The sequence below is a fragment of the Ensifer sp. EB106-05-01-XG146 genome, from assembly GCF_058791875.1.
In genome coordinates, this window is sequence record NZ_JBYTDX010000001.1 from 730,915 (window position 1) to 785,918 (window position 55,004).

55 protein-coding genes and 1 pseudogene (2 of these 56 only partly in view) are annotated in these 55,004 nt (G+C 62.9%); 37 read left to right on the top strand and 19 right to left on the bottom strand.

All coding sequences use genetic code 11. The features are described 5' to 3' along the window. A protein-coding gene (locus AC3WVQ_RS03480) for a winged helix-turn-helix transcriptional regulator (protein WP_051659156.1) crosses the window boundary here: on the top strand, positions 1–162 show its 3' portion. 270 nt of this gene lie to the left of the window's left edge; the window shows 162 of its 432 coding nt (coding positions 271–432); its start codon lies off the left edge, out of view; it ends in the stop codon at positions 160–162. On the opposite strand, the gene AC3WVQ_RS03485 is transcribed toward AC3WVQ_RS03480, so the two are convergent. After that, a complete protein-coding gene (locus tag AC3WVQ_RS03485; RefSeq protein WP_034789469.1) occupies positions 122–1,042 on the bottom strand; it encodes a LysR family transcriptional regulator in 921 nt (306 codons plus the stop codon). The two genes, AC3WVQ_RS03480 and AC3WVQ_RS03485, sit on opposite strands and share 41 nt — an antisense overlap. 147 nt (positions 1,043–1,189) lie before the next feature. Here AC3WVQ_RS03485 and AC3WVQ_RS03490 point away from each other — a divergent pair, with 147 nt between their 5' ends. The 3 genes from AC3WVQ_RS03490 (at position 1,190) to AC3WVQ_RS03500 (ending at position 2,863) form a co-directional block, all read left to right on the top strand. Continuing rightward, complete coding sequence (locus AC3WVQ_RS03490) at positions 1,190–1,462, top strand: DUF2798 domain-containing protein (protein WP_060516228.1); 273 nt, start codon at positions 1,190–1,192, stop codon at positions 1,460–1,462. 164 nt (positions 1,463–1,626) lie between these two features. Continuing rightward, on the top strand, positions 1,627–1,992 hold the full coding sequence (locus AC3WVQ_RS03495) for an SH3 domain-containing protein (protein WP_090294691.1): 366 nt from the start codon (positions 1,627–1,629) through the stop codon (positions 1,990–1,992). 112 nt (positions 1,993–2,104) lie between these two features. After that, a complete protein-coding gene (locus AC3WVQ_RS03500) occupies positions 2,105–2,863 on the top strand; it encodes a class I SAM-dependent methyltransferase (protein ID WP_090294690.1) in 759 nt (252 codons plus the stop codon). A gap of 64 nt (positions 2,864–2,927) precedes the next feature. Here the strand turns inward: AC3WVQ_RS03500 and AC3WVQ_RS03505 are convergent, their stop codons facing one another. Next, on the bottom strand, positions 2,928–5,087 hold the full coding sequence (locus AC3WVQ_RS03505) for an inverse autotransporter beta domain-containing protein (RefSeq protein WP_162731932.1): 2,160 nt from the start codon (positions 5,085–5,087) through the stop codon (positions 2,928–2,930). Positions 5,088–5,253: 166 nt separating this feature from the next. Then, positions 5,254–6,093, bottom strand: a complete 840-nt coding sequence (locus AC3WVQ_RS03510; protein WP_110818470.1) for an SDR family oxidoreductase — start codon at positions 6,091–6,093, stop codon at positions 5,254–5,256. 118 nt (positions 6,094–6,211) lie between these two features. Here AC3WVQ_RS03510 and AC3WVQ_RS03515 point away from each other — a divergent pair, with 118 nt between their 5' ends. Next, positions 6,212–6,580, top strand: coding sequence for a winged helix-turn-helix transcriptional regulator (locus AC3WVQ_RS03515; RefSeq protein ID WP_371813560.1), 369 nt, complete (start codon positions 6,212–6,214; stop codon positions 6,578–6,580). A gap of 61 nt (positions 6,581–6,641) precedes the next feature. On the opposite strand, the gene AC3WVQ_RS03520 is transcribed toward AC3WVQ_RS03515, so the two are convergent. After that, positions 6,642–7,520, bottom strand: coding sequence for a VOC family protein (locus AC3WVQ_RS03520; protein WP_090294683.1), 879 nt, complete (start codon positions 7,518–7,520; stop codon positions 6,642–6,644). Positions 7,521–7,820: 300 nt separating this feature from the next. Here AC3WVQ_RS03520 and AC3WVQ_RS03525 point away from each other — a divergent pair, with 300 nt between their 5' ends. Together AC3WVQ_RS03525 and AC3WVQ_RS03530 are read left to right on the top strand one after the other, a co-directional pair. After that, entirely contained in the window at positions 7,821–8,243 is a 423-nt protein-coding gene (locus AC3WVQ_RS03525; RefSeq protein WP_029742913.1) for a universal stress protein, read from the top strand. A 65-nt stretch (positions 8,244–8,308) separates the two neighbouring features. After that, positions 8,309–8,653 (top strand): TraR/DksA family transcriptional regulator, encoded by a 345-nt coding sequence (locus AC3WVQ_RS03530; RefSeq protein WP_029742914.1) that lies wholly within the window; start codon positions 8,309–8,311, stop codon positions 8,651–8,653. Positions 8,654–8,655: 2 nt separating this feature from the next. Here the strand turns inward: AC3WVQ_RS03530 and AC3WVQ_RS03535 are convergent, their stop codons facing one another. Further along, positions 8,656–9,126, bottom strand: coding sequence for a GNAT family N-acetyltransferase (locus AC3WVQ_RS03535; RefSeq protein WP_090294680.1), 471 nt, complete (start codon positions 9,124–9,126; stop codon positions 8,656–8,658). A 243-nt stretch (positions 9,127–9,369) separates the two neighbouring features. Between AC3WVQ_RS03535 and trhA the strand changes: the two genes are divergently transcribed. Beyond that, positions 9,370–10,026, top strand: coding sequence for a PAQR family membrane homeostasis protein TrhA (trhA, locus tag AC3WVQ_RS03540; protein ID WP_029742916.1), 657 nt, complete (start codon positions 9,370–9,372; stop codon positions 10,024–10,026). Between the two features lie 7 nt (positions 10,027–10,033). Here the strand turns inward: trhA and AC3WVQ_RS03545 are convergent, their stop codons facing one another. From AC3WVQ_RS03545 to AC3WVQ_RS03555, 3 genes are all read right to left on the bottom strand, one after another. After that, positions 10,034–10,558: a hypothetical protein gene (locus tag AC3WVQ_RS03545; protein WP_060604052.1), complete on the bottom strand. Its 525-nt coding sequence runs from the start codon at positions 10,556–10,558 to the stop codon at positions 10,034–10,036. A gap of 106 nt (positions 10,559–10,664) precedes the next feature. Continuing rightward, a complete protein-coding gene (gene msrB / locus AC3WVQ_RS03550) occupies positions 10,665–11,072 on the bottom strand; it encodes a peptide-methionine (R)-S-oxide reductase MsrB (protein ID WP_034789321.1) in 408 nt (135 codons plus the stop codon). An 85-nt stretch (positions 11,073–11,157) separates the two neighbouring features. Next, complete coding sequence (locus AC3WVQ_RS03555) at positions 11,158–12,750, bottom strand: EAL domain-containing protein (protein ID WP_244546711.1); 1,593 nt, start codon at positions 12,748–12,750, stop codon at positions 11,158–11,160. 423 nt (positions 12,751–13,173) lie between these two features. Here AC3WVQ_RS03555 and AC3WVQ_RS03560 point away from each other — a divergent pair, with 423 nt between their 5' ends. From AC3WVQ_RS03560 to mucR, 8 genes are all read left to right on the top strand, one after another. Next, on the top strand, positions 13,174–15,534 hold the full coding sequence (locus AC3WVQ_RS03560; protein WP_090294679.1) for a putative monovalent cation/H+ antiporter subunit A: 2,361 nt from the start codon (positions 13,174–13,176) through the stop codon (positions 15,532–15,534). Next, positions 15,531–15,950: a Na(+)/H(+) antiporter subunit B gene (locus tag AC3WVQ_RS03565; RefSeq protein ID WP_034789325.1), complete on the top strand. Its 420-nt coding sequence runs from the start codon at positions 15,531–15,533 to the stop codon at positions 15,948–15,950. The genes AC3WVQ_RS03560 and AC3WVQ_RS03565 overlap by 4 nt, the downstream gene beginning before the upstream one ends. Further along, a complete protein-coding gene (locus AC3WVQ_RS03570) occupies positions 15,950–16,327 on the top strand; it encodes a Na+/H+ antiporter subunit C (RefSeq protein ID WP_060604062.1) in 378 nt (125 codons plus the stop codon). The genes AC3WVQ_RS03565 and AC3WVQ_RS03570 overlap by 1 nt, the downstream gene beginning before the upstream one ends. Before the next feature lie 7 nt (positions 16,328–16,334). Then, positions 16,335–17,897 carry a Na+/H+ antiporter subunit D gene (locus AC3WVQ_RS03575; protein WP_090294677.1) on the top strand — a complete coding sequence of 521 codons (1,563 nt, stop codon included), beginning with the start codon at positions 16,335–16,337 and terminating at the stop codon, positions 17,895–17,897. After that, on the top strand, positions 17,894–18,370 hold the full coding sequence (locus AC3WVQ_RS03580) for a Na+/H+ antiporter subunit E (protein ID WP_034789330.1): 477 nt from the start codon (positions 17,894–17,896) through the stop codon (positions 18,368–18,370). The genes AC3WVQ_RS03575 and AC3WVQ_RS03580 overlap by 4 nt, the downstream gene beginning before the upstream one ends. Then, positions 18,367–18,750 (top strand): cation:proton antiporter, encoded by a 384-nt coding sequence (locus AC3WVQ_RS03585; RefSeq protein WP_090294676.1) that lies wholly within the window; start codon positions 18,367–18,369, stop codon positions 18,748–18,750. Before AC3WVQ_RS03580 ends, AC3WVQ_RS03585 begins: the two co-directional genes overlap by 4 nt. Next, positions 18,747–19,106, top strand: coding sequence for a monovalent cation/H(+) antiporter subunit G (gene mnhG / locus AC3WVQ_RS03590; protein ID WP_492382596.1), 360 nt, complete (start codon positions 18,747–18,749; stop codon positions 19,104–19,106). The genes AC3WVQ_RS03585 and mnhG overlap by 4 nt, the downstream gene beginning before the upstream one ends. Positions 19,107–19,507: 401 nt before the next feature. Then, positions 19,508–19,939, top strand: a complete 432-nt coding sequence (mucR, locus tag AC3WVQ_RS03595; protein WP_034789336.1) for an exopolysaccharide biosynthesis transcriptional regulator MucR — start codon at positions 19,508–19,510, stop codon at positions 19,937–19,939. Between the two features lie 132 nt (positions 19,940–20,071). Here mucR and AC3WVQ_RS03600 read toward each other — a convergent pair whose 3' ends face one another. From AC3WVQ_RS03600 to AC3WVQ_RS03610, 3 genes are all read right to left on the bottom strand, one after another. Beyond that, positions 20,072–20,494: a SufE family protein gene (locus AC3WVQ_RS03600; protein WP_034789482.1), complete on the bottom strand. Its 423-nt coding sequence runs from the start codon at positions 20,492–20,494 to the stop codon at positions 20,072–20,074. Between the two features lie 174 nt (positions 20,495–20,668). Then, positions 20,669–21,379 (bottom strand): hypothetical protein, encoded by a 711-nt coding sequence (locus tag AC3WVQ_RS03605; protein WP_090294674.1) that lies wholly within the window; start codon positions 21,377–21,379, stop codon positions 20,669–20,671. A gap of 185 nt (positions 21,380–21,564) precedes the next feature. Beyond that, complete coding sequence (locus AC3WVQ_RS03610; protein ID WP_060604068.1) at positions 21,565–22,011, bottom strand: DUF5330 domain-containing protein; 447 nt, start codon at positions 22,009–22,011, stop codon at positions 21,565–21,567. Positions 22,012–22,652: 641 nt separating this feature from the next. On the opposite strand from AC3WVQ_RS03610, the gene AC3WVQ_RS03615 reads away from it, so the two are divergent. From AC3WVQ_RS03615 to AC3WVQ_RS03635, 5 genes and pseudogenes are all read left to right on the top strand, one after another. After that, on the top strand, positions 22,653–24,218 hold the full coding sequence (locus tag AC3WVQ_RS03615) for a sensor histidine kinase (RefSeq protein ID WP_082572955.1): 1,566 nt from the start codon (positions 22,653–22,655) through the stop codon (positions 24,216–24,218). After that, on the top strand, positions 24,190–25,152 hold the full coding sequence (locus AC3WVQ_RS03620) for a peptidoglycan-binding domain-containing protein (protein ID WP_060584318.1): 963 nt from the start codon (positions 24,190–24,192) through the stop codon (positions 25,150–25,152). Before AC3WVQ_RS03615 ends, AC3WVQ_RS03620 begins: the two co-directional genes overlap by 29 nt. Before the next feature lie 78 nt (positions 25,153–25,230). After that, positions 25,231–25,590, top strand: coding sequence for a DUF1491 family protein (locus AC3WVQ_RS03625; protein ID WP_090294672.1), 360 nt, complete (start codon positions 25,231–25,233; stop codon positions 25,588–25,590). A gap of 65 nt (positions 25,591–25,655) precedes the next feature. After that, positions 25,656–25,865, top strand: a pseudogene (locus AC3WVQ_RS03630) (MerR family transcriptional regulator); the annotation flags it as partial. Between the two features lie 156 nt (positions 25,866–26,021). Continuing rightward, positions 26,022–26,579: a hypothetical protein gene (locus AC3WVQ_RS03635; RefSeq protein ID WP_348646560.1), complete on the top strand. Its 558-nt coding sequence runs from the start codon at positions 26,022–26,024 to the stop codon at positions 26,577–26,579. Between the two features lie 62 nt (positions 26,580–26,641). Here AC3WVQ_RS03635 and AC3WVQ_RS03640 read toward each other — a convergent pair whose 3' ends face one another. Continuing rightward, positions 26,642–27,715: a DUF2336 domain-containing protein gene (locus AC3WVQ_RS03640; RefSeq protein WP_090294808.1), complete on the bottom strand. Its 1,074-nt coding sequence runs from the start codon at positions 27,713–27,715 to the stop codon at positions 26,642–26,644. A 294-nt stretch (positions 27,716–28,009) separates the two neighbouring features. Between AC3WVQ_RS03640 and AC3WVQ_RS03645 the strand changes: the two genes are divergently transcribed. The 3 genes from AC3WVQ_RS03645 to AC3WVQ_RS03655 all read left to right on the top strand — a co-directional run bounded on the left by AC3WVQ_RS03645 (position 28,010) and on the right by AC3WVQ_RS03655 (position 29,640). Beyond that, positions 28,010–28,711 carry an SH3 domain-containing protein gene (locus AC3WVQ_RS03645; RefSeq protein WP_090294668.1) on the top strand — a complete coding sequence of 234 codons (702 nt, stop codon included), beginning with the start codon at positions 28,010–28,012 and terminating at the stop codon, positions 28,709–28,711. A gap of 154 nt (positions 28,712–28,865) precedes the next feature. Beyond that, positions 28,866–29,147 carry a hypothetical protein gene (locus AC3WVQ_RS03650; protein ID WP_060516210.1) on the top strand — a complete coding sequence of 94 codons (282 nt, stop codon included), beginning with the start codon at positions 28,866–28,868 and terminating at the stop codon, positions 29,145–29,147. 322 nt (positions 29,148–29,469) lie between these two features. Further along, complete coding sequence (locus AC3WVQ_RS03655) at positions 29,470–29,640, top strand: hypothetical protein (RefSeq protein ID WP_164475067.1); 171 nt, start codon at positions 29,470–29,472, stop codon at positions 29,638–29,640. A 182-nt stretch (positions 29,641–29,822) separates the two neighbouring features. On the opposite strand, the gene AC3WVQ_RS03660 is transcribed toward AC3WVQ_RS03655, so the two are convergent. The 3 genes from AC3WVQ_RS03660 to AC3WVQ_RS03670 form a co-directional block, all read right to left on the bottom strand. After that, positions 29,823–30,368 (bottom strand): DUF1254 domain-containing protein, encoded by a 546-nt coding sequence (locus tag AC3WVQ_RS03660; RefSeq protein WP_034789350.1) that lies wholly within the window; start codon positions 30,366–30,368, stop codon positions 29,823–29,825. Further along, positions 30,361–30,948, bottom strand: a complete 588-nt coding sequence (locus AC3WVQ_RS03665) for a DUF1214 domain-containing protein (protein ID WP_034789353.1) — start codon at positions 30,946–30,948, stop codon at positions 30,361–30,363. Before AC3WVQ_RS03665 ends, AC3WVQ_RS03660 begins: the two co-directional genes overlap by 8 nt. A 156-nt stretch (positions 30,949–31,104) precedes the next feature. Next, positions 31,105–33,321 carry a transglycosylase domain-containing protein gene (locus AC3WVQ_RS03670; RefSeq protein WP_090294666.1) on the bottom strand — a complete coding sequence of 739 codons (2,217 nt, stop codon included), beginning with the start codon at positions 33,319–33,321 and terminating at the stop codon, positions 31,105–31,107. 152 nt (positions 33,322–33,473) lie between these two features. Here AC3WVQ_RS03670 and AC3WVQ_RS03675 point away from each other — a divergent pair, with 152 nt between their 5' ends. After that, a complete protein-coding gene (locus AC3WVQ_RS03675) occupies positions 33,474–33,941 on the top strand; it encodes a YcgN family cysteine cluster protein (protein ID WP_034789489.1) in 468 nt (155 codons plus the stop codon). A gap of 56 nt (positions 33,942–33,997) precedes the next feature. Here AC3WVQ_RS03675 and AC3WVQ_RS03680 read toward each other — a convergent pair whose 3' ends face one another. Together AC3WVQ_RS03680 and AC3WVQ_RS03685 are read right to left on the bottom strand one after the other, a co-directional pair. Further along, a complete protein-coding gene (locus AC3WVQ_RS03680; RefSeq protein ID WP_034789357.1) occupies positions 33,998–34,336 on the bottom strand; it encodes an MmcQ/YjbR family DNA-binding protein in 339 nt (112 codons plus the stop codon). A gap of 314 nt (positions 34,337–34,650) precedes the next feature. Continuing rightward, a complete protein-coding gene (locus AC3WVQ_RS03685) occupies positions 34,651–34,791 on the bottom strand; it encodes a hypothetical protein (protein WP_164475066.1) in 141 nt (46 codons plus the stop codon). Between the two features lie 808 nt (positions 34,792–35,599). Here AC3WVQ_RS03685 and AC3WVQ_RS03690 point away from each other — a divergent pair. The 12 genes from AC3WVQ_RS03690 (at position 35,600) to AC3WVQ_RS03745 (ending at position 50,093) form a co-directional block, all read left to right on the top strand. Beyond that, the gene (locus AC3WVQ_RS03690) at positions 35,600–35,854 is read left to right on the top strand and encodes a hypothetical protein (protein WP_034789359.1); all 255 of its coding nucleotides are present in this window, start codon (positions 35,600–35,602) and stop codon (positions 35,852–35,854) included. Between the two features lie 140 nt (positions 35,855–35,994). Continuing rightward, complete coding sequence (gene feuP / locus AC3WVQ_RS03695; protein ID WP_034789361.1) at positions 35,995–36,666, top strand: two-component system response regulator FeuP; 672 nt, start codon at positions 35,995–35,997, stop codon at positions 36,664–36,666. Beyond that, positions 36,656–38,041, top strand: coding sequence for an ATP-binding protein (locus AC3WVQ_RS03700; protein WP_034789363.1), 1,386 nt, complete (start codon positions 36,656–36,658; stop codon positions 38,039–38,041). The genes feuP and AC3WVQ_RS03700 overlap by 11 nt, the downstream gene beginning before the upstream one ends. A 237-nt stretch (positions 38,042–38,278) precedes the next feature. Further along, positions 38,279–38,719, top strand: a complete 441-nt coding sequence (locus AC3WVQ_RS03705) for an RT0821/Lpp0805 family surface protein (RefSeq protein WP_034789364.1) — start codon at positions 38,279–38,281, stop codon at positions 38,717–38,719. A gap of 130 nt (positions 38,720–38,849) precedes the next feature. Further along, positions 38,850–39,992, top strand: coding sequence for a c-type cytochrome biogenesis protein CcmI (gene ccmI / locus AC3WVQ_RS03710; RefSeq protein ID WP_034789365.1), 1,143 nt, complete (start codon positions 38,850–38,852; stop codon positions 39,990–39,992). Further along, on the top strand, positions 39,989–40,441 hold the full coding sequence (ccmE, locus tag AC3WVQ_RS03715; protein WP_034789366.1) for a cytochrome c maturation protein CcmE: 453 nt from the start codon (positions 39,989–39,991) through the stop codon (positions 40,439–40,441). The genes ccmI and ccmE overlap by 4 nt, the downstream gene beginning before the upstream one ends. Beyond that, on the top strand, positions 40,438–42,426 hold the full coding sequence (locus AC3WVQ_RS03720) for a heme lyase CcmF/NrfE family subunit (RefSeq protein ID WP_034789367.1): 1,989 nt from the start codon (positions 40,438–40,440) through the stop codon (positions 42,424–42,426). The genes ccmE and AC3WVQ_RS03720 overlap by 4 nt, the downstream gene beginning before the upstream one ends. Further along, positions 42,423–42,878, top strand: coding sequence for a cytochrome c-type biogenesis protein (locus AC3WVQ_RS03725; RefSeq protein ID WP_034789377.1), 456 nt, complete (start codon positions 42,423–42,425; stop codon positions 42,876–42,878). Before AC3WVQ_RS03720 ends, AC3WVQ_RS03725 begins: the two co-directional genes overlap by 4 nt. A 327-nt stretch (positions 42,879–43,205) precedes the next feature. Further along, positions 43,206–44,765, top strand: a complete 1,560-nt coding sequence (locus tag AC3WVQ_RS03730) for a Do family serine endopeptidase (RefSeq protein ID WP_492382597.1) — start codon at positions 43,206–43,208, stop codon at positions 44,763–44,765. 189 nt (positions 44,766–44,954) lie between these two features. Further along, positions 44,955–45,653, top strand: coding sequence for a response regulator transcription factor (locus AC3WVQ_RS03735; protein WP_034789385.1), 699 nt, complete (start codon positions 44,955–44,957; stop codon positions 45,651–45,653). Continuing rightward, complete coding sequence (locus tag AC3WVQ_RS03740; protein ID WP_090294664.1) at positions 45,650–47,056, top strand: sensor histidine kinase; 1,407 nt, start codon at positions 45,650–45,652, stop codon at positions 47,054–47,056. The genes AC3WVQ_RS03735 and AC3WVQ_RS03740 overlap by 4 nt, the downstream gene beginning before the upstream one ends. Before the next feature lie 82 nt (positions 47,057–47,138). Then, entirely contained in the window at positions 47,139–50,093 is a 2,955-nt protein-coding gene (locus AC3WVQ_RS03745; protein WP_090294662.1) for a bifunctional [glutamine synthetase] adenylyltransferase/[glutamine synthetase]-adenylyl-L-tyrosine phosphorylase, read from the top strand. Positions 50,094–50,152: 59 nt separating this feature from the next. On the opposite strand, the gene AC3WVQ_RS03750 is transcribed toward AC3WVQ_RS03745, so the two are convergent. Then, on the bottom strand, positions 50,153–52,480 hold the full coding sequence (locus AC3WVQ_RS03750) for a PAS domain-containing sensor histidine kinase (protein WP_060604093.1): 2,328 nt from the start codon (positions 52,478–52,480) through the stop codon (positions 50,153–50,155). 182 nt (positions 52,481–52,662) lie between these two features. Beyond that, positions 52,663–55,004, bottom strand: partial view of an aminopeptidase N gene (gene pepN / locus AC3WVQ_RS03755; RefSeq protein WP_110818467.1) — the 3' portion only. The gene runs 307 nt beyond the window's last position; only the last 2,342 of its 2,649 coding nucleotides appear in the window; its start codon lies off the right edge, out of view; it ends in the stop codon at positions 52,663–52,665.

Sequence of the window (55,004 nt, forward strand, 5' to 3'; positions counted from 1 at the left end):
GAGCTCGGCGCGGAGTTCATCCCGGCCATCCATGCCATCGTCGAGGTCGGCTATCGGCTGAAGCAGCGGCGAGGCGTCGAGGTCGTGCGCAAGGAAACGGCTGCCGCTCCGGTCCCGGTCACTACCAGCGCCCCTTCAGGCTCTGCACCGCATGCTCGATGAACGCGCGCACCTTCGGCGTTTGCGCCTGGCGGTCGGCAAAGCAGGCATAGAAATCGAAGGGCTCGTGGTCGGTGCTGGCCAATCCCTCCTGCGGCAGTTCGCCGAACAGCGGCACCACCAGCCCGCGTTCGATCAGCGGCGCTGCGATGAAGGCGCCGAGCCGGGTGATGCCGGCGCCGGCGATCGCCATCTCGGCGAGCGTGTCGATATCGTTGCTGACGATCGTCGCCTTCAGTTCCGGCTCGAAGCGCAGGCCGTCGCGGGTAAACGCCCAGCGAAAGATCCGGCCATGCCCCGCATAGCGGTAGACCAGGCAATCGTGGTGCACGAGATCTTCCGGTTGCTGCGGGCGGCCGCGTCGCTCCAGATAGGAGGGGGCTGCACAGATGATCATCGGCACGGAGGCAAGCTTGCGGGCAATCAGCCCCTGTTCGAGCTGCAGACCGAAGCGCACGCTGATGTCGATGCCTTCGCCGATATGATCGATCTCGCGGTCGGTGACGACGAGCTCGATCGAGACATCCGGATACCGGGCGGCGAAGGAGGGAACGAGCGGCGCCACCACATGGCGGCCAAAGGCGACGGATGAGGCGATCTTGAGCGGCCCGCGCGGCTCGGTGCTGAGTGCCGAAACGGCGGCGGCTGCAAGCTCCAGCTCGTGTACGACGCCGCGCACCCTCTCGTAGTAAATCCGCCCGCTCTCGGTCAGGCCCAACTGGCGCGTGGTGCGGCTGAGCAGCCGGCTGCCGAGCGTTCGCTCCAGGCGGGCGATGTTCTGGCTCGCGGAAGCGGGTGTAATCCCGAGCTTTCGTGCCGCCGCGGCGATGCTGCCTTCCTCGACGCTCCTGACGAAACTCTCGACGCCGCGCAAAGTGTCCATAATCCAAACCATCGAATAGAAACATCCATTCGATGGTTTTGCCTGTTTCTGAACAAGGCTGCAATGGCCTACCTGGCTGCGACGCGATCCGTATAGTGCGGCCAGAAACGAGGGGGTGGTCCCCTCGATCAAACCAGGAGACTTCTGATGGAAGACACCCTATCGGCGCCGCGGCTCGCGCGCAGCCGCAAGCTACCGCCGCGTGCGGCCCCCGTTGCCTTCGCCTTCTTCATGTCGGCGATCATGGCGTTCCTGATGTGCTGCGTCATCGTCGGCGTCAACACCGGCATCGACGCCGGCTACCCGGCCCGCGTGCTCGGTTCCTACGCGCTCGCCATGCCCGTCGCCTTCGTCTGCGTGCTCATGGTCCGCCCCGTGGTCGCGCGGCTGGTCGGCGTCGTCTGCCGCCTGCCGGGCTGACAAGACCCCGTCCCGGAAAACCGGGGCGGGCGGCATGCCCACGTCGTCATGGGATAAGGGGCGCTCTCGTCGTGAATCCATTCAGTTGCAATTCAGCCGAGGGGTCGCATTCTGTTTTCTGCCGCAACGACTGGCGGTCTGATCAAGGGGCAATGGAGATGGGCATGTTGAACAAGCTGGTGCAGGCGGCCATTCTGGCCGGGTCGCTCTCCACCGCACTTCCCGCTACCGCAAGCACGTTCGCCGCCTGGGAAGTGTCCGGGGTCGACTGGAACGACGTACTCAACGCGCGCGCCTGGCCATCCTCCTCCTCGGCGATCCGCGCCGGCTATCCCAACGGCACGAAACTGCAGATGACCGGCCGCTGCATGAACGGTGTCGATCTCAAGCGCATCGCCCGCTGGTCGGCTTCGGCCCAGCGCCAGGCCGTGCGGGCCACCTGGTGCCAGATTTGGCACGATCCGCAGCGCAGTGGAAACTGGCAGGAGGGCTGGGTTTACGGCAAGTTCATCCGGCCGGCGCGCTTCTGACACGTTTGGGCGGTGACGATAAAGCGTCGGCGTGGCTGGCAAACAACAGCCCTGGTCGCATACTCCCGTATAAAGCACAGCGTTGCTTTGTTTTATCGGGAGCAGAGGTATCGTGAACAATACCTATGGCAGACTTGCCTCTCATGTTTATAATTTAGACAAATATATTGGTAAGTCTTTCGGCGACATCGAGTATTATCGGCAGAGGCTCGAGGGCTATCGTGGGCCGATCCTCGAACCAGCCGTCGGCAACGGCCGAGCGCTGATCCCGTTGCTGGAGGCCGGTTTCGATGTCTGCGGGTTTGATGCCTCGCAGGACATGCTCGACTATTGTCTCGCCCAATGCGCCGGCCGCGACTTGGCGCCGGCCCTGTCTCGCCAGACCTTCGAGACCTTCACCTATGCAAAGCGCTTCGATGCGATTGTCGTGCCCGCCGGTTCGTTGCAGCTGATCGCCGACCATGCAGCGGCATCAGCCGTGCTGAAGCGCTTTTACGATCACCTGGCGCCGGGTGGTCGATTGATCTTCGATCTTTACCCGGGCGACATGGTCGCCGACCTGCAGCCGAATATCCGCAGCTGGCAAACGGAGGCGGGCGACGTTTTGACCCTGACCAGCCAGCGGGTGAAGACCGACATCCTCGGCCAGACGACCGTTTCGCACCTGCGCTACGACCTCTGGCAAGAGGGACGGCTGGCGTCGAGCGAGCTCGAATTCTTCACCATGCGCTGGTGGGGCGTTCAGGAAATGGCACTGACGCTGCAGGCAGCCGGTTTCGCCGATATCGTCGTTTCCGGCGATTATGCCTTCGGTAGAGTTCCACGAGATGGTGACCACGTGGTCACCTTCGAATGCCGACGCCCGGTATAGATCGCGCGGCGAAGCAAACCGGACAAAAGAGCCACGCCCGGTCGCCCGGGCGTGGCTTCGGTTATCAGCGGCAACGGGCCGCGGCGTTGCCCTGATCGAGCTTCACGCCGTTGACGGTCAGCACCGAACCCGGCGACTGGGTAATCGTCCCGGCCGACCAGCCGTTGTCGAGCAGGCAATCCTTCGGCGTGTTGCTCACGCTGACATTGCCGACGATGTCTTCGGTCGGGCCCGAGAAGTAGAGGCCCGCCTTGCCGGCTTTGTCGACGGTCATGTTCTTCAGCACGACGTCGCGCACCGGTCCTCCAAGGAACTCGAACTCGTTGCCGTAGATGAAGGCGCCATAGGTGCCGGCATTCGTTACCTTGACGTCCTCGAGCGAAATCCCGGAGACGGGATTGAAGAAGATGCCGGCGTTGCGGGTACCGTCGACGGTCAGTCCCTTGACGTTGACGTTGGTGGTCGTCGCATCGAGGTTCGGGCTCGAGACCAGCATCAGACCGTTGATGCCGCCAAAGAGCCGCATGTTGTTGATCGCGACGTTGGAGGTGCCCTGCAGCACAACGAGATCCATGTCCCGGTCCTGCTTGGCATTGTCGACCGTTACACGGTTGAGCCTGACATCCTTGCCGGCGACGAGCAGCACGCCTTCGCGGCGGGAGTTGCTGATCGTCACGTTGTCGAGCGTGACGTTCTGCGTGCCGGTGACCAGTTCGTAGTCTGTCCGTCCGACCTTCCTGAACTCGCCGCCGGCAAAGACCCCATAGGTGACCTTGTCGATGACAGTGTCGCGCACCGTCACGTTTCGGCTGCCGACGGAGCTGACGGCGGCATAGGGCGCCTTGTTGGGGTTGTAGATCGAGAATTCGCAGGTCGTGTTGTTCTCGCAAATGTAGAGGTCGTGGATGCGGCTGTCCTGAACCAGTGCGCCATTAACGCGCGTGAAGCGAATGCCGTCGTGGTTGGTGGCGGCAATGTCGACCTTGTCGACGGTGACATCTGCGGCGTTCGTGGCCGAAATGCCGGCTAGGCCGCCGCGGACCGAAAGCGACGAGATGGTGCTGCCCGACGCCATGGCAATCACGTCCTGGGCCGGGTTGTAGCCGGTGATCGTGGTGGCCGCACCCTGATTGACGAAGGTTGCGGTCGCGCCGCTGCGCGCGCCGCTAACGGCAATTGCGCCGCCGCCGCCAAGGAGTGTCTGGCCGTTGCCGAGCGCGAGTGTGCGGTCGAGACCGAGGTTGCCGTCCGCGAGGATCAGCGCGTCGGCGCCGGCAGCCCCGATCAGGGCGTTGATGTCGGAGGCATTGCCGGAAGCCGAGGAAACGGTCACCACCCGGCCGGCGTTACGGCCGGTGCCGGCAAGCTGCGCGGCCTCGACATCGCCGGTGGCGCCCGCATGGGTGCGGATGCGGGTGGCGCGCTCGACACGCTGGGTCATCGGATCGAAGGCGTCGGCGGTCGAGCCGGTCGCGCCGAACGGGATGCGCAGCCGTGCCATGACGGCGCCCTTCAGCTTGTCCTCGTTGTCATAGGTGCCGGTCACGCCGAGCGAGACGGTCGATCCCTCGGAAAGGCCCGGCAAGTCGGCAAAGGTCAGTTCCGCACGCAGCTTGGCGCCGAACATGTCGCCGAGGTTGCGGCCGCCATACCAGTAGCTGCCGCCGAAAACCTTCAGCTGAACGTTGGAGTCTTCCGCAAAGACAGGCAGGCGCCCGCCGATTTCGGCGTCGATGCCGCGTCGCGCCCGTTCCTTGCCTTCCTGGAGGACGAGCACGTGGTCGCGCACATAGGCGGCATTGAAGGCGCTCAGCGTCTTGGCGCCGGTCAAAGGCAGATAGAAGTTGCTGCGCATTTCGAGGTCACCGCTGAGCGCCTCGAAGCCGAAGGACAGCTGGCTGAAGGCGTTGCCGTGGTCGCTCTTCAGATAGTCGTAGTAGCCGTAGCCGCCGATGACCCATTGGTCGTTGGCACGGAACCGATAGCCCACGCCGACGGAGCCCTGGCGGACGGAATCGTTGGCAATGGCCCCGCGTGTATCGATGAAAATCGCATCGCCCGAATCGAGCACGAAGGGGAGGAAAAAGCCGCCGCCGGCAGCTGACCCGCCGCTGAAGAAGCCGCCTTCGATTTCCGCCTGCGGACGAAAATCCACCGCCAGCGCGGGGCTCGAAAGAAGGGTGCTGCTCGCCAGGGCAGCCGCAAGAAAATTCTTATTTTTCATATTATTAACTCCGCATGAATGCGACCTTGGGCGAGGCCGATTGGGCATGCGGTTAAAATATGTGAGTATAATACTCAAGTTTATTGATCGGTTGTCTGGGAACTATCCAGCGGCGTGTTGACGCAGGCCGCCCGCGCGGGAACGAGCGGCCATCGTCCGGGTTCGGTCAGGCCCTGAGAGCCTCGGCATTGTCCTTGGCGTAGGTTTCCAGGCTACGCGGCTCGTGGCCTGTCAATATCTTTACGTCGCCGGTAGGGTTTGCCACCCAGCCTTCGCGCACGGGATGGAAGATCGACGCGAGGAAGCGGGCGTAGTCCTCGGGCACCCCGGCGCCGACCAGCACGCCGACGAAGGTCTCGTCATCGACAGGCGTGTAGGCGATGGGCTTAACGGTCACGCGTGACAGGATCGCTGCCGCCTCGCCGTAGCTCAGCGCTTCCGGCCCGGTGAGGTTGAAGGCGCGGCCGTTGAAGGCTTCGCTGGTCAACGCTGCCACGATGCTTTCGGCAATGTCGCGTGTATCGATGAAGCTCGTCTTGCCTTCGGCCGCCGGAACCGCGATCGCGCCGTGGCGGATACCCTCGATCCAGTAGCTCTGGAAATTGTCGGAGAACCAGTTTGGCCGGAGGATGACGAAGGGTGTTCCGGTTTTCTCGAGCTGCAGCTCAAGTTGGCGATAGGGGATGTTGTCGTCCGCATCGACGCCGATGACGGTCATCAGCACGACCTTGATGCCGCGCGCGGCAGCGGCGGCCATGATCGGTCCGACCAGCCCGACCGGGTCGAGATATCCCGCCGGTGTCAGAACGAACAGGCGGTCGACGCCGTCGAGCGCCGGGCCAAAGGTCGTGGCATCCTCGTAGTCGAAGGCGACGGCTTCCGCGCCATCAACGGCTGTCGCCTTTCGGGACGCAGCCCTGACCGTTTCGCCACGCGCGACCAGCGCCCGTACCACCTTGCTGCCGATCGTCCCGTTCGATCCAAGAACCAGAATCTTGCCTGCCATCACCGTTCTCCTAAGTATCCAAATGAAACCATGTTGCGGATGGACACTGGATATTGGTCCGGGAAAATGCTGTAAAGGAGGCAGTTTTTGGTGACATGGTTTCCGCTCGGAAACCGCGATGGGGTGCCCGATGGAGTACGACGTCTATATCCAGACCTGTCCGACCCGCCTGGTGCTGGACAGGCTTGCCGACAAATGGGCCGTGCTGGTGCTTGGAAAGCTCGATGAACAGCCGGTGCGCTTCAACCAGTTGAAGCGCGAGATCGACGGCATCTCGCAGAAGGTGCTGTCGCAGACCCTGAAGAAGCTGGAGCGGGACGGGCTCGTCAGCCGCAGCGTCTTTGCGACGGTGCCGGTGACCGTGGAATATGCGATCACGCCGCTCGGTCGCACGCTGACCTCGACGGTCGCGGCGCTGACGCGCTGGGCGGAGGAGAACATCGAGGCTGTGCTGCAAGCCCAGCAAAAATACGACCGCAGCACCTGAGGCGGCTGCGGCCGGCAAGTTTGCCACTGGCGCAAAGGCGCCTGTGGCCTGGGAGAGAGGATCAGGCGACGAGCTTGAGGCCGATGCCCCAGGGGTCGACGAGGCTTTGGCCATTGCCGTTGCGGCTGACAGCGATTTCCAGCGTATCGAGCTTCGCGAGCGCCGCTGTGAGCTCGCCCGGCTCCTTGTACTGGATCGTATAATCCGAAAGTCCGGTCATGTGGCCTTCGCGCTTCGGCGCACCCCGCGAGTTCCAGATATTGGCGGCGACGTGATGGTGGTACTTGCCCGCGCCGAAGAAGCTCGCGCCGGGATAGCGTGCCATCAGCCCCAGGCCCAGCACGTCGCGGAAGAAAGCATCGGCCTGAGGAATATCGGACACCTGCAGATGGATATGGCCGATGGCCGTCCCGTCCGCCATGCCGCCCCAATTGTCCTTGGGTGCTTCGTCGTAGAGCGCCTGCAGATCGAGCGGCAGCGTATCCATGCCGACGGTCCCATCCGGCTTAAACGTCCATTCGCTCCGCGGCCGGTCGCGATAGACTTCGATGCCGTTGCCTTCCGGATCGGCGAGGTAAATCGCCTCGCTGACCAGGTGGTCGGACGCGCCCTGCAGCCTGATATTGTTGTGCGCGATATGGGCGAGCCAGCGGCCGAGTTCTTCGCGGCTCGGAACAAGAAAGGCGTTGTGGAAGAGGCCAGGCGTGTTGCGTGGCGCCCGCGCGGCGTTGCCTTCGGTCGTCAGGGTCAGCAGCGGGTGGCCATTGACGCCCAGCGTCTCGCCGCTCTTGCTCGCTTCGATCGGGCTCAGGCCCATGATCTTCTGATACCAGGCGGACACGGCCGGCAGATCCTGGACGACCAGATGCGCATGCTCGACATGCGCGGGCATGGCAAGCGCATGGTCGGTTGGCATGTCGAAAGTCTCCTGCGAGGTCATGTCTGTCTCCTTGGCATCGAAGCTACGGCCGGTTCGCCGTTTCAGTTTCATCGAAACTGTTGGGAATATGGGCCGCCTCGTTCGTTCACGGAAGCCTGTCAGTCACTTGATGTTGTGTTCGACGCGCGTTGACAGTGGTTGTCGTCGCCCTACCTCATTTCGAGTGGGGCCATGCGCGCGCAGCGCTTTCGATTTGATTTCAATCAAAGCCGAAGATGCCGTCGAGGCGCAATCTTGAGACGAGGGATTGGCCTGTGGCAACAGCCTGGCGATCCGCGTGGGCAACAGAAGGAGTACAGCATGTACAAGAAGATCATCGTCCCGATTGCCATGGATCAGCTCGAACACGGCGAGTCCGTGCTCGGCATTGCCGAAAAGCTGATCGATGAGGGGGGCGAGATTATCCTGCTGAACGTCGTCGAGGATCTGAACGCCTATGCGCAAGGCTACATGATCGTGGATTTCCCGCTGGAAATGGTCGAGGAATCCCGAAAGCAGGCGTTAAAGACGCTCGAGGCGCTCAAAACCAAGCATGGGATCAAGGGCCGCATCGAAATCCGCACCGGCGGGGCCGCCGGCACCATTAACGCCCTTGCCAGCGAAGAAAACGCCGATCTCGTCATCATCGCGTCCCATCGGCCGGGCCTCATCGACTACTTCATCGGATCGACGGCAAGCCGGGTCGTCAGCCATTGCCCCTGCGCCGTTCTCGTCGACCGGTAAGCCACGAACAACAAGAGCGCATGCGGCGCGAGACCTTCGCGCCGCCACCGCCAAGGAGTCTTCAGATGGACAAACATGGGCTTGACGACTTTCACGACCGCCTGACACGCCGCAAGGCGGAGCTGCAGGGGCGTCTGGTCAGGATCGAGCACGATCTCGATGAGCCGATGAACGCTGATGTCCCGGACCGGGTGACCGAGCGGGAAGGGGACGAGGTTCTCGAAGGCCTTGGTCTTGCGGGCCAGGAGGAGATCCGTGCGATCGATGCCGCGCTCGATCGGATCGCCGCCGGCACCTTCGGAACCTGCGTGCGCTGCGGCCTGCCGATTTCGGCGGCGCGCCTGCAGGCTGTGCCTCATGCGCCACTATGTCAGGAGTGCGCGGCCGAGGTCGCCCGCGGCGGGCGTTGACGTCAGGCGGTCGGACCGCTCCCCAAATCCACTTTCAGTCGGGGAAGGAACCGCCCGGGGATCACGCTCGACGCGACGACCCCGTCATCGATTGCCCCCATGCGGCGGTAAAAGTCGGCAGCGCCGGGATCCGCATCGATCGTCATGACCATTGCGCCGCGCTTGCGGGCGGCTGCGACGCACCAGTCGAAAAGCTGCCGGCCAATGCCTGCCGCCCGTGCTTCCGGCTCGATGAACAGCTTGTCCAGTTCAACCACCTGTCCGCTCCCGCGGACCTGCGCCAGACCGAGGATGCGCTCGCCCTCCATGGCGACCTGAAGCTCCGAATCCATCCAGTCGTCGGCTGTGAGCGTCAAAGCCGCCCGGCATGCCTCAAGGAAGGCGGCGTCATAACCCCAAACGGCCTTTGATCGCACGCAGAGGTCGCTGAGCGCGGCCGCCTGATCCGGCTGAGGGCTACGCAAGACTGACATGATGATCCTCCCGATCGCATCCTTCGGCCGTTCATGTGGTCATCGCCGTGGCCTTCGGCAAGTCTCCCGTCAAACTTCTCAGACCGGTCATGCGATTGTTGTAATGCGTTGCAAAAGTTGATGCTTTTGCCACGTCCCTGCTTCTTTGCCGCGGCGCGGCCTTGTGGCAGGATGGTGGAAACGTTGCGGTGCGATGGGGCATGCGCGCCGCCGGAGAAGAAAAGGCTCGGGGAGAGGGAAGACGTGGAATTCGCAGGCGTCAAATGGAACTATGACCGTTCGGAACTGATTGCCGACGGCATCGTTCACGGCATCGGCCTGGCGGCTGCCTTGGTTGGCGTGACCGCGCTGATCTTCTACGCAACGCTGTGGAGCACGACCGGCCAGCTTGCCGCCGCCGCCGTCTATGGCGCGGGACTGCTCGCGACGCTCTCGATCTCGTTTCTTTACAACCTCTATCCGGTTTCGCGCACCAAGTGGTTCCTGCGCCGCTTCGACCACTCCTCGATCTTCGTACTGATCGCCGCGACCTATACGCCCTTCCTGCAGCGCGGCCTCGATGATCCCTTCCTGTTCGTGATGCTGATCGGCATCTGGGCGATCGCCGGCCTGGGCGTCGCCATCAAGTGCTTCTTCCCGGGCCGCTTCGACCGGCTGGCGATCCTGCTCTATCTCGCCATGGGATGGAGCGGCGTGCTCGCGGTCGGCCCGCTGCTGTCGGCGCTGACGGCAACGACGCTCGTGCTGATCCTGATCGGCGGCATCATCTATTCTGCCGGCGTGATCTTCCATGTGTGGGAAAAGCTGCGCTTCCAGAACGCCATCTGGCATGGCTTCGTCGTAACCGGAGCGGCGGTACACTATTCGGCCGTGCTGACCTGTTTCAGCGCCGCGTCCTGAGCGGCGATCAGTTTGGCGCTTCGCCGGCGGCCGCGGCGACCGGTGGATGCTGGCAACCTTCTGAAGGTCTCAGCGCCTCTGCCATGCGCGAAATCACGCCATCGAAGCTGGTGAGCCGGGTCTTGCGGTACTGCAGGCGGAAATAGGCGGCGCTGCCGTCACAGAGCGCGATCGCCCGGGTATAGAACACTTCGTCACCGCGCGCGCCCGAGAAACTCGCCCAGGCGGCCGTCACACGCGAATAGGAAATCCGCCAGTCACCCTCCCGCTCGTAGCCCATGCGGTCGTTGACGTCGGTCTCGAAGTCACCGTCCATGAGCGTGCTGCCAAAGACCGAAAGGGTCGCGCCGTTGTCGTTGGCGTGAAAACTCGCGCCATCGCCATTGTCGCCCTGGCTCTGCAGCTCGAAACCGGGAGGAATGTCGAGCACGTAGCCAAAGCGGGCGTTGGCGTAGGGAACCCAGTCTTCGGCCGCCGCCGCTGTGAGGGCGGAGGGAAGCAGCAATGCGAGTGCTGTCAGGATGCGTAGCATGCGGACCTCCTCTCGCTTGCTCGATCTATAGCTTCTAGCGCGGCTGGCGCCATGGGACCGTTCCCGGCGGAACAGCATCCCATGCCACTCCTTCCGCGCCCCGGTGTCAATCCTCGGTAAACGTCATCGCATGGCCGTTCAGGCAGTAGCGCAGCCCCGTCGGCGGCGGGCCGTCGGGAAAGACGTGGCCGAGATGCGCATCGCAATCGGCGCAGCGGATTTCCGTGCGCACCATGAAGTGGGAGCGGTCCTCGATCTCGCGGATCGCCTGATCGTCGACCGCGGCGAAGTAGCTCGGCCAACCGCACCCGGAATCGAACTTGGTGTCGGAGCGGAACAACGCCCGGCCGCAACAGACGCATTCGTAGGTGCCCGTCTGTTTGTTGTTGAGGAACGGACCAGTGAACGGACGCTCGGTGCCCTGCTGTCGCGTGATGCGATACTGCTCCGGCGAGAGCTGTGCCCGCCATTCCGCATCGGTTTTCACCACTTTCGGCGTCTTTACGGTCGTCATGAACGTCTCCTGTCGTTGCCGCGACTATATAGGAATGCAGGACCGCGCGCGCAAACATCACCAGGCCGCGTCCGCGTGAAGGGCCTCAAGCGATTTCGCGGCGGATCACCGCCGGCCCGGCCCCGAGCCTGCGTTTGCTGTCATTGTAGAAGGCAATGAACTCGGCCGCCGGCAGCGCCTTGGAGAACAGCCAGCCCTGGCCGTATTGCACGCCGCGCCCAATGAGATAGTCGGCCTGTTCCTGCCGCTCGATCCCCTCGGCAACGATGTAGAGATCGAGCGAATTGGCGATGTCGATGATATGCGGCGTGATCGAGCTGGTGGCCGAATCGGTGCCGACCGTATCGATGAACGACTTGTCGATCTTCAGCGCATCGAGCGGTAGCTCCTGCAGGTATTGCAGGCTCGAATAGCCGGTGCCGAAGTCGTCGATAGCCACGGAGTGGCCACGCCGGCGCGCCTCCTCGATCGTCGCCCGGGCGGATTTGACGTCCATGAAGCCGCGTTCGGTTGCCTCCAGCCAGATCTGTTCTGTAAGCACGCCGGTGTTTCGAAGCGCCGCCTCCATTACCGGCAGGATGCGTCCGGATTTCAGGTCGTCGGCGGCGAGGTTGATCGCGATGTGCAGCGAGCGGTCGGCGACGAGCACGCTCTTCAATTCGGCGATCATCGCAATGAGGACCTGATCGGTGATTTCCTCGATCAGTCCGTTTTCTTCCGCAAGAGGGATGAAGAGATCTGGCCGGACCATCTGCCCATCGGGGCGCCGCCATCGCACCAACGCCTCCGCGCCGACGCAGATGCCGCTCTTGAGCTCGATCAGCGGCTGGTAGTGCACAATGAACTCGCGCCGCTGCACGGCAATCGAAAGCTCGCCAAGCGGCGACAGACGACGCCGGGATAGCCAGACGACAAGCCCGACCATCAGCGCCGCGACCAGCGCCCCGACTGGCAGGAGCAGCAGGCGTTCCCGATCCATGTCGCTGAGAATGGCGATGCTGGGCGCAGTGGCAACGGCGATCCAGTCGGCGTCCCGTGATGTTGCAAACAGGTCCTCGGCATTGCTGCCGGTCTTCGGAAGATCGGCGAGCCGTTCCGTCAGCGACGGGTCAGGATCGTTGAGGGTGCTGACCAGCACGCCGTTTTTGGTGGCGACAGCAAGCCGGGTGCCGGGCTCGGCGATCACGTCGACGAACCGGACCGGGTTGGTCAGCACCGTGTAGGAGCGATACCGGAACGCCGTCATGGGCGCGCCGGTGCTGATTGTCGGATACATCCGCGGGATGACTTCGACGCCGTTGCTCGCAAAGAAATCGGCAGGCGGCGAGCGGGTGAGCCGACGCGGCGGGTAACCCCACGAGGTGCATCTGAGCAACCCGTTCTCGAAGTAGCCGATATCCTCGATGGCGGTCGTGTTGACGACGAGGGAGCGCAAGGCTGCGATATGCGTGGCCATGCATGGCGGCATGTCGAACCGGTCGGCCGTCTTCAGCGCCCGGGACGCTTCTCCGAGCGCGGCGTCTGCGCGCATGATGGCATAGTCGGCCAGGCGGGCGAGCCGGGCCTGTTCGCCGCGCACGGCGATCGACCAGGAAAGATAGTAGGCCGCAAGCATCGGCAGGATCGCGCCGAGGGCGGCCAGGATACTGGCGATGACGACTATGCGAGATCGTTCCAAGCGGGTCCCGCCCTATTCGAGATAGTGATGTTCTGTTCCGTGCCTGTCGTTATCGATACTGAAGCGGGCAACCGCTTCTGAGCCGTTGCAAGGTCTGCCGGCGGAGGCTTGTGGTCGGTTCGCTCTGAATTGAGAAAGTCTGCAAATACAACTATCACGTCTTGCAGTTCCGTTTCCAGAACGTTCGATCTATCCCCCGCCGCCCGATGAATATTTTGCTAACAGCATTTTAATTGTTGTTGGCGGACACCGCGTAAATCGCGCGAATCTGGTAATGCAAGGCCTCCGCTTCGGTTCGTCCGGCCGAACTGACGGATATATAACGCCGATTTTATCCGGATAAGGCTTGAGACCCCAACACCCTTCTTTTATGTCGGGAGTCCGATCGATCATACGATGAAATAAAAGGAGCAGGCCAGGACGATGGATGTTGCGGCCCTGACATTTCTGGCCCTCGCACTGCCTTTCGTCGCGGCATTGCTCGCGCCGCTTCTGACACGTCTTCTCGGGCACAACGCCGCCTGGGTGCTTGCGCTGTTTCCCTTGGCGATCGTGCTGCACTTTATCCGTTTTTGGCCGGAAGTCGCCAAGGGCGAGGTGGTTACGGGCGGCTATGCCTGGATACCCTCGTTCAACGTCAGCTTTTCCTGGCTGATCGACGGCCTGTCGCTCACATTCGTCCTGCTGATTGCCGGCATCGGCGCGCTGATCGTGCTCTATTCCGGCGGCTATCTGAAAGGCCACCCGCAGCAGGGGCGGTTCTTTTCCTTCATCCTGATGTTCATGGGCTCGATGCTCGGGGTCGTCGTCTCCGACAGCTTCCTGATGCTCTTTGTGTTCTGGGAACTGACCTCGATCACCTCGTTCCTGCTGATCGGCTTCGATCATTCGCGCGAGGCGGCAAGGCGCGCAGCCCTGCAGGCGCTGGTCGTAACCGGAGGCGGGGGCCTGTTCCTGCTTGCCGGACTGCTGATCATCTGGAATGTCAGCGGCGTCACCCAGCTCTCGCTGCTGTCTGCCTTCGGGTCGGAGATGCGCGAAAGCCCGTTCTATCTGGCGGCGCTGCTCCTGGTACTTGGCGGCGCCTTTACCAAGTCGGCCCAGTTCCCCTTCCATTTCTGGCTGCCGAACGCGATGGAAGCCCCGACGCCCGTCTCGGCCTATCTGCATTCGGCGACCATGGTGAAGGCCGGTGTCTATCTGCTGATGCGGCTGAACCCGGTGCTCGGCGGCACACCCGAATGGCAGATCCTTTTGCCGCTCTTCGGCGGCGCCACACTCGTCATCGGCGCGGCGCTCGCTTGCCGCCAGACTGACCTGAAGCTGATGCTCGCCTACACGACGATGGCGTCCCTCGGCCTGCTGGTCATGCTGACAGGGCTTGGCGCACCCCACGCGATCGAAGCGGCGGTGCTCTATCTTGTCGCCCATTCGCTGTTCAAAGGCGCCCTGTTCATGGTCGCCGGCATCATCGACCACGAGACCGGCACGCGCGACGTGACGAGGCTCGGGGGGCTTCGCTCCGCCATGCCGCTCACCTTCGTCATAGCGCTTGCCGCGGCATTCTCGATGGGCGGGCTGTTTCCCTTCTTCGGCTTCATCGCCAAGGAGGAGATCTACTACGCACTCTCAGGCTTCGATCGCCGTTCCCTGGTCTTTGCCGCGATTGCGATCCTCGGCAATGCACTGATGTTCGCGGTGGCCTTTGCCGTCGCGCTCAAGCCGTTCGTCGGTGCAAAGATCGAGACGCCGAAGGCGGCCCACGAGGCTCCGATCTTGCTCTGGCTCGGGCCGGCGCTGCTTGCCGCCAAGGGGCTCTCCGCGGCGCTGCTTTCCGGACTGACGCATGAACTGGTATCGACGCCGATGGCGTCGGCGATCGCGGGCGAACCCCGTGCGGTCACGATTTCGGTCGTTCCTCACGTCGGCTTGCCCTTGATCATGTCGATCGTGACCGCAGTCATCGGCATCGGCTTTTATCTGAAGCTAGACCGTGTGCGTGCCTTCATGGCGACGATCCTTGCCGATATCGGCTGGGGTCCGGATCGTGGCTTCGACCAGTTCATCCGCGAGCTCGTTCGTTTCTCCGTCGCACTGACCCGCCGGCTGCAATCCGGGCGCCTCGAAGTCTACATGACCGCGACCTTCATCCTCATTGCCTTCGTGCTTTTGGTCGTGCCGATCGCCTATGGCGAGTTCCCGCGCCCGCCGCTCTTTGCCGCCGACGTGCCGCTGCATGAATTGGCGATCATGGCGATCGCGGTCATCGGCCTCATCGCGGTGGTGCTTGCTGCCGACCGGTTGACCGCCATCGTTTCGCTCGGCATCCAGGGCTTTGCCGTCGCGGTCATCTTCCTGCTCTATGGCGCGCCGGATCTGGCCTTCACCCAGTTCATGATCGAGACGCTTTCGGTCGTCGTCCTTGCGCTTGTGATGACGCGGCTCCGGTTGTCGCCGTCGGACCATCGTCCGCTTGCGCAAAAAATCCCGGATGTCGCGATCGCCCTTGCCTGCGGTCTCGGCTTCGGGCTGATGCTGTTGAAGGTGACGGGTGTACCCTTCGATGCGACGCTCACCGACTTCTTCAATCTCTACTCGAAGTCGATCGCCCACGGCGCCAATGTGGTGAACGTCATCATCGTCGATTTCCGCGGCACGGACACGCTGGGCGAGATCGCAGTGGTGATGGTCACGGGTCTTGCGATCCTGTCCTTGGTTCGCTTGAGGGCGGGTTCGCTGCGGCGCGTCGCCGATAACGATCCGGATGCGGAGGAACGCGCATGAAGTCGGTGATTTTCCGCGCCGTCGCGCCGTTCCTGACGAGCCTCATGGTGCTGTTTTCGATCTTCGTCCTGTTGCGCGGCCACAACGAGCCGGGCGGCGGTTTCATCGGCGGCTTGATCGCGGTGTCGGCGCTGGCGATCTACGGCATCGCCTGCGGTGTCGAGACGGTGCGCCGTGCGATCTATTTCCACCCGATGGCGATTGCCGGGGCAGGCCTCCTGGCCGCGACGGTCGCCGGCCTGATCTCGATCGCCGCCCGCGTTCCCTTCATGACCGGCCTGTGGGTCTATCCCTCGGTGCTCGGCCTGGAAGTACCGCTCTCGACGGTGATGCTGTTTGATTGCGGCGTTTATCTCGTGGTCGTCGGCGCGATCAGTTCGATTGCGCTTTCGCTCGAAGAGCGGGGAGGCGAATGATGGAAGCCTGGTTCGCTCTGCTCGTCGGCATCTTCTTCACGGTCGCCGTCTATCTGCTCCTGTCGAAGTATGTCATCCGGGTGCTGCTTGGCGTTGCCATCCTCGGAAATGCCGTCAACCTCCTGATCTTTACCGGTGGCAGGCTCACGCGTGGCATCCCGCCGGTCGTTCCCAGCCACAAGGATGCGCTCGTCGGCCCCGCCGCCAACGCCCTGCCGCAGGCGCTGATCCTGACGGCGATCGTCATCTCCTTCTCCTTTTTCGCGTTCCTGCTGGTTCTTGCGTGGCGGGCATACGAGCAGCTGCAAACCGACAATACCGACGAGATGCGCGTTGCCGAGCCGAAGGACGAGCCGGCTGCGCCGCTTGGATACTGACCGACCCATGGCCGCTACAACCTCTCCCCCCGCAGATCTCTCCGCCGCGCTCGTGCTCGAGCCCGTCGCGTCTGCCGACTGGCTGGTGATCCTGCCAGTTGCCTGGTGCCTCGCAATCGGCGCCCTGCTCGTGATGCTGCGCCGGAAAATTGATTGGCATCCCTACATCGCGGTTGCCGGCCTGGCCGGGCTCGTCATCATCGACGCGCTCCTACTTCGCCATGTCCTTGCAAGCGGACCGGTAACGATGGTCATGGGGCGCTGGCTGCCGCCTTTCGGCATCGCCTTCACCGTCGACCTGACCGGCGCGCTCTTTGCTTTGACGGCCTCCGTCGTGGCGCTTGCCGGCGGCGTCTATTCGCTCGCCGACATCAACGACAGCGGTCGGCGCTACGGCTTCTATCCGTTCCTGATGCTGCTGATGGCCGGCGTCTCCGGCGCCTTTCTGACCGGCGATATCTTCAATCTCTATGTCTGGTTCGAGGTGTTGCTGATCTCGTCCTTCGGCCTGATCGTGCTCGGCTCCGAACGCGAACAGATCGACGGAGCGGTGAAATACGGCTTCCTCAACCTGGTCGCGACGACCCTGTTCCTGATCACGACCGGCTATCTCTATGCGAGCTTCGGCACGCTCAACATGGCCGATATTGCCCGCAAGGCCGAGGGGCTCGCGGGTACGGCGCCGCTGATGACGCTGACGGCGCTGTTCGTGCTTGCCTTCGGCATGAAGGCTGCTGCCTTTCCGGTGAACTTCTGGCTGCCGGCGTCCTATCATACGCCGCGCGTGGTCGTGTCGGCGCTCTTTGCCGGTCTGCTTACCAAGGTCGGGATCTACGCCTTGATCCGCGTTACCGTCATGCTGCTGCCGGTCGAGCGCGAAGAACTGAGCTTCGTCATCGCCATTGCCGGCGCGCTGACGATGCTCGTCGGCGTTCTGGGCGCGTTGGCGCAGACGGATTTCCGCCGCATGCTCGGCTATCTCGTCGTCTCCGGCATCGGCTCGATCCTTGCGGGTGTCGCCGTCGGCGGCCCGGGCGGCATCGGCGGCGCGATCTTCTACGCGCTGCATTCGATGCTCGTCATGACCGCGCTTTATCTCGCGTCCGGTGTCGCGGCGAGGCTCGGCGGCAGCTTCTCGCTTGTCTCTCTGGCGGGCCTCTATCGCCGCCATGCCGGTTTCGCGGCGCTGACGCTCATGCTTGCCTTCGCCGTCTCCGGCCTGCCGCCGTTCTCCGGCTTCTGGCCCAAGGTGATGCTGGTCAAGGCGGCGCTCGATATCGGCGCCTGGTGGCTGGCGGCCGTCCTGCTTCTGACCGGCTTCCTGACGACCATCGTCACCGGCCGCTTCTTCCTGCTCGCCTATTGGCGTGATGCGGCCTCTGGTGAGGGCGGCGCTGCGTCTGCGACGATCGCGCCGGCGGCACTTCTGCCGCTTGCAGCCTTGACTGTGCTGGCGCTCGCGATCGGTCTTTATCCGGAGCCGTTGCTTGCCATGGTTCAGAGTGCAGCGGCGGGCCTTTCCGAGCCGTCGGCCTACCTGGACTCGGTCTTCCCGGGAGGTGCCCCGTGACCAAGTTCCTGACCATCAATCTCGTGTTCACGGCGATCTGGGGCGCCATCAGCGCCAGCTTCTCGCCGGCCAACCTGATCCTCGGTTTTGCCGTCGGAGCACTGTCGCTCTTTCTCATCCGGCGCGAGCTTCAGCCGGTTGCCTACCCTGTGCGCCCGATCAAGCTTTTCCTGCTGACGGCGCTGTTCTTCAAGGAACTGGCAATTTCGGCGACCAAGGTCGCCTTGCTGGTCATTCAGCCGAAGATGGTGTTGAAGCCCGGCATCTTCGCCTATCCGCTGACGGTCAAGAGCGACTTCGAAATCGCGCTGCTGGCCAATCTCATCACGCTGACGCCGGGAACGCTGTCGGTCGACGTCTCCGACGACCGCCGCACGCTCTATGTTCATGCGCTCGACTGCGCCGATCCGGGCGGCCTCAGGCGCGATATCGCCAATGGCTTCGAGCGCCGGATCAAGGAGGCCTTCGAATGACCCTGTCGGCGCAGATCCTCGCCCTTCCCACCGGCTTTGCCTTTGTCGTCCTGTCCGCAGCGCTTCTGATAACGGTCTGGCGCATCATCCGCGGCCCGACATTGCCGGATCGGGTGCTCGGCCTCGATATGCTGGTGGCGATCGCCATCGGCCTCATCGCCGTCGTCGCCATACGCACCGGCTTCAACCTTTACATCGACATTGCCATCGCGCTCGGCCTTGTCGGTTTCCTGGCAACGGTCGCCTTCGCCCGCTTCGTCCTCGCGCGCGGCCTCTCGCCGGAGAGGGCGGCTGTCGAAGGGGGCGGAGTGCAGGTCAAACGCGCGTCGGCGACGAGAGGCAAATCGACGCAGCGCAAGCGCAAGGGGGCGCGCCGATGAGCCCGGTCCTCGAGATTGCCGTCACCCTGCTGGTCGCCGTTCTGTTGGTTGTCGGCGCGATCTTTTCGCTGCTGGCGGCGATCGGCATCATCCGTTTCCCCGATCTCTATACGCGCATGCATGCGGCCTCCAAGGCCGGCACGATCGGATCGGGCCTGTTGCTTCTGGGCGCAGGCGTGCATTCTCTCGATCCAGCCATCTTGATTCGCGCGCTCGCAGGCTTCTTTTTCTTCGTTCTGTCTGCGCCGATCTCGGCTCATCTCCTGGCAAAAGCCGCACATCAGGTAGGTTACAGACTGACAAAGCTGTCTGTCATAGATCAGCTTCCGCAAAAGGAAGAGCCGCGTCGCGACTGATCGACGACAGTTCTGAAACTGTATTTCAGAACATTACGATCGAGTGTGGCCATTTTAGCAATTTGGAGATAAACTTGCTAAGTGTCGCTAAATTTATGTTTGGATTTTTCGCGCATCGATGTTAATCGAGTAAATGTAAAGTGTCGTCGTGGAAAATACTTTGATCTGAAATTCCAGCTTGAGTTGTGAATGCTGATTGTTGCTTTGAGAGTTCGGTCGTCACCGGTGACTCGGCAGCAGGTTTTGTAATCAAATTCCAGCTCTTGATATCGCGGCCGGTGTTTCTCCTTGCCGCGTTGATGGTCCATCCCAAGGCAGCCAAGGCTTCCTGACGGCTCTTGCAAGCGTTCCTCCCCCGAAACGCCGTTTCGGGTTGTGCTTAAGTCCGATAGGAGAAAGAAATGACTGAAACAGCGCTTGGCGCGAGCCATGAACTTCTGGTTGAGCTGACGGCGGAAATCGTTGCCGCTTACGTCAGCAATCATGTGGTTCCGGTCGCCGAGCTTTCCACGCTGATCGCAGATGTGCATTCGGCGCTGAACAACACGGCGGCTCCCGCGCCGGTCGTCATCCCCGTCGAAAAGCCGAAGCCGGCCGTATCGGTCCGCAAGTCCGTTCAGGACGACCAGATCACCTGCCTCGAATGCGGCGGCACCTTCAAGTCGCTGAAGCGCCACCTGATGACCCACCACAATCTGTCGCCGGAAGAATACCGCGAGAAGTGGGACCTGCCGACCGATTACCCGATGGTCGCGCCCGCCTATGCGGAAGCACGTTCGCGCCTCGCCAAGGAAATGGGTCTCGGCCAGCGCCGCAAGCGTCGCGGCAAGTAAGACTGGTCGTCCCGCGGGCCCAATTGCCCCGCGCATGACGGATATGGGCATGTTCACAAAGGCCGGACCAGAGTGTCCGGCCTTTGTGTTTCGATGGCAATGGAGAAGGTCGTGCGTCCGGCCCCGCGCTGTTCAAGCCGCCAGGCGAAGCTCCGCCTCGTTCTTGATGCGGCGGATCATCGAGCGCAGACCGTTGGCGCGCTGGGTCGACAGATGCTCGATCAGGCCGATCTTGCCGAAGGTGTCGATCGCATCGATACGGGCGATGTCGGAGGCATGTTTGCCGGAGTAGATGGCAAGCACGATGGCGACGAGCCCGCGCACGATATGGGCGTCGGACTCGCCCTCGAAATTAAGGACGGGATCCTCGGGATTGCCGGCCGCATTGGTGACGAGCCAGACTTGGCTGGCACAACCCTGAACCTTGTTTTCCTGCGTGCGCTTGGCCTCGGGCATTTCCGGCAGCGCTTTGCCGAGCTCGATCACATAGCGATAGCGATCCTCCCATTCTTCAAGAAAGGCGAAATCGTCGATGATCTGGTCGAGCGTCGTCATGGTCCGGTCCATTCGTCGGGAGATTATAGGCTCGCCGGTCCTTGCCGCGAACACTTTCATTCCTGTTCTTGCCCGCCGCTTTCACGCGCTCGAGCTTTCAGCCTTCATATAGGCGATGGCAGAGCCATTGAGAACCGGCAAATATACGACGGATGCGGAGCACCTATCTCTTGGTCAGACCGAGATGCTTGTCGGGATACTGATTGAAAAGGTCACGTTGCCGCCAGCGCCCTCGATATTGCCGGTGGCGGCCGAAAGCGACTGGCCGGCGGTCCGGGCCTCATCCGCATCGCGGCCGGATCCCTTGGCGCGTAATTCCTGCTCCGCCTTGCGCAGCAGTTGCTTCACTTGTTCGGCAACGGATTTGAGTTCGGCTGCCACCTTCGCCAGGGGATCGGAGCCGCCGTCATCCCCGCCGAATTCGCGATAGGCACGCTCGGCAAAGCTTGTCCGTTCCGAAGAGGGCTCAGCCTCACCGCCGGTCACGGGGGCATCGGTTTGCGCGCTGGACGCATCTGCTTGCACGGTGCCGGCATCGGCAAGCACGGCTGCGGCCGAGGCGGATGCGACGCCGCTTGCCGCTCCCCCGCCGCCGGCGCCGGCCAGCTGTTGGGCGGCCGTGCCGAGCTGTTGTGCAAGCTGCTTGGCGAGCCTTGCAAGCGTTTCCGGGTCCGATGCGAAGAACCGGAGCATGCGGAGCTGCTCCTTGACTTCGTCGAGCTTCTTTTTAGCGGCAGCGGCGCGGTTCGCAGCACTTTCGTCATCGCGGCCAAGAAGCAGGGCGGTCGAGGCAGGGCTCTTGCTTTCGCCAACTGCGCCGGGGGCGGCGCCGGACGCCGCCGGGCGTGTCACGCTGGCGTTCGAGAAAAGCCCATAAATCTGCATTGTCTGCCTCCAGCCGTCGGTGCGGCGGACCTAAGCAGGCAGGGCTTGCGTGTGGCTGTGCGGCGAGAAAATCAGCGGTTGCGGGTGCAAAAAAGAAAACGCCGCGAGGGGATGGGATCCTCGCGGCGGCCGCAACGGGACGGCAAGTCAGGCAGTAAGTCAGGAATGTGCAGGATGCGGCGCGGTCACTGGATAACGGCAGCCTTGGGGTCGAGGCGCTTTTCCGGAACCGGGGTGCGCTTGAAGACCGGTTCGGCGTCGAGGGTGCTGACCTCGGTCGCCGGAGCTGCCACGTCGGCAGCCGGCGTGACCGTACCGGTCGTCACCTTGGCATCCGGCGTCGTGGCATCGGTTTCGGCAAACTGTGTGTCGAGGAATTCGTAGGCGATGCGGGCGCCTTCGCGGGCTCGGTGGCCGAGGGCAACGAAGGTTTCGGCACCCTTCTGGCAGACATCCGGCTTCTGGATGCAGATGGCGCTGATGTATTGGAACGCCTCATTGGCAGCAGAGAAGGTGTCGCCGAGTTCTACTTTCGGGGCGTGTTCGAGTTTCTGCGCGCTCGAAGGGTCGAGGAACGGCAGCAACACCAGTACCAGCGAAAACCAGAATGTCGCCTTGATGAGAAACCACATGTTCTGCCCATCCTTCGTTCGGCTGCCGCGGCCCGCCAGTCTTGTAGCCGGCTTTTGCACCTTCGACATCCCGCAGCGCCGTGGTATCCCCTGATACCCGTTCACGCCACCTTCTAATCCTTGGAGCCTGCCGGCGTTCTCTTGGTGCCCGGCCCCTTGTTGAGATCGACATTACGGCGGGAATCACAAGACGGCTTTTCGAAATCGAGCGGCATTTGCTTCAAATTTTAATGAAATGCCGGTGTCCGGCGATTTGCAGGGCATTTGTGTCGCATTTTAGCGTTCGCCGTTAAGGTTCGTGGCAGAGCCGGGCGCGGCAACCCCGAACGCAGCGGCAATCGCACGCCAAAAGCCGCGCCACAATCGTTAACACAGTGCAGAAAATGCACAGAAATCCGTTGCTTACGCCCCATTAACCACAAGAAATGAAGGTCGCCCGATTTGGCTCAAAACGGGATTTTTCGACCGTTTCGCACGGTTCCGGCACGGCCGCGTTTATTCTTTCATTAAGCCGGGGGTGCGAGATTCCGACATGTCACGAGGCGGCTTGAGTCTCGATCCAAAGGGTCGTGAAAACAGAGAGCGTCGGCCTCGCAAGAACAACAAATGTAGCAGGGTAAAGCGTGAGCGTATTGCGTAACATGGCTGGCAGATGGACGTCCCGTGTGGACGAGGTCGCGGCCCTGTGGCTTCCCCGTCGTGAGGCGTCTTCGCCGGCCGATCTCCGCCATGCGAAGCGTTTGCGCACGCTGGCAGCGGTTTCCCTGACGGCCCTGCCGGTGGTGCCGCTTGCCCTGTCGCTCGCCATGCCCGTGTCTTCGGCTCTTCCTTTGGGCACCGCTCTTTGGGCCTCGGCCTCGCTGCTTGCGGCTGCCGGCGCGATTGTTCGCGGCCGCGCGCCGGAAGATGTGGCACCGCCATTGGAGCCGGTCGTTCCGGATCTGTCTGCCGCCTATGACCTCTTTGCGGGTCTGGTGACTGTGCATGATCTGCGCGGCAACGTGCTTTCCGTGCACGGCCGCGACGCGGCCGAGCATCTGACCCTGATGCGCGATCCAGCGGGCCGGGGTTTCATCGAGCAGATCCACATATCCGATCGCATCACCTTCCTGAGCGCGATCGACATTCTTCGCCAGGGCGGCGACCGGGCGACGGTCGACATCCGCATCGAGCGGCGCACGCTGCCGATCGAAGGCGAACAGTTTGTCTATATGTCCTGTGAGCTGGCGCCGCTGCGCGACGACAATGGCCGGCTGGTCGCGATCCTCGCTCAGTCGCGTGATGTCTCGCAAGAAGCGGGCCTGCGCGCCGAAGCTGCGGCCAGAACAGCCGAGGCGGTATCGGCAAACGATGCCAAGACGCGCTTCCTTGCCGCCGTCAGCCATGAACTGCGCACGCCGCTCAATGCCATTCTCGGCTTTTCCGACGTGCTTGCCGGCGAGTATTTCGGCAAGCTCGAGAACGATCGCCAGCGCGAATATGTGGGCCTGATCCATAAGTCCGGCGAGCACCTGCTTTCCGTCGTCAACACCATGCTCGACATGAGCAAGATCGAAGCCGGTCGCTACGAGCTGATGCCCGAGCCCTTCGGTGTGGCCGAAGCCGTTTCCGCCTGCGAGGCGATGTTGTCGCACCAGGCCACGGAAAAGGGCGTGAAGCTTGCAAGCCGCATCACCCGCGGCATCGGCGAGATCAACGCAGACCAGCGCGCCTTCCAGCAGATCCTCATCAATCTGGTCGGCAATGCCATCAAGTTCACCGATCAGGGCGGCGTCGTCACGATCGATGCGGAGGCCGACGGCGCGATGCTGAAGCTTTCCGTCAGCGATACCGGCATCGGGATTGCGGCCGACAAGCTGGCGCTGCTTGGTCAACCTTTTGTCCAGATCCAGAACGATTATACTCGCCGCTACGAAGGCACCGGCCTTGGCCTCTCGCTGGTCAAGGGTCTGGTTGCGTTGCACGGCGGAGAGCTTTCCATCCGTAGCCGCGAAGGCGAGGGTACCGTCATCGTCGTCACGCTGCCGCGTGATGGCTCCGGTATCGCCTGCGCGGAGCAGGAAGAAGCGCGTACGCCGGTGACGGTGGAATTTCCGCCGCGCCTGAAGGATTGTGATGTCGCCCCGGCCGCCGAAGGGGGGCGGTTCGAGGGGAAAAGCTTGAACGAGGAACGGGGATATGGCACCGCGCAAGCGAAAACAGCCTGACCGGAAAAAGGCTGCGCGGCAAACGCCCGGCCTGGCCGTGCGCGGGCTGGTCCTTGCCGGACGGGGTGCTGGGCTTGCCGGTCGTCTGATGGCGCGCCATCCGTTGGTGTCCGGTGGCTCGGCCGCCTTCCTCGTCGTGTTCTCCTTCGTTGCGGCCAATGCCATGTGGTATCAGCACGGCACGCACCCGTCGCCGCTGTTGCGCACCCGCGTCCCGCTCGTCAGCGCCGAAACGGCGCAGCGAATCGCCATCGCCAAGGGCGAGGAGATCGAGCCGCGAAAGGTGACCACCTTCGTTATCGAGCGCGAGGGTGAGGCAAAGGCTGAAAACGTCGAGGATGTGATCGCGTCTGCCTCCGCGGACGTGGCGTCGGAAAAGCCGTCGCCCGAACGGGTCGCGAGCGTGCCGGATCCGGCGCAGTCGAAGCTTGTCTCCGAGATCCAGAAGGAATTGGGCCGGATCGGCCTTTATGACGGCGCGCCGGACGGACGGAGCGGTCCGCGCACGGCAGCAGCGATCCTGCGGTTCGAGGAGCGAGCGGGTCGCACGGGAACCGGCGCGGCGAGCGTCGAGCTGCTGCAGGCCTTGAAGTCTGCACCGGCTGAAAAGGCCGCCGCGGTTCCGGCTGGACGGCCGCTTTCCGAAACGAAGGGCGGGGGCGTGGAAATCGATCCGGTCGCTGCGGCCATCCGCTCGGCCGAGAAGGAAAGCACCTTCGTTCCGCGTGCGGAAATTCCGGTATCGAGCGAACTGGTGCTGAACATCCAGAAGGGTCTCAGCAACCTTGCCTATGCGGACGTGGCGGTCGACGGTGTTGCCGGAGAACAGACGCGGGCAGCCATTCGCCACTTCGAAAAGCACTACCGCCTGCCACAGACCGGCGAACCCAATCCCCAGGTGCTGAAGAAGCTCAAGGAAATCGGCGCGCTCTGACGCATTTAGTGCACGCTCGCGCCTGTCGTCGCTCAGCTGCGGTTTGCCTCCTTCGCTCCGCGCGTGTATCAGCCTCCCATGCGCCTGAAGTCCTACATCTTCGTCTCGTCCCTGCTGCGTCGTGCGTTTTCGCTTGGCGGCTATGCCGCGGTGCTGCGCAAGGGAGCAGAGGACGCCGGCGCGATCTTCATTCGCCAGCGGACGCGTTTGGGCACCGAGACGCTCTTTGCCCCGGCGCCGCAGAATTTCTTCGCCGACGAGATTGATCTCGGCCGCAAGTTCGAAGTGCGGCTCAGCGACAGCGACGCCGAGCAGGTCGACGCGGCGCTTGCAAGCGAGATCCGCTTCGATCCGGATTGCTGGATCGTGGAGATCGAGCTGGACGACCGCGGCGATCTGTTCGAGGTCGTTGCCGAAGATGGAAAAGGCCGGCCCTGACGCCGTCTTGCCGAATGCGCCGACCTGCTTGACTCTCCACTTGGTGGAGGCGGTAGGACGCGTTTATGGACGATCAGATCTTTTCGATAGGCGAAGTTTCGAAGCTGAGCGGCGTACCGGTCAGGCGGCTTCGGTTTTACTCGGACAAGGGGTTGCTGCCACCGTCCACACGGACGGAGAGCGGTTACCGCATGTATTCCGGGGCCGACCTGGCGCGGCTGGACCTCGTCCTTGCCCTGCGTGAAGCGGGCGTGAGCCTCGCGGACATCAGCAAGATCCTGGCCAGCCGAACCTCGTTTACCGACGTTCTGGCTTTGCGGCTTCGAACGCTCGAAACGGAAATCCGGTCAAAGCGCCGGATCGCCACGGCCTTGAGAATGGCTTTGAGGATCCATGAACCCTCCCCAACGGATCTCAGGAGATTGTGGATCGTGACCAAAATTTCAAAGACGGAATTTCGTGCCGCGCTCGAGCGTTTCTATGATGACGTCGCCGGCGGCGCGCCGATGGATGCGGCGTGGAAGACGAAAATGATGGATGCCGGTACGCCGGACCTGCCGGACGACCCGACAGCCGAACAGGTCGACGCCTGGGCGGAACTGATGGAGATGCTGTCGGACAAGGCCTATGCCGCTGAGATGCGCGCCCACATGTCGGACCTGTGGACGCAGGAGTTCGATCCCGCCGCCTACGCTCAAGCCGCCGATGCCACCTTTGCGCGGGTGAGAGCGGCGATCGACAATGGCCTGGGGCCCCAGTCGGCCCTCGGCAGAGAGATCGCTGCCGAGTGGCTGGCGCAGTCGGCAAGGGCGATGAAGCGGGCTCCGGATCAGGTTTTCCTGGATTGGCAGCTCGAACAGTATCGCAAGCACCACGCCCGTTCGGCGCGTTACCAGGAATTGATGGCGGTGTTGCAGGGGCAGGCGCCGCAGGCTCCGACCGGTCGTGAGTGGAGCTGGATCATCGACGCGATGAAGCAGCTTTTCTAGGGCGGGAAGGTCGGCTCCATCGCCGAAGTTGCAAGACATGCCCGCATGAACGGCAGCATGTGTCAGCCGCGGCGGCGGCCAAATAGTCGCTGCGGCTGGCCGTTGACGGACGTTGCTGCAACTTTGCGCGGGCCAACGTGGCGCGTGTCGTTTGCAGTATTTTCGGCAAAATAGGCTTCGTGCCTTGCCGCGGGCGCCGCGTTTTCGGCTTCCGCCTCGAGCCAGGCATCGAGCTGCGCGCGACAGGCGGTGCGGTCTATGGCGCCAATCAAGGCGGCGGCATGGCTGGTTTCGCCAAAGGGCTCGCGAAGATGTGGATAGAGGGCCTGAAGCACGAAGCCGGCATCGGCCACATCGACGTCGAGTGCGACCAGGCTCGTTGCCAGCATCTGTCCGGAAATATCGAGCAGGATGCGCTCGACCTGCGCATCCCTGGTGCCGAGCGCCTGACCGAGGACACGCGAGAACAGGATAATCTCGCCGCTCCTCGCAAAACGCACGAGCAGAGCGGCATGTACGTCTGTCATCGTCGCGGACGACGGCGTCTGTGGAATATTTTGCGGACGGGCGCCAGCGAGCGCCTTGATCTCGCGGCGAAGCGCCTCTTCGCGCGCTGTACGCAATGAAGCGGCTTCGTCTTCCTGGCTCGCTTGCTCTGCTGCTGCCGCTTTCACGGCGCTGCTGCGCGCTGCCAGTCCCGGCGGGTTGTGATGTTCGACGAGCGCATCGACGACGAGCGGAGAGAGGTTCGGGCGGCGGCCAATGGCGGCGGCATGTTCCGGCCCGCGCTCACGGATGATCGTTATCAGCGTACGGTCCGCGATCGCCTTCGAACGGGTCAGGAAAATTGCCGCGATGGCGATCGGCATACCGCCGATCAGCGCTGCGACTGTCTCTGGAATTTGCTGGCATTGCGAAAGGGCGGCTGCAGCCTGCCGGCGGGCTTCGTTGCTGGAACCAAGGAAGAGCGGCTCGAACAGCTCGGCAAATTGCTTCATGTCGGACTTGCGGGGAAAACGCAGGCTTTCGAAACCGGTGACGGTCGCCATCAGGACGACGTCCTTCAAGCGGCCAGTCTGTGGCCTTTCCAACTCACGAAAGCGATCCGTCACGATAATTCCCTGCACGCAAAACATGATCGCCATTGCCGGCGATCCGGAACGGCACACGTCGCAAAAATTAGAAGAAAAGCGTTAGCGTACTGTTAACTATGGATGTTGGAGCTTTATTCAGGCTTGCGGCACACCGAGGGCGGGCGGAGCGCCTACGGATCGCCGCGCCGGCACCGCAAATCTCGGGGACATCCGCGGCCGTAGCCATAAAAAATCCACATGCTGTCATGAGTTATCGCGGCGACGGTGAAGGGCCCGGACGCCCGCCGACGTTGGGGGCCGTGTGAAGAGGGGCCTCTCCATGGGAGATATGGAACTGTGAAGAAATTTATTCTGCGCGCAGCGGCGGTCTGCGCGCTCCTTGTGGCTCCGGCGATTGCGCAGGCTGCCGAGGGTTTTGCTACCGCCAACGTCAACATGCGCTCCGGTCCGAGCACGCGCTACCCGGCGGTGTCGATGATCCCGGTTGGCGAATCAGTCGAAATCCATGGCTGCCTTGCGGATCTGCCGTGGTGCGACGTGTCGTTCTACGGCGGCCGTGGCTGGGTTGCCGGCCGTTATGTCCAGGCCGACTATCGACGCAACCGCGTCTATGTCGAACCGCGTTATTATCGCCCGCTCGGCATTCCGACGGTTGTCTTCCAGTTCGACAGCTATTGGGACCGCAACTACCGCGGCCGCGATTTCTATCGTGAACGCGATCGCTGGCGCCGCGGACCGGATTGGGTCGATGACCGGCGTGATCGCCGCGATTGGGAGCGGCAGCGCGAGCGCGAGCGCCGTGACTGGGAGCGTGAGCGGCGCAGCAATCAGCGCGACTGGGAGCGCCGGCAGCGCGACGAGGACAAGTGGCGCGACGACGAATGGCGCCGTCAGCGCACGGAACGCGAGGATCGGCGTGATTGGGAACGCCGCGACGACGGCGTGCGCGTGCGACAGGACGACGGCACCGTCTATGAGCGCGCCCGTCCGGCTCCGATGGTTCGCTGCCAGATCGACGATCCCTACTGCGAGAACTGATCCGCACACGGCGCGTCGGCGCGCCTTGTCTGATGGGAAAAAACGGGCGGCCCTGGTCGCCCGTTTTGCGTTTCGCGAACCTGCTTTCAACGGTTTTTGGCGGAACCAAACGCCAGCCGGCGCGTTGAGCCCGCGCAGACAAGGGAGCGTTGTAATGGTCGAAAAGAAACTGCAAGCGGTGGAAAAAGTTGCCGTGAGTGAAGCCGAATCGGACGCCCGCGCCGAGGTTGACGCACAGATCGCCGAGCTGCGCGCGGAAATCGCCCGCCTGACGGAAGCGGTCACGGCGATCGGAACGAGCACGAAAGCGGTTGTGCAGGGCGAGGCGGATCTTCTGGCTGAGCGCGTGCGCGAGCGTGTGCGCGAAGAGCCTCTGTCGACCCTGGTTGCCGTTGCGGGCGTGTCCTTCCTGTTCGGTTTGATGTCCCGGCGCTAGCGGGTGAGGCGGGTCTTCGCCCGGATTGCCGTTGTTACCTTGGATACATCGCCGGGACCGTTCGACAGACATACTGAACGCAGGTTGGGGTTGCAGATCGTTTATTAGTAATCTGTTAACCAACCTGTGGCTCAATCGAAGCGGACCCGGTATCATCGGGTCGCGTCGTGAACCAGAACAGCAACATCCGGGCGACCGGAAGAAGGAGCAAACGAGAAAGGCGCGCCTGTCCAGGAAAGATCTGGGAAAATGCGCTGGCCCGAGAAGGGCAGGGTGAAATCTGTACGGTAGTTCATCCGTCTCAAGATTTGTGGAGACGAGCATGGCAGACGTTATCAGAATTCAGGACCGCAAGGTTCGTATACCGCCGCACCGGCCTCCGGCCATTTCGGGTGGAGCGAAAGTGCTGCTGTTCACCGGCATCCGCTACGAGCGCCTCGATCGCGACCCGCAGCCGACAGCGCCGGACGGACGCCGCATCAAGAAGCAGTGAGCCGCGGCACTCCTGCGTATTAGGCCACACAAACGGTCGCGTTCAAGACACTGTCCTTGCCCGGTTCTGCGGGCTCATCCCCCATGCACTGCTGCGCCCGACGGGGCATCGAATCATCGCCGCGCATCTCGGCGTGGATTTTCTTAGCTTGCCGCTGTTGCTCGACGACCATAGCGGATGGTCTAGCGACGGAACGGTTCGCAGGTCGATTCCGCAAGGAAGTTCCGGACCTGCTCTTCAAAGCTGTCGACCGGCGCCATCGCTCTCAGCACGGCAAAGCCATCCTGTTCCTTCATCTCGACCATGATCGATTGTGCAAGCGCCTGTGGCGGAGATTTTCGCAACTCGACCAACTGGATTGGCGTTGCGACGACAAGGTCCAGTTTGCCGTTGACCGCCGTGTGGTCGTTCATGCTGAAGACCTCGTTCGAATTGCCGTCGAAGACGGCGAGCGACCAGAACGGCACGTTGCCGCTTGCGAGGAAACGCGCCGGTCCATCCGAGATCGAGAAGCTGCAGACCGCGGTTCTCAGATAAGGATCGTCATTGGCAAGGCCAGTCGGCCCTGGTGTGCTGGTCAGCGCAAAGAAGCTGTCCATCTCCAAAAGCCCGAGGATGCGGGTATAGGCATCGCGGCCGGTGAACTGCGGCAGCGCCAGCACGATGATGATGTGCAGCAGGGCGGCGCCGACCAGACCGAGAATTGTGGCGAAGAGCACGCTACGCATCGCCGCAACCCGTCTTGGTGATAACCGGCATGGCGAGATCGATCAGGCCGGACGAGCCGGCCGTCGGCGTATCGAGCAGCGTCAGCACCAGCCGGAACGTGCCCGAGTGGCGCACGGCCAGCCAGTTGTCGGGCTTCGCATTCGGCGACACATGGATGCTGAAGTTGCTGTTTTCGCCGCGCAGAACGCTCCAGGAATTGAGCGCCGAGGGGAGGTCGGAACCGGGCCTCAGTGGCAGGCCTTCGGCATTTGCGGCGTAAAGCGTCCAGAACCGGGCCTGCGGCGTCAGCCCCGCAACATCATAGGAGCAGGCCGCCTGAAGCTTCTCGCCCTTGCTATCGACCTGGGCACTGAACATCAGCCCTTCGGCGCCGCCATAGAGCAACTCGCCGGCGCGCGCCCGATGTGCCTTGGCATAGGGGTCGGCATTGGCCGTCTGCGCCTCGGGAAAGGCGACCCAGGGGCCGATCGCGATCGAGCCGAAGCCGACGGTCGCTTTCAACGCCCATACCGCCGAGGCGATGCCGCCGCCGAAGGCGATGGCAAGGGTAAGCGCGACGAGGAAGGGGATTCGAAACAAGGGCGACTCTACCGGATATGGTCCTGCGGCGTAGCACCGCCGCGTTGACACCCTATGTCGCCGAAATCCGCGCCCGGCGCAACGGCGACCGCGTCGCCGGTCCCGAACCCGACACCGCAATCGCGAAGCGGAAGAAGAGTGGACATGCCCGAAACGTCAGTTGCTGGCGGCATCGGGCTTCGCCTGTGCGGACCGTGGTTCATCATCCGCGCCGAGAGAGGCAAGCTTGCCGCCGGCCTTCTCGGGCGCCTTCAGTGCGGGGGCCTTTTCGAAGGTCTCGCCGATGCTGCGCAGCAGCCGGGTGACATCGGTCGAAAGCGAGCGTGGCCGCACCAGCGGCGGCAATGCGTTTTCGTCCGGCTTCGCGGTTGCCACCTGCGGCGGCTGCTTCGCCGGCGCCGTCGGCGCGGTGATCCCCGGGATCGTCCGGTGTTCGATGCCCTGTTCGGCGTAGTCCATCAGCCGCTTGAAGGTCATCGCCGGCAACGAGCCGCCGGTCATGTTGTTGGTCGAGGTGTAGTCGTCGTTGCCGAACCAGACCGCGGTCGTATAGTCGCCGGTGAAGCCCACGAACCAGGCGTCGCGATAGGCCTGTGTTGTGCCGGTTTTGCCGCCGACGACGATGCCGTTGTCGAGCGCGGCCTTGCGCGCCGTACCGATGACCGGGATCTGCGTCAGCATGGAGTTCATCGACGTATTGGCGGTTTCGGAGAGGATGCGCCGGGCCGGCGGCTCGTCACGTCCGAAATCGTAGAGAATGTCGCCGTCATAGTTGAGGACCTGGCTGATCCCGTGCCGGCGTGACTGCATGCCACCGGCTGGGAAGACCGCGTACGCCGTCGCCTGGTCGAGCACGGTTACTTCCGAGGTGCCGAGCGGCATGGTCTTGTCCGTGCGGATCGGCGTCTCGATGCCCATGTCCTTGGCCGTCTGGGCGATCAGGTCAGTGCCGAGCTTGTCCTTGGCGAGGCGCACGGGAATGGTGTTGATCGACTTGGCGATGGCCGTCAGGATGGTGATGCGGCCGGCATAGCTGCGGCCATAATTCTGCGGCGACCATCCGCGCCAGGTGATCGGCGCGTCGACGACAACCGTTTCCGGCGTCATGCCCTTTTCCATCGCTGCCGCGTAGGTATAGACCTTGAAGGAAGAGCCCGGCTGACGCAGGGCCCGTGTCGCACGGTTGAACTGGCTCTCGCCATAGTCGCGGCCGCCGACCATGGCCCGCACGGCGCCGCCGTTTTCGACCATCACCAGCGCACCCTGCTTCACGCGGAAGCTCTCGCCATATTGGCGCAGGCTCGATTCCACCGAATCTTCAGCGGCATTCTGCAGGCCCATGTCGATCGTGGTGCGCACGATCAGCGAATGCTGTGCGAAGGGGCGGGCGATGCGCTGGACTTCGTCGAAAGCCCAGTCGAGGAAGAAGTCGGGCGCCTTCACCTGGGCGCGGTCGATGACCGTCGCCGGGTTGAGGCGTGCGGCGATCACCTGGCCTTCGGTCATCAGGCCGCCCTGGACGAGGTTGGTCAGAACCTCGTTGGCGCGTCCGCGTGCGGCCGGCAGGTTGACGTGCGGGGCGTAGCGGGCTGGCGCCTTGAAGAGGCCGGCAAGCATCGCGGACTCGGCAAGGCTCACGTCGGTGATCGACTTGCCGAAATAGAACTGCGCCGCGGCTGCCGCACCGAAGGTGCCGCCGCCCATATAGGCGCGGTCGAGATAGAGCCGGAGGATTTCCTTCTTCGACAGGTTGCATTCGAGCCAGACGGCGAGGAAAGCTTCCTTGATCTTGCGCTCGATCGTCCGCTCGTTCGACAGAAAGAGGTTCTTGGCGAGCTGCTGCGTCAGTGTCGAACCGCCCTGGACGACTCCACCGGCGCGTGCATTTTCGGTCATGGCGCGGGCAAGGCCGAGGAAGTCGATGCCCCAATGGTCGAAGAAGCGCCGGTCTTCGGTCGCCAGCACCGCCTTGATCAGATGATCGGGCAGCTCGTCGATCGGTACGGAATCTTCGTGGATGATGCCACGATGGCCGATCTCGTTGCCGTAACGATCGAGGAAGGTGACGGCGAAATCGCTCTGGGCACGCCAGTTGCCCTTGGTTTCCTCGAAGGCCGGAAGGGCGAGCGCCAGCATCAGCACCGAACCGACAGTGCCCCAGTTCATGCCTTCGCCGAGCACCTCGAAGACGGCTTTTTTCCAGCCCGTCACGCGGAAGCGGCGGAAGAAGATGGTGGTGTCTTCCCACCATTGCCCCAGCTTGAAACCGGCATTCCAGACTGAGGAATCGATCCAGGAGTCGATCCTGAGAAAGATGTGCCGTTTCTTCGGCCGATTATCGTCTTTCCTCGGTTCCCGCACGGTCTCAACCACCTGAAGGCTCTACGGCATCATGCCGGCGCCATGTAATATTTGCACGGCGTCAAATTCCAATCTACTTGCATATCGCGCCGCCGGCCTTAAAAAACCGGCAATTTTCTGCGAAATTTCTGTATCGCGAGCGATTTGACGAAAGTGTGATGACGATGGGCGAAATGCCTTTCTGGAAGGCGAAAAGCCTTGAAGACATGACCGATACCGAGTGGGAAAGCCTCTGTGACGGCTGCGGCCTCTGTTGTCTCAACAAGCTCGAGGATTGGGACACCGGCGAGATCGCCTGGACCTCGATCCGCTGCACGCTTCTCGACGGCGAAAGCTGTCGCTGCAAGGACTATCCCAACCGCCAGGCGACCGTGCCCGACTGCATCCAGCTGACGCCGAAGGCCGTGCGCGAGATCACCTGGCTGCCGCCGACCTGCGGCTACCGGCTGGTGGCTGAAGGGCGCGATCTCTACTGGTGGCATCCGTTGATTTCGGCCGATCCGGAAACGGTTCACGCCGCGGGCATTTCCGTCCGCGGCCGCACCGTTGCGGAAGACGGCATCGACGTCGACGACTATGAGGATTATCTCGTCACCTGGCCGCTGGAAGTGGGGCAGGAAAACGTGGAGTGACAAGGGGTTAGTCGAGGCGGCGGAATCGTTTTGGCAGTGTGTCGGCCGCGACGCCTCTAATGGCTGCCGCCGTTCTTCTTGACGAGGCTCTTCGGCGCAACGTTGCGCCACGCCGTCTCCATCGACTGCCGCACGAGATCCTCGTCGGCCTGGACGAAATAGAGCGAGGTCCAGCCACGGTCGCCCCAGCCGCCGGGCACCGCGGCGCAGACGCCGGGTTCCATCTCCAGAAGCATGCGCTGCTGATCCGGTGTGAACTTGAAAACGGCGCGCCCGGCTTCCGGCAGGCTCATGAAAATACGCTTCCCAACGCGGAAATCTCGCGTTCCGAAATGCGCATTCTCCTCCGTTCCAGGCAGGCTTAGCGCGAGTCTTTCGATCTCTTCCGTCAGCATGAAGAAAGATTAACATGCTTTTGCCGAATGGCAAAAAGGCTGAAAATCACTACAAAAATTGCAAGGAGTGTCCTTGAAGCGCGGGCTCGAGAAGGGCGCTGGCGGAGCCTGATCGGGCTGCGTTTATGGCCTTTGCGGTCAGTGGTCGATCACCCACGGCATAGGGCCGGAAACGCCGCGACCGGCGGTGGTAGGCTCACCGCCGGTTCGCTACGGAATGTCGAAAAACGCCTTAAACAGGCGCTGTCCGACGACAATCTATGGATATGCAGGTGAAGGGCCGGTGACGCCTAGGCGCGCCACTCAGGCGGGCCTCATTCGGCCGGTGCGACCGGCTTCGGCGTTGCCTCGCTCGCGGCGCGCATCTCACGCCATTCGCTCTCGAAACGGTCGAGCAACGATTGCGGTACTTTGGACTGCTGAGATGCGGGCTGGTTGTTTGCGAGCGTCTGCATGCGATCCTCCCGGGTTCTGTGACGGTTTCATGATGTAAGGTGTGGCGGACAATTTCACATCGCAAAGGCTTTGTAAATCAGTGGCTTAAATCATTTAAACGATTGAAAAATCTTTAAATCGATTAATTTTTCGTTTATACACAGCACGCATCGCGCCCGGACGTCAACAGGTTTAAGTTGCAGGTATTTTTGAAGTAATTTACGCGCATAGATTGCGGCAAAGGGCCAACCGTTTCGCGGCTCTCTATTAAGAGAGAAACGGTGCTGCGGCGTGATCGGTGCCGTCATGACGGATTGCGTCGACTGGTTCGAAGGACACGATGGCTGAGCCTTGTTCGGGAGCGGCGCCGACGGACCTGAATCAGTTTCTGAGATGTTTGATTCACGCTGCGAGCGACAGCCGCCAAAGGATTCAAAAGAATCGAGAAAATGCGTGCGCAGCCATGCCGCGCTTGATCGGGAACGGGTTCTTTCGCGTTAGCGCATGCCGGCGAAGAGATGCTAGCGAAACATGCTTAACGAAAGCTGACCGTTGGCTGGCGTCGTCTGGTGGCCTTGGGTTCCGGGCCGTGTTCCTCGCGTGATTGCGTCGCTAAAACTGTCGCAGGAAGCGGCTATGGCTTGGCAAGGGAATGAGCAATGCGGGTTTCCACCAGGGAAGAATCGCCGCAATCTAAGGTCGGATTTCGGGGAAGGTAATGCGTTTCCCGGTAGTGCCTGCCGGTCCAAATGGCCGACATTCATTTGCCATTCAGCCTCGTTCGGTTATTGCTTCTGCCATGATGCTTCCCAAGTCGAAAGTGCGTTCATGTCTTCACCAGTGATCATAGCCGCGCTTGCTGCAGGCCTCGCCGGCTTCAGCCCGCCTGCGATCAGCGTGCCGTCGGATATTGTCGTTCGTGTGTCCGGCGATTGCAGCGCGGCTGCAGCGCAGGTCGTTGCCGACACTGGTGGCGAGTTGCTGTCGGCACAGCCGACGTCCGATGGCCAGTGCGTGATCACCGTGCTTGTTCCTGGCAATGGCGGTAGGCCGAAGAAGGTCACCGTCAAGGTGCCGATGTAGGCTATCCCTGCAGCGCCGCGTGCCGTATCAGGCGTACGAAGGTCGCTGTAGCACTTTGAATGGCTGCGTGTTCTTATCCTTAAATCAGCCAGATTTGGCGAAGCATGCAGCAGGATGGCCGCGAGAGGAAGTAAAGACGGATGCGCATTCTGATTGTCGAGGACGACGCCAACCTGAACCGGCAGCTCGCCGAGGTGCTGAAGGAGGCCGGCTACGTCGTTGACCAGGCCTATGATGGCGAGGAGGGGCACTATCTCGGCGACGCCGAGCCCTATGATGCCGTGATCCTCGATATCGGCTTGCCGGAAATGGACGGCATCACCGTGCTTGAGAAATGGCGCGGCGACGGCAAGACCATGCCGGTTCTGATCCTGACTGCGCGTGATCGCTGGAGCGACAAGGTGGCTGGCATCGATGCCGGCGCCGACGACTATGTTGCCAAGCCCTTCCACGTCGAAGAAGTTCTTGCCCGCATCCGCGCCCTGATCCGGCGCGCCGCCGGCCATGCGAGCTCGGAGATCGTCTGCGGCCCAGTGCGCCTCGACACCAAGGGTTCCAAGGCAACGGTCGATGGCGTCGCATTGAAGCTGACGTCGCACGAGTTCCGGCTGCTCTCCTATCTCATGCACCACATGGGCCAGGTCGTTTCGCGCACAGAATTGGTCGAGCATATGTACGATCAGGATTTCGATCGCGATTCCAATACGATCGAAGTGTTCATCGGCCGGCTGCGCAAGAAGATCGGCAACGATCTGATCGAAACGGTGCGCGGTCTCGGATACCGAATGCAAGCGCCGGGCAATGGCAATTAGATCGCTCACCGCACGCGTTCTGGTGGTTTCCACCGTCTGGGCGGTGGTGGCTCTCGTCGTGATCGGCGTGGTGATTTCCGAGCTTTATCGCCAGGGCTCCGAGCGCGGTTTCAAAGACCTGCTGCGCGCCCAGCTCTTCAACGTCGTCAACTCGATCTCCGTCAACGAGAGGACGGTGCTGTCGGGCAGTCCGCAGCTTGGCGACCTCCGGTTTTCGCAGCCGCAGACCGGCTGGTACTGGATCGTCGATCCGATCGGTGAGTTCGATACGCCGCCCCTGATCTCGACCTCGCTCGGCAACGGCAAGCTACCGATCGCCAGCGTCGACGAGGTGCCGTTCGATACCGGCTATGTCCGCTTCTACACCACCAAGGATCCCTTCGGGAACGAGGTCGAGGTCTCCGAGACCGAGGTCGTTCTCGACATCCAGGGCCATACGGCGCGCTTTCGCGTGGCGGGCAACCGCGACGTGCTCGAAGCCGATATCAACCGCTTCACCCGCAACCTGACGATCGCGCTCTCCATCTTCGGTCTGGGAGGGCTCGGGGTCAACGCGCTCACCATTCTCTTCGGCCTGAGGCCGCTCGATGAGGTCCGGCGCTCGATGGAGAAGATCCGCGCCGGCGAAAGCGAACGGTTGGACGGCGCTTTCCCGCGTGAGATCCAGCCGCTCGCCAACGAGGTCAATGCCCTGATCGACAGCAACCGCCGCATCGTCGAGCGCGCCCGCATGCAGGTCGGCAATCTTGCCCATTCGCTGAAGACACCGATCGCGGTCCTGCTCAACGAGGCCCGGGTGCTCGAGGCATCGCATGGCGAGTTGGTGCGCACTCAGGTCGATGCAATGCAGACCCAGGTTCAATCCTATCTGAGCCGCGCCCGGATTGCGGCGCAGCGCGAGTCCGTGCTGGCGCGGACCGAAGCACAGCCGGCGCTCGAACGCCTCGTGCGCGTCATGCGCAAGCTCAATCCGGAAAAGCAGGTCCATCTGTCGATCAACCCGCCGGGACTGGTTCTTGCCATGGAGCTGCAGGACGTCGAGGAGACCGTTGGCAACCTGCTCGAAAATGCCGCCCGCCACGCCCGTGGCGAGGTGTGGCTGAATGTCAGGCCGGCACCGAGCGAGGTTCATGCCAAGGAGCCCGGCCGGCAGTGGATCGTTCTCGACATCGACGACGACGGGCCGGGGCTCAATCCCGACCAGATCGCAGTGGCGATGAAGCGCGGCAAGCGGCTCGACGAAAGCAAGCCCGGAACCGGGCTCGGTCTTTCGATCGTCAGCGAGATCGTCCGGGAGTATCAGGGCACCATCACCCTGTCGCGACGGGACGAGGGAGGGTTGCGTGCGGAACTGGTTTTGCCGGCGGCCGTTTAGAGGGTGATGAGGAAATGCGCGGGTCCGGCGTCGCTCGCTTGCGAATCCATCGTGATTTAGGGGTCACACCCGTGCTTGAAAATGTCACACCCGCAGGGCTCGCCGTTGCCTCGGCACGCGGGGAATGCCAAAAGAAAATCAAGGACTAGTCGTCATCGTGCTCGAATGGAACGAGCTTAAGAATGCGGCTTCGGATAGGATGATTGAGTGTCGCGGATCATGAGGAACCAGGCAGAAATGACACGGGCTATTGTCGTCGGCGGCAGGATCGTTGTGATCGCCTCGGCCGTCGCGCTTGCCGGATGCGGCACGACGGGCAGCAAGGGCGCGGCCGCCGGCCTCGGCTCGACGGCAACGCGTGGTGCGACCTCGACCAATTACATCGCGGCACTCCAGGGTGGGGTGATCGCGCGTCTCACCGATCTCGACATCGGGACATCCGACCGTCAGCGTGCTCTGGAAGCGGAGTACCGCGCACTTGAAGCGGCCCCCGGTGGGCAGCCGGTGACCTGGGACGGGCGCGGCGTCAACGGTTCGGTCGTTGCAGCCGCTCCCTATCAGGTCGGGTCGCAGAACTGCCGCCAGTATAGCCACACGGTTACCGTCAAGGGACAGCCGAAGACGGCGCGGGGTGCTGCCTGCCGCAACCCGGACGGCAGCTGGACACCGCTGACCTAAGGCGTAGCCGGTCGCGCTCTCCCGGATGTGCTCAGGCGGATCGAGCCGCCGTTGCGGCGAAACGCCTCAAATCTCCGTCATAAGGGGTTTTCGAGTTGGAATGGCATGGGGGCCATAGTATTGAGCTTCCATGTTGTTCTGGATCCTCGTCGCCACTCTGACGGCGGCTGTTGCTGTCGTGCTCATCCTTCCGCTGCTGCGGGCGGGGGAAGCCCCGTCGTCTCCCCACAGCCATGATGTCGAGGTCTATCGCGACCAGCTCGAAGAGTTGAAGCGGGACCAGGATAGCGGCCTGATCGGCGGCGACGACGCCGAGCTTGCGCGCGCCGAAGTTGCGCGCCGGCTGCTGGCCGCTGGCGAGAGCGACAGTGAGGCGATTGCGGCTGCCGCGCCGCGCCGCGGTGTCAGCCGTCTGGCCCAGGCCTTCGTGCTTCTCTGTCTTCCGGCCGTCGGCCTCTGTCTTTACTTGCTGACGGGCAGCCCGGGCATGCCGGCGCAGCCGCTGGCCGCCCGCCTGGCCGATCCCAATGGCGACATCAACATCCTGATTGCCAAGGCTGAGAATCATCTGGCGGTAAACCCGAATGATGGCGCCGGCTGGGACCTGCTTGCGCCGATCTACATGCGCAACGGCCGTGTCGAAGATGCGGTCGATGCCTATGACCGGGCGATCCGCCTGCTTGGCCCGACGCCGGCACGTCTCGGCGGCTATGCCGAGGCGATGGTCGTGCAGTCCGACGGCGTCGTGACGAGCAAGGCGCAGGACGCGCTGAAGCAGGCGCTGACGCTCGATCCCAATGACCCGCGCTCGGAATTCTATCTTGCCCTCGGCCTCAAGCAGGAAGGCAAGAAAGCGGAAGCGCTGACTGCCTTCAACCGACTAGTCGCGACATCACCCGCCGACGCGCCCTGGCTGCCGCTCGTCAAGCAGCACGTGGCAGAACTGGGGGGCGCCGGCGCCACCAGCGCTGCAGCGCCCGGCAATCCAAGTGCCGATGACGTGGCCGCCGCCGAAAGCATGAGCGCCGGCGATCGCCAGGAAATGATCCGGGGCATGGTCGGCAGCCTCGAAAGCCGGCTGAAGGAAAATCCGGATAATCTCGAAGGCTGGGCGCGTCTGATCCGCTCCCATGTTGTCCTTGATCAACGAGACAAGGCACTGGCCGCGCTAAGGGAGGGCCTGAAAACCTTCCCGGCCGATGGTGACGGCGGCAAGCAGCTGCTGGCGCTGGCGCGTGAGCTCGGGATTGCCACCGACGGAGTAACGCAATGACGCGCAAACAAAAAAGACTGGCGATCATCGGCGGCGGTGTCGGCTTCCTGGTGCTTGCAGCCTTCCTCGTAATGTTCGCCTTCAGCCAGGCGATCGCCTATTTCTATGTGCCGAGCGACCTCGAAAAGGCCAACGTACCGCCGGGAACCCGCATCCGCCTCGGCGGTGTCGTCGAAACCGGCTCCGTCAAGCGCGGCGACGGCAAGACGGTGACCTTCACCGTCACCGATACGCTGAGCGGCGTGCCGGTCACCTATACCGGCATCCTGCCTGACCTGTTCCGCGAAGGGCAGGGCGTGGTGACGGAGGGAACCTTCGTTGCCGGAAGCTCGGTCTTCGTGGCCGATTCCGTTCTTGCCAAGCATGACGAGACCTATATGCCCAAGGATGTCGCCGACCGTTTGAAGGCGCAGGGCGTCGAGCTCAGCGGGAAGGAAACCATCAAGTGATCATCGAGCTCGGACACTACGCTCTGGTTCTGGCGTTGGCGACGGCGGTCATTCAGGCCGCCTTACCGATCCTTGGCGCACGATTGAACGATCGCGGCCTGATGGAACTCGCATCCAGCGCCGCCGTCGCCTGCTTTCTGCTCGTCGCTTTCGCTTTTGCCGTCCTCACCTTCGCCTATGTGACCTCGGATTTCTCGGTCCGCAACGTCTGGGAAAACTCCCACTCGCTGAAGCCGCTGATCTACAAGATCTCGGGCGTCTGGGGGAACCATGAAGGCTCGATGCTGCTGTGGCTGTTGATCCTGACGTTCTTTTCGGCGCTGGTTGCCGCCTTTGGGCGCAACCTGCCGGAGACGTTGAAGGCAAACGTACTCGCCGTGCAGGCTTGGATCGCGATGGCCTTCGCGCTCTTCATCCTGCTGACGTCCAATCCGTTCGCTCGGCTGATGCCCGCGCCGGGCGAGGGCAAGGACCTGAACCCGATCCTGCAGGACGTCGGCCTCGCCATTCATCCGCCGTTGCTCTACCTCGGCTATGTCGGTTTTTCGGTCTGCTTCTCCTTTGCCATCGCGGCCTTGATCGAGGGCCGCATCGACGCCGCCTGGGCTCGCTGGGTCCGTCCCTGGACGCTTGCCGCCTGGACCTTCCTCACCGCCGGGATCTCCATGGGTTCGTACTGGGCCTATTACGAGCTCGGCTGGGGTGGTTGGTGGTTCTGGGACCCGGTCGAAAACGCCTCCTTCATGCCGTGGCTCGCGGGGACGGCGCTTTTGCACTCGGCGCTGGTCATGGAAAAGCGCGAGGCGCTGAAGATCTGGACCGTGCTGCTTGCGATCATGACCTTCTCGCTGTCGCTGCTCGGCACCTTCCTCGTGCGTTCGGGTGTCCTGACTTCGGTCCACGCCTTCGCCACCGACCCGACGCGCGGCATCTTCATCCTCGCCATTCTCGTCTTCTTCATCGGCGGTGCGTTCACGCTCTTCGCCCTGCGCGCCTCGCACCTGAAAGCCGGCGGCATCTTCGCGCCGATCTCGCGTGAGGGTGCGCTGGTCTTCAACAACCTCATCCTGACGACGGCGACCGCGACGGTCCTGACCGGCACGCTCTATCCGCTGGTGCTCGAAGCGCTGACCGGCGACAAGATCTCCGTCGGGCCGCCCTTCTTCAACATGACCTTCGGCCTGTTGATGCTGCCGCTGCTCTTTGCGGTGCCTTTCGGCCCGCTGCTTGCCTGGAAGCGCGGCGACCTTGCTGGCGTTTCGCAGCGGCTCTTCGCAGCGGTTGCCATCGGCCTGCTCTTCGGCGTCACCTATTATTACTTCATGAATGGCGGCCCGGTTCTGGCGCTCTTCGGCATTGCCCTTGGCGTCTACGTGATTGTCGGTTCGTTGACGGACCTGGCGCTGCGCTCCGGCCTCGGCAAGGTCGCAGGCAACGTCGTCTGGCGACGCTTCTCCGGCCTGCCGCGTTCGGCTTTCGGCACGGCGCTTGCGCATATCGGCCTCGGCGTCACCCTGATCGGCATCGTCGCCGTCACGGCCTTCGAGACCGAAACCGTGGTCGAGATGAAGCCCGGCATGACGGTGGATGCCGGTGGCTACACCCTGCGCTTCGACGGCATGCGCAATGGCAGCGGCCCGAACTATTCCGAGGAGTCCGGCCACTTCACCATCAGCCGCGGTGGCGCTGCGATTGACGACGTCTGGTCTTCGAAGCGTCTCTACCAGGCGCGCCGCATGCCGACGACCGAGGCGGGCATTCGCACCTTCGGCTTGAGCCAACTCTACGTCTCGCTCGGCGATCAGATCAGCGAAGGCGGCATCGTCGTGCGCATCTGGTGGAAGCCGATGATCCTGTGCATCTGGGGCGGTACCCTGTTCATGATGGCGGGTGGTTTCGTCTCCTTGAGCGACCGCCGCCTGCGCGTCGGCGCGCCGGCCAAGGCCAAGCGACCGAAGGCGGTGCCTGTGGGGGCTGCGGAATGAACCGTCTGCTCCTGGCACTCCTGCTGTTGCTCGCGCCTGTCGGCTCGGCCTTTGCCGTCAACCCGGATGAAGTGCTTGCCGATCCCGCGCTCGAAGCGCGGGCGCGGGCGATCTCGGCGGAGCTGCGCTGCATGGTCTGCCAGAACCAGTCGATCGACGATTCCAACGCCGAGCTTGCCAAGGACCTGCGCGTGCTTGTACGCGAGCGGCTGGCGAACGGCGACAGCGACAAGGCCGTCATCGATTACGTCGTGTCCCGCTATGGCGAATTCGTACTGCTGAAGCCGCGCTTCGAGACGAAGACCCTGATCCTCTGGGGCATGCCGGCGACCCTGCTTCTCGTCGGGGCGATTACCCTCGTCATCGCCTCTCGCCGTCGCGGCGCCCAGCCAAAGGGGACGCCGCTTTCCGAGGACGAGAAGGAAAAGCTGAAGAAGCTGCTTCAGCCTTAATGCAGCGCTCGCCGAACGCGCATTCGTTGGATCGGCTTCAGCACTAATCTCTTGATATCGCTTGAGATCCCTGCCGGTGGCGGGCAATTCCGTTCGCGCCAACGCGCAGTCCCCGGCAGGCCTTTGGCCGAGCCCGGGCCAGCTCTTCACAACATTACCAAAAATTCATTTTCCGGACAGAACTCAGTAAGGTCCCATCCGTTACATCTTTCGTCATCGGCTGTTCCTCCAGTCAGCCAAAACGAATTCCGCCTTCCCTGAGGCGGCTTCGCAACCAGGTTTCGGTGCCGTCTCCGATGGCATCTAGGAAGAGAAAAGGCAAAACGGATGTTTACGACCAAATCCCTGCGTCCCTCCCTCAAGACCGTTCTGAAGACCTCGACCATCGCCGGCCTTGCCGCCGTCATGCTGACCTCGGGTCTGCCGGCAAGCATCTCGCAATCCTTTGCCGATCCGGTGAAGGTGGAAGCGCCGTCGGTGCCGAGCTTTGCCAATGTCGTTGATGCCGTTTCGCCGGCCGTCGTTTCGGTGCGCGTCCAGTCGCGCGTCAACCCGGTGGCCGAAGATGGCGGCGACTTCAGCTTCGATTTCAACGGTCGCGGTTTCGACGATCTGCCCGACGATCACCCCCTGAAGCGCTTCTTCAAGGAATTCGGTCCGCGCGGCGATGACCGTGCCGACCGCGGCCCCAACCGCCGTGGCCCGCATGGCGAAGGCCGCCTGCGTCCGACCGCTCAGGGCTCCGGCTTCTTCATCTCCGAAGACGGCTACCTCGTCACCAACAACCACGTCGTTTCCGACGGTTCGGCCTTCACGGTCATCCTCAACGACGGCACCGAACTCGATGCCAAGCTGGTCGGCAAGGATAGCCGCACGGATCTCGCCGTGCTCAAGGTCGATGACAAGCGCAAGTTCACCTATGTCGGCTGGGCCGATGACAGCAAGGTCCGCGTCGGTGACTGGGTCGTTGCCGTCGGCAACCCGTTCGGTCTCGGCGGCACGGTGACCTCCGGCATCGTTTCGGCGCGTGGCCGCGATATCGGCTCCGGCCCCTATGACGATTACCTGCAGGTTGATGCGGCGGTGAACCGCGGCAACTCGGGCGGTCCGACCTTCAACCTCTCCGGTGAAGTCGTCGGCATCAATACCGCGATCTTCTCGCCGAGGGGCGGCGGCAACGTCGGTATCGCCTTTGCCATCCCGTCGACCGTTGCCAAGGATGTCGTCGCCGACCTGATCAAGGACGGCTCGGTTTCCCGCGGCTGGCTCGGCGTGCAGATCCAGCCCGTTACCAAGGACATCGCCGAATCGCTCGGCCTTTCGGAAGCAAGCGGTGCGCTCGTCGTCGAACCGCAGACCGGCTCGCCGGGTGAAAAGGCCGGCATCAAGAAGGGTGACGTCGTAACCGCGCTGAACGGCGACACGGTCAAGGATCCGCGTGACCTTGCCCGCAAGGTTGCGGCAATCCGCCCGGGCACCACGGTTGATCTGGCCCTGTGGCGCGACGGCAAGGCGGAGACCGTCAAGCTCGAAATCGGCACGCTGCCCAAGGACGACAAGGACGCTGCCAAGAGCCAGGACGACCAGTCCGAAGAAGCCCAGCCGTCGAGCGAGCAGGCACTGGCCGACCTTGGCGTCTCTGTCGTGCCGTCTGATGATGGCAAGGGCGTCACCATCGCCTCGGTCGACGAAGAGTCTGATGCCAGCGGTCGCGGCCTGAAGCAGGGCGAAAAGATCGTCTCGGTGAACAATCAGGAGGTGAAGTCCGCCGACGACATCCTGAAGGTCATCAACACTGCCAAGAAGGACGGCCGTAGCAAGGCGCTCTTCCAGATCGAGGCCGACAACGGCAGCCGCTTCGTGGCCCTTCCGATCGACAAGGGCTGATCGCGGCAGTCAAATGATTGACCGGAGCGCCGCGATTTCCAAGTGATGTCGCGGCGCTCGCCGTTTGGAGCGGGATGTGAAAAGGTGTGTGCGGTTCTCCGCCCGCATCCCGCTTTTCCCTCACGAGAGCACTCGCCAACCCGGTTGTCGAAAGTCGAAACCGGTTGAGACAGACAGGGGTCCGGGACTATGGTCGCGCGTATGAAGATTCTCATCATTGAAGACGATCTCGAGGCGGCAGCCTATCTGGCGAAAGCCTTCCGCGAGGCGGGCATCGTGTCCGATCACGCAAGCGATGGCGAGAGCGGCCTGTTTATGGCCAGCGAGAACAATTACGACGTTCTCGTGGTGGACCGCATGCTGCCGCGTCGAGACGGTCTCTCTGTCATCACCGAGCTTCGTCGCAAGGACATCCACACGCCGGTGCTGATCCTGTCGGCGCTCGGCCAGGTGGATGACCGGGTCACGGGTTTACGCGCCGGCGGCGACGATTATCTGCCGAAACCCTACGCCTTCAATGAATTGCTCGCCCGTGTCGAGGTGCTTGGGCGCCGCAAGGGCACGCCCGATCAGGACATGGTTTACCGCGTTGGCGATCTGGAACTCGACCGCCTTTCGCATTCCGTGCGCCGGCAGGGAAAGGAAATTCCCCTGCAGCCGCGCGAATTCCGCCTGCTCGAATATCTCATGAAGAACGCCGGCCAGGTCGTCACCCGCACCATGCTGCTGGAAAACGTCTGGGACTACCACTTCGACCCGCAGACCAACGTCATCGACGTGCATGTCTCGCGGTTGCGCTCGAAGATCGAGAAGGATTTCGATGTGCCGCTGCTGCGCACGGTGCGCGGTGCCGGCTACATGATCAAGGATGACCGGGCGTCCGCATGAGCAAGCTTCGCGTTCTCTTCAGAACGACCGCAGTCCGGCTTTCCGCCCTCTACCTCATTCTTTTTTCTCTCTGTGCTGCCTTTCTCGTCTTCTACGTCACCGGCATGTCGGAGCGGCTGCTGCAGCAGCAGACCCGTGACGCGGTCACCGCCGAGGTGGCGCAGATCGAGCAGGTCTATAGCCGCGCCGGCATGAACGGCCTGTTGCGCTCGCTCGAGCGGCGGGCACGCCAGCCGGGAGCCAATCTCTACGTGATTGCGGGACCGAGCGGCGAAATCCTCGCCGGCAACGTCGCGAGCCTGGAGCCGGGCCTGCTCGACAGCGAAGGCTGGACCGAACGTCCCTTCGCCTATCAGCGCTATACGGACGAGAGCAAGAAGGACACCCACGTGGCTCTTGCCCATGTGCTGGTGCTCGACAATGGTCTGCGCATTCTTGTTGGCCGCGACCTGCAGGAGCCGCAGAAGTTCCGCGCCCTTGTGCGCCAGGCCCTGATGGTGGCGCTCGGCGTCATGGGGCTTGGCGCCCTCGTCATCTGGTTCGGCATCGGCCGCAACGCCTTGAAGCGCATCGACCGCATGTCGGAGGCGAGCACCAAGATCATGGCCGGCGATCTGTCGCAGCGTCTGCCGATGAGCGGCTCCGGCGACGAGTTCGACCGGCTGTCGGAATCACTGAACGCCATGCTCAGCCGCATCGAGAAGCTGAACGAAGGGCTGCGGCAGGTCTCCGACAACATCGCTCACGATCTGAAGACGCCGCTGACGCGGCTGCGCAACAAGGCGGAAGCCGCACTTTCCCGCAAGGGCACGAGCCAGCGCGGTGCGCTCGAGGAGATCATCGGCGAATCCGATCAGTTGATCCGCACCTTCAACGCGCTTCTGATGATTTCGCGCGTCGAGGCCGGCTCGTCCGTCGCCGAGATGAGCGACATCGACCTTTCGCAGATCGTCGCCGATTGCGTCGAGCTCTACGAACCGGTGGCCGAAGATGGCGGTCTGAAACTTGAAGCCGAAATCGCCCAGGATCTCGTGATTTCAGGCAACCGCGAACTGGTCGGCCAGGCCCTCGGCAACCTCATCGACAACGCGGTCAAGTATGCCGATGGCGCCGGGAACCCTCTGATCAAAGTCTCGCTCGAAAAGCGCGAGGGGAATGTGTTGCTGTCGGTTGCCGATCATGGAGCGGGCATCCCCGCAGCGATGCGCGACGAGGTGATCAAGCGTTTCGTTCGCCTGGATGAGAGCCGGTCCAAGCCTGGCACCGGCCTTGGCCTGTCGCTGGTCGAGGCCGTCATGGAAATGCATCACGGCGCGCTGCATCTCGCCGACACCGTTCCTTCCGCCGAAGATGGCGCCAAGGGGCTGACGGTTCAGATGGTTTTCCCGATGACTGCAACCTGATAGACCGGTTTTGGGAGAACGAGGTGGAGTGAGGCAGCGCGCAGTTGTTCCGCGCCGTCCGCTCCGGCCAGAGGGAGACGGCATGCAGGAACAGGTGCAGCAGTGCTGGGCGATCGAGACGACGCCGATCCGTCCGGCGACACAAGCCGATGCCAAGACAGCGCTTTCGGTCTTGAAGGATATGGCCAAGGGTCATGAAAAGGTCGCAAGCCTGCTTGCGTCCGAAACGCAGTTCAAGACCTTCATCGTCTCGGCCTTTGCCCTTTCGCCTTTTCTTCGCGACACCGGCGACAGTCGCCCCGCCATTCTCGAAGAGCTTCTCTCGACCGATCTCACGACTTTCCTGAGCGAGCGCGTGCGCGGAGCCCGCGATGCCTGGAAGCCGAATGAAGGCGGCGCGGCATTGCCGGATACCGAGATCATGGCGCGGCTCAGAAGGGCCAAGCGCGAACTTGCCTTCGCCGTCGCTCTCGCCGATCTCTCCCGCCATTTCGACGGGCGCGAGACCACCCGTTGGCTCAGCGAATTCGCCGGTGCGGCCGTGTCGGCGACGATCGACCATCTGCTCCTGAGCGCGCATGAGAGCGGCAAGCTTAAGGTCAAGGATGTCGCAAACCCGAGCGCCGGTTCCGGCGTCGTCGTGCTCGGCATGGGCAAGCTCGGCGCCTTCGAGCTCAACTATTCCTCCGATATCGACCTCGTTGTCTTCTACGATCCGCAATCCGGCATCATCGTCGATCGCGACGATGCCTCGGAAACTTTCGGCCGGCTGTTGCGCCGCCTGATCCGCATCCTGCAGGAGCGCAGCGGCGACGGATACGTCTTCCGAACCGACCTGCGCCTGCGCCCGGATCCGGGCTCGACGCCGCTCGCGATCCCGGTAGAAGCGGCGATGCTCTATTACGAGGGCAGGGGGCAGAACTGGGAGCGCGCCGCCTTCATCAAGGCGCGGCCGGTCGCCGGCGACATCGAGGCTGGCGAGCACTTCCTCAAGGATCTGGTCCCCTTCGTCTTCCGCAAGTATCTCGACTATGCGGCGATCGCCGACATTCATTCGATCAAGCGCCAGATCCATGCCCACAAGGGGCACGGCGAGATCGCGGTCAAGGGCCACAACATCAAGCTCGGCCGCGGCGGCATCCGCGAGATCGAGTTCTTCGTCCAGACCCAGCAGCTGATTGCTGGTGGCCGCATGCCGGACCTGCGCCAGCGCGCGACGGAGCCTATGCTGCGGGCGCTCGTCAAGGCCGGCTGGATCGACGAAGAGACGGCTGACGAACTCGTCGAAGCCTATTGGTTCCTGCGCGATGTCGAGCACCGGATCCAGATGGTGCGCGACGAGCAGACGCATGTCCTGCCCGAGACCGAAGCGGAACTGAAGCGCATCGCCTATATGCTCGGCTTCGAGGATACAGCCGCCTTTTCCAAGGCCCTCTCGCGCGTGCTGAAGACCGTCGAGCGTCGCTACGCTCAGCTTTTCGAACAGGAAGCCAAGCTCTCGACCGAGACCGGCAACCTCGTCTTCACTGGCCAGCGCGACGACCCGGACACGCTGGAGACGCTGAAGAAACTCGGCTTCCAGCGGCCGTCGGACATCTCCCACACGATCCGCACCTGGCACTATGGCCGCTACCGCGCGACACAGTCGGTGGAGGCGCGCGAGCGGCTGACAGAGCTGACGCCGGAGCTGCTGCGGGTTTTTGGCGAAAGCCGCCGCGCCGACGAAGCGCTGCTGCGTTTCGACAATTTCATCTCCGGCCTGCCTGCCGGCATTCAGCTGTTCTCTCTGCTCGGCAACAATCCGGGCCTCCTGTCGCTGATCGTCAATGTCATGTCGTCGGCCCCGAGGCTTGCCGAAATCATTGCCGCGCGCCCGCATGTCTTCGACGGCATGCTCGATCCGGGCCTGCTCGCCGAATTGCCGACGCGGGAGTATCTGGCGCCACGCATCGCCAACTTCGTCGGCGGTGCTCGCCATTATGAGGAGGTGCTCGATCGCCTGAGGATCATAGCCGCCGAGCAGCGTTTCCTGATCGGCATTCGGCTCCTGACCGGCGCGATCTCGGGCGCGCAAGCCGGCCGCGCCTTTACCGATCTTGCCGACCTCATCATCGCCGCGGCGGTAAAGGCGGTTGAGGATGAAGTTCGCTCCGTTCACGGCGATTTCCCTGGAGGCCGTATCGCCGTTGTCGGCATGGGCAAGCTCGGCAGCCACGAGCTGACGGCGGGATCCGACGTCGATCTGATCCTGCTCTACGATTACGACGAGACGGCAACCGAGTCCGACGGCGCCAAGCCGCTTGATCCGACGCGATACTTTACACGGGTGACGCAGCGCCTGATCGCCGCACTTTCCGCGCCGACGGCGGAAGGCATCCTTTACGAAGTCGATATGCGGCTTCGTCCCTCCGGCAACAAGGGGCCGGTCGCAACCAGGATCAACGCCTTTGCTAAGTATCAGCGCGAAGAGGCCTGGACGTGGGAGCATCTGGCTCTGACCCGGGCGCGCTGCATCTGCGGCGATGACCGGCTGATGGCCGAGGCCAACGGGATCTTCGCCGAGATCCTCGAGCGCAAGCGCGATGTTTCCAAAGTCAGCGCCGACGTGATCTCCATGCGCGAGATGATCGATAGCGAGAAACCGCCGAGCGACATCTGGGACTTCAAGCTGATCCCGGGCGGTCTCGTCGATATCGAGTTCATCACCCAGTATCTGGCGCTCGTAGCGCCGGCCAAGGGCGTTCAGCCGCTGACATCAGGCACCAACACCGCCGACGCGTTGAAGCTGCTTGGTGATGCGCTGATGAACCCGAACGATCTCGATGTTGCGCTGGAAGCGCTGCATCTTTTCACCGAATTGTCCCAGATCGTGAGGCTCTGCATAGAGGGCGAGTTCGAGCCGAAGGAAGCGCCGGCGGGCCTGATCGATCTCGTCTGCCGGGCAGGGGACTACCCGGACCTGAAAACCTTGGAGGGGGACGTTCGCAGGCTCTCCAAAGCCGTGCGCCGTGTCTTCCAATCGGTCGTTTCAGTGTGAGGGAGGGCAGCGGGTAAACGGACGGCGCGTGGAAGACCGCGCGCTGCTCCAGACCCGCTTTAACCGCGGTCCGGAATCCTGACCGAGATGATGGTCCCGACATTCTCGGTCGAGTGTATTCTCATGCTGCCGCCGTGCAGGCGGGTGAGTGAGCGCGAGATCGCGAGCCCGAGGCCGGATCCGCCCTTGCTCTTGGCGTACTGGCTCTGCACCTGTTCGAAGGGCTGACCGATCTTCTGCAATGCGTCGCGCGGAATGCCGATGCCGGAATCGGCGATCGTGAGCGTCACCGCGCCCGTCACCTTGCGTGCCCGAAGCGAAATCCGCCCGCCCTCATTGGTGAACTTGACCGCGTTCGAAAGCAGGTTGAGCAGCACCTGCTTCATGGCGCGGCGATCGGCGACCATGGTGAGGCCCGACGAGATCTGCTGCACGACGTGAATGTTCTTCTGCTCCGCCGGTATGGTGGTGAAGCGCAGCGTCTCCTCGATCAATGGCGCAAGGTCGATCGTCTCGCGGCTGATGCGCATGTGCCCGGCCTCGATCTTCGACATGTCCAGGATGTCGTTGATGACGTTGAGCAGATGTTTGCCGCTTTCGTGGATGTCGCGTGAATACTCGTTGTACTTCTCCGAGCCGAGCGGCCCGAACATCTGGTTCTGCAGGATTTCCGAGAAGCCGAGGATGGCGTTGAGCGGCGTGCGCAGCTCATGTGACATGTTCGCGAGGAACTCGGACTTGGCGCGGTTGGCCGCCTCCGCACGGTCCTTCTCCGCCTGGTAGTTCGAATTCGCGACCGAAAGCTCGGTCTTCTGCCGCTCCAGCGTCATGCGCGAGGCCGAGAGGTCGCCGATCGTCGCCATCAGACGCCGCTCGGATTCGCGCAGGCGCACCTGGTGCCGCTTCAGAAGCGTGATGTCGGTGCCGACGGAGACAAGGCCGCCGTCGCGTGTGCGCCGCTCGTTGATCTGCAGCCAGCGCTCGTCCGCAAGCTGGACTTCGCTCGTCTGCGACTGGTTGCTGTGATCCGGGTCGGCGATCCGCCGCTCGACCACCGGCCGTGCTGCCGCCGTATGCACGGCTATGCGTTCGGTGCCGGGCACCAGGACGTGGTCCGGAAGCTTGTAGGCCTCCTGGAAGTGGGTGTTGCACATGACGAGGCGGTCGTGCTTGTCCCAGAGCACGAAGGCCTCGGAGGTACATTCGATGGCGTCGGCGAGCCGCTGGTCGGCCTCCGCATAGCGCTGCGCAAGACGATGCTGTTCCGTCACGTCCATGGCGATGCCGATCAGATGCGCCCGGCCCGAGGCCGTGCGGATGATCTCGGCGCGGGCCCGTAGCCACACATAGTGACCGTCCGCATGCCGCATGCGGAACACCTGGTCGATCTGGCGCGCGTCGCCACGCGCGATCGTGCGCGCCACGCTGTAGATGCCGTGATCATCCGGATGCATCAGCCTTGCGGCGTCACCGAAGGAGAGCACGCTGCTTTCGCCCGGCATGCCGAGCATTTCGTACATCGAGCGCGACCAGAACAGCCGACGGTTGGCAAGATCGAAATCCCAGAGGCCGCAACGGCCGCGCGAGAGCGCCGTCTCGACCCGCAGGTTCGATTCGGCAAAGACCGAATCGGCGTCGCGGGCACGCTTGGCCTGGATGTAATAGGCGTAGAGCACCATCAACAGGATCGCCGAGATACCTGCAAACAGGGTGACGTTCAGCGAAACCTCGTCTCGCCAGGTCGTTTCGAGCTGGGTGACCGGCGTTGCGGCCAGCACGACGCCAGCCGCATCGGGCAGCTGCGCCAGCGCCACGATGTGGTCGGCGCCTGCGATCGCCGTCTTCATGACGCTCGAATGTTCGCCGAAATATTGCAGCGTCGCGATGTCGGGCGCGGCCGCAGCGAGCGTGCGGCCGATGAGCGGTCCACCGCCTTCCGTGCTTGCAAAGATCCGCCCGTCCTTGCGCACCGCGAGGATGAACGTTCCGGGATCGAGCATACCGGTCGGCAGAAACTGGCTGAAGCGTTGCTCCGCCTCGGCACGACGGCCCTCATCGAACAGCGCGACTCCGTCCGTCTGGAAGGCGGCGACGGCGATCGCCGCCGCAAGACCGACGGTCTGGCGCGAACTTTCCTCCATGCGGGCGTGCTCGTCCATGATGCTGGACATGCGCGAAACCGCAACGATGATCAGGAATGCAATGATCAGGATCGGGATGGAGCGCTTGAGAACAGGCTCCGCGTTTGCCAGGCGGCGTGAAGCCGGCCCGGCAAAGATCTTCGCCTGCGAGATAAACTCCTGCTCCAGGCCGGTAACGCCTGGAAGCTTGAGTCGCAACCGCCCGTCGGCTGCGCTCGCTGGTCGCGCGTCCGCCATCTTTCCCAATTGTCTAAACCCTCTGATGATTCGGCGCGCCGCTCGCCCGAATCTGACTCAATGAATCACAGGGCGATTCGCCTTGTCCAGAGGCACTGGTAAAGATTTGTTAACCATTTCTTATCGTTGGAAAATAATAGGCCGGGTCGCGTTAGCGACCCGGCCCCAGGAAAATCAGGCTTTGGCGATGCTCAGGCCTTGAGCATGCGCTCGACGATGTCACCGACATCGGCCGAAAGTTTCGACGCGCCGGCGATCTCTTTCAGCGCCTTGCGGGCATGCCCGGCACGTTTGTCCTCCAGCGAACGCCAGGAGCGCATGGAGGTCAGGATGCGAGCCGCAAGTTGCGGATTACGCGGGTCGATATCGAGGATCTGGCGCGCGAGGAAGCGGTAGCCTTCGCCGTCAGCGCGGTTGAACGCGGTCGGGTTGGCGAAGGCATAGGTGCCCACCAGCGAGCGCACGCGGTTCGGATTGTTGCCGTTGAACAGCGGCTCGTTCATCAGCGCCTTGATACGATCGAGCGTTCCAGCGCCCGGGATCGTCGCCTGCACGGCGAACCATTTGTCGATGACGAGCGCGTTGTCGGCGAAACGCTTGCGGAATGTTGCAAGCGCGTCTGTCGCCTCGGCCGAATCCGGGAAGCGGTGCGCCAGCAGCGCCAGCGCATGGCTGAGATCGGTCATGTTGTTGGCGGCCGCAAAGGCCTTCGCGGCACGTTCAGGGCCTTCATCGGCCTGAACGAGGTAGGTGAGCGCGCTGTTGCGCAGTGCTCGCCTGCCGGCGCTTGCCGCTTCCGGGCTGAACCCACCGCTGGAGACGAGTTCGTCGGAGAGTTTGAGGAAGGTGTCGCGCCCGGCGGTCGCAACCGCTGTCAGGATCTGCTGGCGGGCCGCGTGGATCGCGTCCGGATCGTTGTTGGTGCCGATCTCGCGGGCGATATCGGATTCGCTCGGCAAGGCCAGCGCCTGCGAACGGAAGGCCGGCTCCAGGCTGTTGTCGGCGGCGGCCCGTATCAGGCCGTCGATCAGCGCCTTGTCCGAGGTGACCGGCTTGCCGGCGCGGACATTCGCCGTCGCCTCGACGAGATTGCCAAGCGCGATGGCGTTGAGCGCCTGCCAGCGGGCGAAGAGGTCGCTTTCGTGATGCGCGATCAGCGCCAGATCGTCGGCATTCTGCTCGATATGCAGGTTGACCGGCGCGGAGAAGCTGCGGTTGAACGACGGAACCGGGCGCGACGGGATGCCCGAGAAGACCACCGTCTGATTGCGCTCCGTCAGATGCAGGACATCGTCGGTCATGTCGGCGCCGGAAACAGCGGCAAGGGCGGCTTCGCTGCCGTCTTCGAGCAGCAGACCCATCTTCAGCGGAATGTGCATCGCTTCCTTGGCGCTCTGTCCGGGCGTGGGCGGCACGGTCTGTTCGAGCGACAGGGTGAAGGTCTGCTTGGCGGCGTCATAGGCGCCCGAAGCGGTGACCAGCGGCGTTCCGGCCTGGTGATACCAGAGCGCGAACTGGCGCAGATCCCGACCGCTTGCCGCCTCGAAGCAGGCGACGAAATCCTCGATCGTCACCGCCTGGCCGTCGTGCCGGTCGAAATAGAGATCCATACCCTTCTTGAACAGATCGCGGCCGAGGATGGTCGCGATCATGCGGGTGACTTCCGATCCCTTTTCGTAGACGGTCGTCGTGTAGAAGTTGTTGATTTCGCGGTATTTCGTCGGGCGCACCGGATGGGCGAGGGGACCTGCATCCTCCGGGAACTGTTCCGACTTCAGATGCCGCACTTCGGCGATGCGCTTGACCGCGCGTGAGCGCATGTCGGCGGAGAACTCGTGGTCGCGGTAGACCGTCAGGCCTTCCTTCAGGCAGAGCTGGAACCAGTCGCGGCAGGTGATGCGGTTGCCGGTCCAGTTGTGGAAGTATTCGTGCGCGATGATCGCCTCGATGTTGGCGTAGTCCGCATCGGTCGCCGTTTCCGGGTCCGCAAGCACGTATTTGTCGTTGAAGATGTTGAGGCCCTTGTTCTCCATGGCGCCCATGTTGAAGTCGGAGACGGCGACGATCATGAAGATGTCGAGGTCGTATTCGCGACCAAAGGCCTCTTCGTCCCACTTCATCGAGCGCTTGAGCGCATCCATGGCATAGGAGGCGCGAGGCTCCTTGCCGTGTTCGACATAGATCTTCAAGGCAACGTCGCGGCCGGACATCGTTGTGAACGTATCCTCGACCACGCCGAGGTCGCCGGCGACCAGCGCAAAGAGATAGCTCGGCTTCGGATGCGGATCGAACCAGGCGGCGAAGTGACGGCCGTCGCCCATGTCGGCGCCGCCGAGATAGTTGCCGTTCGAAAGCAGGAGGGGAGACGACTCCTTGTCGGCGATGATGTTGACCGTGTAGACGGCAAGTACATCGGGACGATCGGGGAAATAGGTGATGCGGCGGAAGCCTTCGGCCTCGCACTGGGTGCTGTAGACGCCGTTGGTGCGGTAGAGCCCCATCAGCTGCGTATTGGTCTCGGGCGAAAGCAGGG

Excerpts from the sequence above, each read along its gene's own strand:
- AC3WVQ_RS03485 (WP_034789469.1), bottom strand. The coding sequence starts at position 1,042 with ATGGACACTTTGCGCGGCGTCGAGAGTTTCGTCAGGAGCGTCGAGGAA.
- AC3WVQ_RS03490 (WP_060516228.1), top strand. The coding sequence starts at position 1,190 with ATGGAAGACACCCTATCGGCGCCGCGGCTCGCGCGCAGCCGCAAGCTA.
- AC3WVQ_RS03495 (WP_090294691.1), top strand. The coding sequence starts at position 1,627 with ATGTTGAACAAGCTGGTGCAGGCGGCCATTCTGGCCGGGTCGCTCTCC.
- AC3WVQ_RS03505 (WP_162731932.1), bottom strand. The coding sequence starts at position 5,087 with ATGAAAAATAAGAATTTTCTTGCGGCTGCCCTGGCGAGCAGCACCCTT.
- AC3WVQ_RS03510 (WP_110818470.1), bottom strand. The coding sequence starts at position 6,093 with ATGGCAGGCAAGATTCTGGTTCTTGGATCGAACGGGACGATCGGCAGC.
- AC3WVQ_RS03515 (WP_371813560.1), top strand. The coding sequence starts at position 6,212 with ATGGGGTGCCCGATGGAGTACGACGTCTATATCCAGACCTGTCCGACC.
- AC3WVQ_RS03520 (WP_090294683.1), bottom strand. The coding sequence starts at position 7,520 with ATGACCTCGCAGGAGACTTTCGACATGCCAACCGACCATGCGCTTGCC.
- AC3WVQ_RS03525 (WP_029742913.1), top strand. The coding sequence starts at position 7,821 with ATGTACAAGAAGATCATCGTCCCGATTGCCATGGATCAGCTCGAACAC.
- AC3WVQ_RS03530 (WP_029742914.1), top strand. The coding sequence starts at position 8,309 with ATGGACAAACATGGGCTTGACGACTTTCACGACCGCCTGACACGCCGC.
- AC3WVQ_RS03535 (WP_090294680.1), bottom strand. The coding sequence starts at position 9,126 with ATGTCAGTCTTGCGTAGCCCTCAGCCGGATCAGGCGGCCGCGCTCAGC.
- AC3WVQ_RS03545 (WP_060604052.1), bottom strand. The coding sequence starts at position 10,558 with ATGCTACGCATCCTGACAGCACTCGCATTGCTGCTTCCCTCCGCCCTC.
- msrB (WP_034789321.1), bottom strand. The coding sequence starts at position 11,072 with ATGACGACCGTAAAGACGCCGAAAGTGGTGAAAACCGATGCGGAATGG.
- AC3WVQ_RS03560 (WP_090294679.1), top strand. The coding sequence starts at position 13,174 with ATGGATGTTGCGGCCCTGACATTTCTGGCCCTCGCACTGCCTTTCGTC.
- AC3WVQ_RS03565 (WP_034789325.1), top strand. The coding sequence starts at position 15,531 with ATGAAGTCGGTGATTTTCCGCGCCGTCGCGCCGTTCCTGACGAGCCTC.
- AC3WVQ_RS03570 (WP_060604062.1), top strand. The coding sequence starts at position 15,950 with ATGGAAGCCTGGTTCGCTCTGCTCGTCGGCATCTTCTTCACGGTCGCC.
- AC3WVQ_RS03575 (WP_090294677.1), top strand. The coding sequence starts at position 16,335 with ATGGCCGCTACAACCTCTCCCCCCGCAGATCTCTCCGCCGCGCTCGTG.
- AC3WVQ_RS03585 (WP_090294676.1), top strand. The coding sequence starts at position 18,367 with ATGACCCTGTCGGCGCAGATCCTCGCCCTTCCCACCGGCTTTGCCTTT.
- mnhG (WP_492382596.1), top strand. The coding sequence starts at position 18,747 with ATGAGCCCGGTCCTCGAGATTGCCGTCACCCTGCTGGTCGCCGTTCTG.
- mucR (WP_034789336.1), top strand. The coding sequence starts at position 19,508 with ATGACTGAAACAGCGCTTGGCGCGAGCCATGAACTTCTGGTTGAGCTG.
- AC3WVQ_RS03600 (WP_034789482.1), bottom strand. The coding sequence starts at position 20,494 with ATGACGACGCTCGACCAGATCATCGACGATTTCGCCTTTCTTGAAGAA.
- AC3WVQ_RS03605 (WP_090294674.1), bottom strand. The coding sequence starts at position 21,379 with ATGCAGATTTATGGGCTTTTCTCGAACGCCAGCGTGACACGCCCGGCG.
- AC3WVQ_RS03610 (WP_060604068.1), bottom strand. The coding sequence starts at position 22,011 with ATGTGGTTTCTCATCAAGGCGACATTCTGGTTTTCGCTGGTACTGGTG.
- AC3WVQ_RS03615 (WP_082572955.1), top strand. The coding sequence starts at position 22,653 with ATGGCTGGCAGATGGACGTCCCGTGTGGACGAGGTCGCGGCCCTGTGG.
- AC3WVQ_RS03620 (WP_060584318.1), top strand. The coding sequence starts at position 24,190 with ATGGCACCGCGCAAGCGAAAACAGCCTGACCGGAAAAAGGCTGCGCGG.
- AC3WVQ_RS03625 (WP_090294672.1), top strand. The coding sequence starts at position 25,231 with ATGCGCCTGAAGTCCTACATCTTCGTCTCGTCCCTGCTGCGTCGTGCG.
- AC3WVQ_RS03640 (WP_090294808.1), bottom strand. The coding sequence starts at position 27,715 with ATGTTTTGCGTGCAGGGAATTATCGTGACGGATCGCTTTCGTGAGTTG.
- AC3WVQ_RS03650 (WP_060516210.1), top strand. The coding sequence starts at position 28,866 with ATGGTCGAAAAGAAACTGCAAGCGGTGGAAAAAGTTGCCGTGAGTGAA.
- AC3WVQ_RS03655 (WP_164475067.1), top strand. The coding sequence starts at position 29,470 with ATGGCAGACGTTATCAGAATTCAGGACCGCAAGGTTCGTATACCGCCG.
- AC3WVQ_RS03660 (WP_034789350.1), bottom strand. The coding sequence starts at position 30,368 with ATGCGTAGCGTGCTCTTCGCCACAATTCTCGGTCTGGTCGGCGCCGCC.
- AC3WVQ_RS03675 (WP_034789489.1), top strand. The coding sequence starts at position 33,474 with ATGGGCGAAATGCCTTTCTGGAAGGCGAAAAGCCTTGAAGACATGACC.
- AC3WVQ_RS03680 (WP_034789357.1), bottom strand. The coding sequence starts at position 34,336 with ATGCTGACGGAAGAGATCGAAAGACTCGCGCTAAGCCTGCCTGGAACG.
- AC3WVQ_RS03685 (WP_164475066.1), bottom strand. The coding sequence starts at position 34,791 with ATGCAGACGCTCGCAAACAACCAGCCCGCATCTCAGCAGTCCAAAGTA.
- AC3WVQ_RS03690 (WP_034789359.1), top strand. The coding sequence starts at position 35,600 with ATGTCTTCACCAGTGATCATAGCCGCGCTTGCTGCAGGCCTCGCCGGC.
- feuP (WP_034789361.1), top strand. The coding sequence starts at position 35,995 with ATGCGCATTCTGATTGTCGAGGACGACGCCAACCTGAACCGGCAGCTC.
- AC3WVQ_RS03700 (WP_034789363.1), top strand. The coding sequence starts at position 36,656 with ATGGCAATTAGATCGCTCACCGCACGCGTTCTGGTGGTTTCCACCGTC.
- AC3WVQ_RS03705 (WP_034789364.1), top strand. The coding sequence starts at position 38,279 with ATGACACGGGCTATTGTCGTCGGCGGCAGGATCGTTGTGATCGCCTCG.
- ccmI (WP_034789365.1), top strand. The coding sequence starts at position 38,850 with ATGTTGTTCTGGATCCTCGTCGCCACTCTGACGGCGGCTGTTGCTGTC.
- ccmE (WP_034789366.1), top strand. The coding sequence starts at position 39,989 with ATGACGCGCAAACAAAAAAGACTGGCGATCATCGGCGGCGGTGTCGGC.
- AC3WVQ_RS03725 (WP_034789377.1), top strand. The coding sequence starts at position 42,423 with ATGAACCGTCTGCTCCTGGCACTCCTGCTGTTGCTCGCGCCTGTCGGC.
- AC3WVQ_RS03730 (WP_492382597.1), top strand. The coding sequence starts at position 43,206 with ATGTTTACGACCAAATCCCTGCGTCCCTCCCTCAAGACCGTTCTGAAG.
- AC3WVQ_RS03735 (WP_034789385.1), top strand. The coding sequence starts at position 44,955 with ATGGTCGCGCGTATGAAGATTCTCATCATTGAAGACGATCTCGAGGCG.
- AC3WVQ_RS03740 (WP_090294664.1), top strand. The coding sequence starts at position 45,650 with ATGAGCAAGCTTCGCGTTCTCTTCAGAACGACCGCAGTCCGGCTTTCC.
- AC3WVQ_RS03745 (WP_090294662.1), top strand. The coding sequence starts at position 47,139 with ATGCAGGAACAGGTGCAGCAGTGCTGGGCGATCGAGACGACGCCGATC.